The organism is Pedobacter humicola (assembly GCF_056490705.1).
In genome coordinates, this window is record NZ_JBWJIG010000009.1 from 115,344 (window position 1) to 173,014 (window position 57,671).

43 protein-coding genes (2 of these 43 cut by a window edge) are annotated in these 57,671 nt (G+C 39.4%); 24 read left to right on the top strand and 19 right to left on the bottom strand.

The window, feature by feature from the left end; genetic code table 11:
* The 6 genes from AC04Q1_RS15310 to AC04Q1_RS15335 form a co-directional block, all read left to right on the top strand.
* Positions 1 to 1,641, top strand: partial view of a RagB/SusD family nutrient uptake outer membrane protein gene (locus AC04Q1_RS15310; protein ID WP_478365454.1) — the 3' portion only. It extends 30 nt beyond the left edge of the window; 1,641 of the gene's 1,671 nt are visible here — the last part of the coding sequence; the start codon falls outside the window, past its left edge; it ends in the stop codon at positions 1,639 to 1,641.
* A gap of 196 nt (positions 1,642 to 1,837) precedes the next feature.
* Positions 1,838 to 2,842 carry a LacI family DNA-binding transcriptional regulator gene (locus AC04Q1_RS15315; RefSeq protein ID WP_478365455.1) on the top strand — a complete coding sequence of 335 codons (1,005 nt, stop codon included), beginning with the start codon at positions 1,838 to 1,840 and terminating at the stop codon, positions 2,840 to 2,842.
* Positions 2,843 to 3,064: 222 nt separating this feature from the next.
* Complete coding sequence (locus tag AC04Q1_RS15320) at positions 3,065 to 5,509, top strand: glutaminase domain-containing protein (RefSeq protein ID WP_478365456.1); 2,445 nt, start codon at positions 3,065 to 3,067, stop codon at positions 5,507 to 5,509.
* 33 nt (positions 5,510 to 5,542) lie between these two features.
* Positions 5,543 to 7,723, top strand: coding sequence for a hypothetical protein (locus tag AC04Q1_RS15325; RefSeq protein ID WP_478365457.1), 2,181 nt, complete (start codon positions 5,543 to 5,545; stop codon positions 7,721 to 7,723).
* 18 nt (positions 7,724 to 7,741) lie between these two features.
* Entirely contained in the window at positions 7,742 to 10,009 is a 2,268-nt protein-coding gene (locus AC04Q1_RS15330) for a GH92 family glycosyl hydrolase (RefSeq protein WP_478365458.1), read from the top strand.
* Between the two features lie 72 nt (positions 10,010 to 10,081).
* Positions 10,082 to 10,957, top strand: a complete 876-nt coding sequence (locus tag AC04Q1_RS15335) for an ROK family protein (RefSeq protein WP_478365459.1) — start codon at positions 10,082 to 10,084, stop codon at positions 10,955 to 10,957.
* 1 nt (position 10,958) lies between these two features.
* Here AC04Q1_RS15335 and AC04Q1_RS15340 read toward each other — a convergent pair whose 3' ends face one another.
* On the bottom strand, positions 10,959 to 11,102 hold the full coding sequence (locus AC04Q1_RS15340) for a hypothetical protein (RefSeq protein WP_478365460.1): 144 nt from the start codon (positions 11,100 to 11,102) through the stop codon (positions 10,959 to 10,961).
* Between the two features lie 140 nt (positions 11,103 to 11,242).
* On the opposite strand from AC04Q1_RS15340, the gene AC04Q1_RS15345 reads away from it, so the two are divergent.
* The 8 genes from AC04Q1_RS15345 to AC04Q1_RS15380 all read left to right on the top strand — a co-directional run bounded on the left by AC04Q1_RS15345 (position 11,243) and on the right by AC04Q1_RS15380 (position 22,926).
* A complete protein-coding gene (locus AC04Q1_RS15345) occupies positions 11,243 to 12,214 on the top strand; it encodes a basic secretory protein-like protein (RefSeq protein WP_478365461.1) in 972 nt (323 codons plus the stop codon).
* 177 nt (positions 12,215 to 12,391) lie between these two features.
* Entirely contained in the window at positions 12,392 to 13,063 is a 672-nt protein-coding gene (locus AC04Q1_RS15350; protein ID WP_478365462.1) for a basic secretory protein-like protein, read from the top strand.
* A gap of 40 nt (positions 13,064 to 13,103) precedes the next feature.
* Entirely contained in the window at positions 13,104 to 15,392 is a 2,289-nt protein-coding gene (locus AC04Q1_RS15355) for a GH92 family glycosyl hydrolase (protein ID WP_478365463.1), read from the top strand.
* A 94-nt stretch (positions 15,393 to 15,486) separates the two neighbouring features.
* Positions 15,487 to 16,896 (top strand): 3-keto-disaccharide hydrolase, encoded by a 1,410-nt coding sequence (locus tag AC04Q1_RS15360; protein WP_478365464.1) that lies wholly within the window; start codon positions 15,487 to 15,489, stop codon positions 16,894 to 16,896.
* 11 nt (positions 16,897 to 16,907) lie between these two features.
* Positions 16,908 to 18,878, top strand: a complete 1,971-nt coding sequence (locus AC04Q1_RS15365; RefSeq protein WP_478365465.1) for a hypothetical protein — start codon at positions 16,908 to 16,910, stop codon at positions 18,876 to 18,878.
* Positions 18,879 to 18,943: 65 nt separating this feature from the next.
* Positions 18,944 to 21,292: a TonB-dependent receptor gene (locus AC04Q1_RS15370; RefSeq protein WP_478365466.1), complete on the top strand. Its 2,349-nt coding sequence runs from the start codon at positions 18,944 to 18,946 to the stop codon at positions 21,290 to 21,292.
* Positions 21,293 to 21,573: 281 nt separating this feature from the next.
* A complete protein-coding gene (rpiA, locus tag AC04Q1_RS15375) occupies positions 21,574 to 22,263 on the top strand; it encodes a ribose-5-phosphate isomerase RpiA (RefSeq protein WP_478365467.1) in 690 nt (229 codons plus the stop codon).
* A gap of 273 nt (positions 22,264 to 22,536) precedes the next feature.
* Positions 22,537 to 22,926 (top strand): LiaF transmembrane domain-containing protein, encoded by a 390-nt coding sequence (locus tag AC04Q1_RS15380; RefSeq protein ID WP_478365468.1) that lies wholly within the window; start codon positions 22,537 to 22,539, stop codon positions 22,924 to 22,926.
* Between the two features lie 245 nt (positions 22,927 to 23,171).
* Here AC04Q1_RS15380 and AC04Q1_RS15385 read toward each other — a convergent pair whose 3' ends face one another.
* Positions 23,172 to 24,158, bottom strand: coding sequence for a GlxA family transcriptional regulator (locus AC04Q1_RS15385; protein WP_478365469.1), 987 nt, complete (start codon positions 24,156 to 24,158; stop codon positions 23,172 to 23,174).
* 128 nt (positions 24,159 to 24,286) lie between these two features.
* Between AC04Q1_RS15385 and AC04Q1_RS15390 the strand changes: the two genes are divergently transcribed.
* The 5 genes from AC04Q1_RS15390 (at position 24,287) to AC04Q1_RS15410 (ending at position 28,036) form a co-directional block, all read left to right on the top strand.
* Entirely contained in the window at positions 24,287 to 24,721 is a 435-nt protein-coding gene (locus AC04Q1_RS15390; protein ID WP_478365470.1) for a transcriptional regulator, read from the top strand.
* On the top strand, positions 24,718 to 25,131 hold the full coding sequence (locus AC04Q1_RS15395; RefSeq protein ID WP_478365471.1) for a VOC family protein: 414 nt from the start codon (positions 24,718 to 24,720) through the stop codon (positions 25,129 to 25,131). The genes AC04Q1_RS15390 and AC04Q1_RS15395 overlap by 4 nt, the downstream gene beginning before the upstream one ends.
* Positions 25,132 to 25,133: 2 nt before the next feature.
* Positions 25,134 to 25,511, top strand: a complete 378-nt coding sequence (locus AC04Q1_RS15400) for a DoxX family protein (RefSeq protein ID WP_478365472.1) — start codon at positions 25,134 to 25,136, stop codon at positions 25,509 to 25,511.
* Positions 25,512 to 25,599: 88 nt separating this feature from the next.
* Entirely contained in the window at positions 25,600 to 26,919 is a 1,320-nt protein-coding gene (locus AC04Q1_RS15405) for an alpha/beta hydrolase (protein ID WP_478365473.1), read from the top strand.
* Between the two features lie 145 nt (positions 26,920 to 27,064).
* Positions 27,065 to 28,036, top strand: coding sequence for a YihY/virulence factor BrkB family protein (locus AC04Q1_RS15410; protein WP_478365474.1), 972 nt, complete (start codon positions 27,065 to 27,067; stop codon positions 28,034 to 28,036).
* A gap of 2 nt (positions 28,037 to 28,038) precedes the next feature.
* On the opposite strand, the gene AC04Q1_RS15415 is transcribed toward AC04Q1_RS15410, so the two are convergent.
* From AC04Q1_RS15415 to AC04Q1_RS15460, 10 genes are all read right to left on the bottom strand, one after another.
* Complete coding sequence (locus AC04Q1_RS15415; protein WP_478365475.1) at positions 28,039 to 28,461, bottom strand: secondary thiamine-phosphate synthase enzyme YjbQ; 423 nt, start codon at positions 28,459 to 28,461, stop codon at positions 28,039 to 28,041.
* Positions 28,462 to 28,609: 148 nt separating this feature from the next.
* Complete coding sequence (locus tag AC04Q1_RS15420; protein ID WP_478365476.1) at positions 28,610 to 29,644, bottom strand: DUF2157 domain-containing protein; 1,035 nt, start codon at positions 29,642 to 29,644, stop codon at positions 28,610 to 28,612.
* A gap of 101 nt (positions 29,645 to 29,745) precedes the next feature.
* Positions 29,746 to 31,959, bottom strand: a complete 2,214-nt coding sequence (locus tag AC04Q1_RS15425) for a monovalent cation:proton antiporter family protein (RefSeq protein WP_478365477.1) — start codon at positions 31,957 to 31,959, stop codon at positions 29,746 to 29,748.
* 108 nt (positions 31,960 to 32,067) lie between these two features.
* On the bottom strand, positions 32,068 to 32,421 hold the full coding sequence (locus tag AC04Q1_RS15430; protein WP_478365478.1) for a hypothetical protein: 354 nt from the start codon (positions 32,419 to 32,421) through the stop codon (positions 32,068 to 32,070).
* A gap of 163 nt (positions 32,422 to 32,584) precedes the next feature.
* Complete coding sequence (locus tag AC04Q1_RS15435; protein WP_478365479.1) at positions 32,585 to 33,574, bottom strand: bifunctional riboflavin kinase/FAD synthetase; 990 nt, start codon at positions 33,572 to 33,574, stop codon at positions 32,585 to 32,587.
* A 133-nt stretch (positions 33,575 to 33,707) separates the two neighbouring features.
* Positions 33,708 to 34,568 (bottom strand): YitT family protein, encoded by an 861-nt coding sequence (locus tag AC04Q1_RS15440; protein WP_478365480.1) that lies wholly within the window; start codon positions 34,566 to 34,568, stop codon positions 33,708 to 33,710.
* Entirely contained in the window at positions 34,565 to 35,296 is a 732-nt protein-coding gene (truB, locus tag AC04Q1_RS15445; protein ID WP_478365481.1) for a tRNA pseudouridine(55) synthase TruB, read from the bottom strand. Before truB ends, AC04Q1_RS15440 begins: the two co-directional genes overlap by 4 nt.
* A gap of 26 nt (positions 35,297 to 35,322) precedes the next feature.
* Positions 35,323 to 36,117, bottom strand: coding sequence for an undecaprenyl-diphosphate phosphatase (locus AC04Q1_RS15450; protein ID WP_478365482.1), 795 nt, complete (start codon positions 36,115 to 36,117; stop codon positions 35,323 to 35,325).
* A 79-nt stretch (positions 36,118 to 36,196) separates the two neighbouring features.
* Complete coding sequence (locus AC04Q1_RS15455) at positions 36,197 to 36,424, bottom strand: DUF3098 domain-containing protein (protein ID WP_478365483.1); 228 nt, start codon at positions 36,422 to 36,424, stop codon at positions 36,197 to 36,199.
* Positions 36,424 to 37,302, bottom strand: a complete 879-nt coding sequence (locus AC04Q1_RS15460) for a cell division protein FtsX (RefSeq protein ID WP_055907594.1) — start codon at positions 37,300 to 37,302, stop codon at positions 36,424 to 36,426. The genes AC04Q1_RS15455 and AC04Q1_RS15460 overlap by 1 nt, the downstream gene beginning before the upstream one ends.
* Before the next feature lie 229 nt (positions 37,303 to 37,531).
* On the opposite strand from AC04Q1_RS15460, the gene AC04Q1_RS15465 reads away from it, so the two are divergent.
* Complete coding sequence (locus AC04Q1_RS15465) at positions 37,532 to 37,930, top strand: hypothetical protein (protein ID WP_478365484.1); 399 nt, start codon at positions 37,532 to 37,534, stop codon at positions 37,928 to 37,930.
* 312 nt (positions 37,931 to 38,242) lie between these two features.
* Positions 38,243 to 41,029 carry a leucine--tRNA ligase gene (leuS, locus tag AC04Q1_RS15470; RefSeq protein ID WP_478365485.1) on the top strand — a complete coding sequence of 929 codons (2,787 nt, stop codon included), beginning with the start codon at positions 38,243 to 38,245 and terminating at the stop codon, positions 41,027 to 41,029.
* 163 nt (positions 41,030 to 41,192) lie between these two features.
* Here leuS and AC04Q1_RS15475 read toward each other — a convergent pair whose 3' ends face one another.
* Positions 41,193 to 42,494 (bottom strand): DEAD/DEAH box helicase, encoded by a 1,302-nt coding sequence (locus AC04Q1_RS15475; RefSeq protein ID WP_478365486.1) that lies wholly within the window; start codon positions 42,492 to 42,494, stop codon positions 41,193 to 41,195.
* 561 nt (positions 42,495 to 43,055) lie between these two features.
* Here AC04Q1_RS15475 and AC04Q1_RS15480 point away from each other — a divergent pair.
* Positions 43,056 to 46,286, top strand: a complete 3,231-nt coding sequence (locus tag AC04Q1_RS15480) for a SusC/RagA family TonB-linked outer membrane protein (RefSeq protein WP_478365487.1) — start codon at positions 43,056 to 43,058, stop codon at positions 46,284 to 46,286.
* 15 nt (positions 46,287 to 46,301) lie between these two features.
* Positions 46,302 to 48,014 carry a RagB/SusD family nutrient uptake outer membrane protein gene (locus AC04Q1_RS15485; RefSeq protein WP_478365488.1) on the top strand — a complete coding sequence of 571 codons (1,713 nt, stop codon included), beginning with the start codon at positions 46,302 to 46,304 and terminating at the stop codon, positions 48,012 to 48,014.
* A gap of 111 nt (positions 48,015 to 48,125) precedes the next feature.
* On the opposite strand, the gene AC04Q1_RS15490 is transcribed toward AC04Q1_RS15485, so the two are convergent.
* The 3 genes from AC04Q1_RS15490 to AC04Q1_RS15500 all read right to left on the bottom strand — a co-directional run bounded on the left by AC04Q1_RS15490 (position 48,126) and on the right by AC04Q1_RS15500 (position 51,533).
* Positions 48,126 to 48,746 (bottom strand): hypothetical protein, encoded by a 621-nt coding sequence (locus tag AC04Q1_RS15490; RefSeq protein ID WP_478365489.1) that lies wholly within the window; start codon positions 48,744 to 48,746, stop codon positions 48,126 to 48,128.
* 47 nt (positions 48,747 to 48,793) lie between these two features.
* Positions 48,794 to 50,128, bottom strand: coding sequence for an MFS transporter (locus AC04Q1_RS15495; protein WP_478365490.1), 1,335 nt, complete (start codon positions 50,126 to 50,128; stop codon positions 48,794 to 48,796).
* Between the two features lie 70 nt (positions 50,129 to 50,198).
* Positions 50,199 to 51,533, bottom strand: a complete 1,335-nt coding sequence (locus AC04Q1_RS15500; RefSeq protein ID WP_478365491.1) for an APC family permease — start codon at positions 51,531 to 51,533, stop codon at positions 50,199 to 50,201.
* Between the two features lie 326 nt (positions 51,534 to 51,859).
* Here AC04Q1_RS15500 and AC04Q1_RS15505 point away from each other — a divergent pair, with 326 nt between their 5' ends.
* A complete protein-coding gene (locus tag AC04Q1_RS15505; protein WP_478365492.1) occupies positions 51,860 to 53,731 on the top strand; it encodes a DNA topoisomerase IV subunit B in 1,872 nt (623 codons plus the stop codon).
* Positions 53,732 to 53,872: 141 nt separating this feature from the next.
* On the opposite strand, the gene AC04Q1_RS15510 is transcribed toward AC04Q1_RS15505, so the two are convergent.
* The 3 genes in view from AC04Q1_RS15510 to AC04Q1_RS15520 are tightly spaced (at most 7 nt apart) and all read right to left on the bottom strand, a layout consistent with a single transcriptional unit that may run on beyond the window.
* A complete protein-coding gene (locus tag AC04Q1_RS15510; RefSeq protein ID WP_478365493.1) occupies positions 53,873 to 54,895 on the bottom strand; it encodes a YihY/virulence factor BrkB family protein in 1,023 nt (340 codons plus the stop codon).
* Between the two features lie 7 nt (positions 54,896 to 54,902).
* A complete protein-coding gene (gene tamL / locus AC04Q1_RS15515) occupies positions 54,903 to 57,218 on the bottom strand; it encodes a translocation and assembly module lipoprotein TamL (RefSeq protein WP_478365494.1) in 2,316 nt (771 codons plus the stop codon).
* On the bottom strand, positions 57,202 to 57,671 hold the 3' end of the coding sequence (locus AC04Q1_RS15520; RefSeq protein WP_478365495.1) for a translocation/assembly module TamB domain-containing protein. 4,564 nt of this gene lie beyond the right edge of the window; the window shows 470 of its 5,034 coding nt (coding positions 4,565-5,034); the start codon falls outside the window, past its right edge; its stop codon occupies positions 57,202 to 57,204. Before AC04Q1_RS15520 ends, tamL begins: the two co-directional genes overlap by 17 nt.

The following is a 57,671-nucleotide window of genomic DNA, read 5'->3' on the forward strand; positions in this document are numbered from 1 at the left end:
TTTTTGCTTGTAGGACTAGGCTTCTCCTGTACTAAACTAGATGAAAATGCCTACGACCAAATTCCTGCAGATGTATTCTATACCAATAAAAATGAAGTATTATCTGCCGTACTACGCCCCTATACACATGCCAATGCCTGGGTTACCCCATCCGGACAAAATGGTTGGTGGCGCATGGCAGAACTGTCTGCCGATCAGCTGGCCTGGCCAACAAAAGGCCCGCACGGTGAAGATGGTGGCCAATGGAAAAGATTACACTATCACAGCTGGAATGTTGATGAAGATGGTTATAATAATGCCTGGAACCTGATGTATTGGGGAATGGGATTGTGCAATAGCCCTATACAAAATCTCGAAAACAGAAGTATCTCAGAAATGGGCATTACCCAGGCTGAAAAAGACTCCTATATCGCGGAACTGAAACTCCTTAGGGCGTTCCATTATTTAAAACTGATGGATTTATTTGGTAATATCCCTATTAGCCTCACCGTACCAACAGGTAGTGTGCCAACTTCAGAATATCCTGCAACATCAAGCAGAAAAGAAGTGTTTGATTTTATTGAGAAAGAGATCAGAGAGAATATTGAAAAAACACCAAAGCTTTCAAGAGAGATGCTTGGTAGGATGAGTCAGGCAGGTGGTTATGCCATGTTGGTAGAGTTGTATCTTAACGCCGAAGCCTGGACAGGTACCCCACGTTGGGACGACTGTATTGCGGCTGCGGATAAATTGATCACCAACCAGGGTGGAGGTCAGAATGGCGCTATGGCTTTAGATAATGATATCCTAAGCCAGTTTAATACCACTAACGATCTGTCAAAAGAAGTGATTTTTTCAGTCGCTTATGATTATAAGCGTGCTAATTTTGAACCTGGTTTTGCCGCGGATTTTTTCCACTTTGCACAAAAGGACATTTATGGTGGTGGTAGAAACGGTAATGATGGGGTAGTAGTGATTCCGAATGTTTACAACAAATATGATAATGATGATCAGAGAAAGAAACAGTGGTTGTTGATTGGCCCACAATTCAAATTTGCAAATCTTAAAGAGCCGGTATTAGGAACGGTAGAATATGCAGGTAAGCCGCTGGTTTTTGTTGATAATATCCAAAAAAATTCAAAAAACTCAACTGTTTCTACCATGAGCGAAGGTGAAGAAAATAGTGGTGTGCGTTTTAACAAATACAGATTAGGGAATTCGATTGCGGGTTTTGCTCTTAACGGAACTGATACTGTTAGGGTTCAGCCTGATCCAAATTATAACAATACCGATTGGAATATTTATCGCTTAACCTGGATTTATTTCGCTAAGGCAGAGGCAATCATGCGCAAAAACGGTGGCGTAGCCACAACTGAGGCCGTTACTTTAATTAACGATGTTAAAAAAAGAGCCTATACTGCTGCAGCTTGGCCAAGTCACGCTTATACTACCGCTACCTTAACTTTGGATGAACTTTTAGCTGAGAGAGGAAGAGAATTTATTTTCGAAGGATTTAGAAGAGATGATCTGATCCGTTTTGGCAAATTTACCACCACTGAGTGGTGGGACCATAGTCCATCCCCAGCTTTCAGGAGTTTATATCCAATCCCACAACGACAGTTAGATTTAAATTCGAAGCTTAAACAAAACCCAGGATATTAATTTTGATACAAAAGGCGCTTAATCAGCGCCTTTTGTTGTTTTGAGCCCACATTGTAGTATTGTAACAACCTTTAGTAAATGATTCTAAAACGATTAACATAAAAAATGTTAAATTGCGTTTTTATAACGAGCAAAATTTTAAAGCTGCAATTTTTATTTAGCTTTGAATTGATTAACTTAAAATACTTCCAACCAAATGAAATCGCTTTCTATCAAAGATATAGCTGTAAAAGCAAATGTATCCATTACCACAGTTTCATTCATTATTAACGGTAAAGCAAAAGAGAAATCGATAAGCGAGGCAGTAATCGAGAAAGTAGAAAAAATTATCGAGGAAAGCGGTTACAAACCTAATCAGATTGCAAGGAGTTTGCGTACCGGTAACTCCAATATCATTGGTTTAATTATTGAGGATATCTCCAATTCCTTCTTTTCGAGAATAGCGAGGTTAATAGAAGATAAGGCCTACAAAAAAGGATATAAAATTATTTATTCCAGCACCGAAAACAGTGTAGATAAAGCGAAAGAATTAATCAATATGTTTAAATCGCGCAAGGTCGATGCCTACATCATCTCACCGATTAAAGGGATAGAGGAAGATATTCAGATGCTTTTAGATGATGGTAATCCGGTTATTTTATTCGACAGGAATTTGCCCGATATCAATACCAGTTATGTTGGGGCGGATCATGTTAATGCCTCGTATCAATCCATCCAGAGTTTTATCGACCAGGGTAAAAAGAACATTGCATTGGTTACCACCGATATTAATGTGGAGCAGATTGTAGAACGTTATGATGGTTATAAAAAAGCACTGGAGGATAACGGAATCAAATATGATGAAAGCTTGGTTTTAAAAATTCACTTTAACCAGGAGGAAAGCGAAACTATCGATCAGATCAAAACTCTTCTTGAAACTAAAAAAATTGATGCGGTTTTATTTGCAACCAATTATCTGGCCATTAGTGGTTTAAAAGTATTAAAAAAGATCAATAAGAAAATCGGGGATGACTTCGCCGTTATCGCCTATGATGACCACGAAGCTTTCGAACTGCATACCCCGGGGATTTCTACAGTTCAGCAGCCCCTGGAGGAAATTGCAGAAAACGTTATCAAACTCATTCTAAAACAACTGTCTTCTAAAGTCAAACTAGAAAATCAACAAATTATTATTCCTGCCAAACTCATTATCAGGGATTAAATTTCTTAGTAACTTAAATGTTACAATTCGCTATTTTAATATGATTTTAATTTCTCTAATATTGGATTAGTAAAACGTTTTACTTTAATGCGGCTTTAGAGGGTAAAAAACCATCTTAACCTAGAATATCGTCCATATTTACATTCGATTTCCTGAATGAAGTATTTGGTAATAATCAAGTAAAACGATTTATCCGATTGTATCAAAACCAAATATTGATTTATGAGAAACCTTTCCTTACTCGCACTTTGTCTTTTTTTTAATTTAACCATTAAAGCACAAGATAAGGCACCGGCCTACCCATTAATTACACATGATGCTTATTTCAGCATCTGGTCTTTCGGAGATGGGCTTAACCAATCGGTTACCAAACACTGGACAGGTAAGGAACAGTCATTATTAGGGGTAATTAAAGTTGATGATCAGCTTTATCGCTTTTTAGGTGAAGAAACCAAAACTTATAAAGCCCTACTTCCTGCTGCCGACGACTTAAAATACCAGGCAAATTATACTTTCGATCAACCGGAAAAAGGTTGGGAAACCAGTAATTATAATGACGGGTCATGGAAAAAAGGTGATGCTCCATTTGGCGATGAGCGTGCCGACAAAACAAAATGGAATTCTGATGACCTCTACTTCAGAAGAACTTTTGATGTTGCAGATGTATCGGCGGCTAAAAAATACCTTAAACTAAATCACGACGATAATGTCCAGGTTTATTTAAACGGTAAACAGATTTACCGGAAAAATGGCTGGGTTTCTGATTATATCTACTTACCAATCGAGGATGGCATATTGCAAAAAGGTAAAAATGTATTGGCCATCCATTGCAAAAATACGGCTGGTGGCAGGCATTTGGATGCCGGAATTGTAGAAGAGGATGCACAAAATGTAAAAATTGCTTCCGCCACTCAAACCAATGTAACCGTCGAGGCTACCACTACCAGATATACTTTCGCTGCAGGCAATATAGAATTACAAGTAAGTTTTACTTCGCCATTGTTGCTTAACGATATCAAATTAACCGCCAGACCAATCAGTTACATCAATTATGCTGTAAAATCGACTGATGGAAAATCGCATAAAGTGGATGTTTTCTTTGGGGCATCATCAAATATTGCTGTCAACACCCCAAATCAGGCAGTTTCGGCATGGAAAACGTCAAAAAATAATCTTTCTATCCTCAAAACAGGTACTGTGGAGCAAGCTGTATTAAAAAAACGAGGCGACGATGTGCGTATCGACTGGGGTTATTTATACGTGGCCGTTCCTACTCAATTTAAAGCAACACAGTTTATTGCTTCACAGAATGAGAGTCTGAAAAGTTTTATGGCAGCAAAATATCCTGGCGAAGCACAGGTATCAAACTCAAAAAGCTTAAATCTGAGTAGCGTGATTCCTTTCGGCTCAGTGTCTTCTGCTGCGGTAGAAAAATATATCATGATCGGTTACGACGATTTAAAATCGGTAGAATATTTTGGCGAAAAGTTATCGCCGGTTTGGAGACAATCCGGTTCGCAGCAATTCGAGGATCAACTGGCCGAGGCCAACACTCAGTATGCTTCTTTAAAAAGTAAATGTGCAGCCTTTGATGTCAAACTTTACGCTGATGCAGAAAAAGCAGGTGGCAAAGAATATGCAGCGATGTGTAAACTGGCCTACAGGCAGGCTATTGCTGCACACAAAATTGTGTATGCGCCCAATGGAGATATTCTTTTCCTTTCTAAAGAAAACTTTAGTAACGGATCAATCAATACCGTTGATGTAACCTATCCTTCTGCACCACAGTTTTTAGTGTATAACCCTGAACTGCTTAAAGGAATGCTGAACGGTATTTTCTATTATTCGGAAAGTGGGAAATGGAAAAAACCTTTTGCCGCACACGATTTAGGAACCTATCCTTTGGCAAACGGACAAACCTATGGCGAAGATATGCCTGTAGAGGAGGCAGGGAACATGATCATCTTAACCGCTGCCATTACCAAAGCGGAAGGCAATGCAAAATATGCCGAAAAACACTGGGAAGTGATGTCGGTATGGGCAAATTATCTTTTGAGAGAGGGTTTCGATCCTGCCAATCAATTGTGTACAGATGATTTTGCCGGTCACCTTGCGCGCAACGCTAACTTATCTGTAAAGGCGATTGTAGCTTTGGGCGGTTACGCACAAATGGCGCAATTGTTAGGTAAAACAGAAGTAGCCACAAAATACAGAACCGCTGCCTTGCAGATGGCACAAAACTGGATGAAGCTTGCCGACGACGGTGACCATTATGCCCTAACCTTTAACGATAAAAATACCTGGAGCCAGAAATATAACCTGGTATGGGATAAACTTTTAAAACTCGACCTTTTCCCAAAAGAAGTATATAAAAAGGAGATCGATTTCTACTTAACCAAACAAAAGGATTTTGGCTTGCCATTGGATAGCCGTAAAACTTATTCCAAATCAGACTGGATTATGTGGACTGCAACATTGGCTGATAATGAAGCGGATTTTCAAAAGTTCATTCACCCGATTTACCGTTACGCCACTGAAACAGAAAGCAAGGTTCCGCTAAGTGACTGGCATGAAACAACCAATGGTAAAATGGTGGGTTTCCAGGCCAGAAGTGTTGTTGGTGGTTACTTTATCAAAATGTTAGCCGATAAATGGAATATTAAGTAGCCGTTGCAAGCCTAAATCTGAAAGCATACATATATGATCTCCCTTAAGTCCTGTACATTATTTTCGTTATCAATTATTGCTTTTGCATGGCATAACAATATTTTAGCACAGGTAAAATCTAAAGAAAAAACTTCTTTCCAGGTTTCAGCACCCTGGAGTGCTGATTATGATGTAAGATCGGATATTGCAATGGTTTATGGTATAAATGATGGCAAAGTGAGTTTCGAAGAACGTGTAAAGGGTTATCGGGATAAAGGCTATGAAGTTCAGTTTATGACCGGTATTGCCTGGGGACAGTACAAAGATTATTTCCTGGGCGAATGGGATGGTAAAAACCATCTGGACGAAGGTCAGGTGATGCAGAATGGTGAAACCATCTGGCATGGGAATAATGTTCCTTATACTGTTCCATCGGCAAGCTACCTTGATTATATGAAAACCCATGTAAAAAGGGCAATTGATGCAGGAGTAAGCGCAATTTACCTGGAAGAACCTGAGTTTTGGGCAAGGGCAGGTTACGGTGAGGCTTTCAAAAAAGAATGGCAAAAATTTTATGGTTCCCCCTGGATGCCGCAACACGAGTCGCCGGAAGCAACTTATCTTTCTTCTAAATTAAAGTATCAGCTTTATTTTAATGCCTTAAAAGAGGTTTTTAGCTATGTTAAAAGTTATAGCTTAAGTAAGGGCAAACGCGTTAAATGTTACGTGCCTACGCATTCGCTGCTCAATTATTCGTCCTGGCATATTGTAAGTCCGGAAGCCAGTTTGGCCAATCTTGATGGTATGGATGGTTATATTGCCCAGGTATGGACAGGTACTTCCCGTGAGCCTGTTTTCTATAATGGAAAAAGTAAAGAACGGGTATTTGAAAATGCCTTTCTCGAATATGGATCGATGGTTTCTATGACGGCGCCTACTGGAAGGAAAATATTCTTTTTAACTGATCCGATAGAGGATAGGGCAAGATCATGGGACGATTATAAAGTAAACTATCAGGCAACCTTTACCGCAGAATTATTGTATCCTATGGTTGATAATTATGAGGTAATGCCCTGGCCAAACCGCATTTATAAAGGCAAGTTTGTGGTTGAAGGCATGAAAGAAAAACAACCAATTTCGCCGGATTATGCCACACAGATGCAGGTAATGGTGAATTCGCTTAATCAGATGCCTTTGTCGAAAAATAAATTGAACGGTAGTCAGGGGATAGGGGTTTTGCTATCAAACTCTTTAATGTTCCAGAATTTTCCAACACATCAGGGCTATAGCGATCCCTATCTTTCCAATACTTACGGCCTGGCTGTTCCATTACTGAAACATGGCATTCCGGTAGAAACCGTGCACATCGAAAACCTCGCCAATAAGAATACATTAAAAGACATCAGGGTTTTAATCATGAGTTATTCGAACATGAAACCTTTAAATGCCGAATATCATGAATTGTTGACAAAATGGATTAAAAATGGGGGAGTGCTTTTATATTTCGGAAGAGATGATGATCCATTCCAGAACATTAAAGAGTGGTGGAATACAAACGGAAATACTTTCAAGGCTCCATCCGAACATCTTTTTGGTTTGCTGGGTATAAACCCAAAATCCACCGATTCGGCCTATAAAGTGGGTAACGGTAAAGTATATGTGGTGAGGAAAGATCCGAAAGAACTGATTATGAAAGCCAATGGTGATGCAGATTTTATCTCAACGCTCAAAACCGCTTACGAAGCTGATGCAAAAGCCGGGGAACTGATCATCAAAAACAATTTTGTATTAAACCGCGGGCCTTTTGTTATCGCTGCTGTGGTTGATGAAAGTCCAAGCAAAGAACCATTAACACTCTCCGGAAGTTATATCGATCTTTTCAATCCCGAATTGCCAATATTAAATCAGAAAGTAGTTGAGCCAAAAACACAGGCTTATCTTTTCGATCTCAATAAAATTGAAAATAAAAATAAACCGCAGGTTTTAGCCGCGGCCTCGAGGGTAACGAATGAGGTTACGGATAAAAATGGATATCGTTTTATCGCGAAAAGTCCAGCCAACACCAATAACGTCATGCGGATTCTATTGCCCGCAAAACCGGTAAGCATTACCGCAAAAACCAATGGGAAAGATTTAGTGCTCACCAAAAATGAGTGGGATGATCAATCGAAAACATTGCTTTTGGGATTCGAAAATTATAGCGAAGGTGTATCCGTAAACATCAGCTTAAAATAATAAACACACACACACAAAATGAAACTTAAATTAATCACATCAATTTTATTCTGCATTGCCGCCAAAGGGTTATTGGCGCAGCAGAAGGATTGGGTTCACTATGTTAACACCCTCCAGGGAACCAATTCCAAACACGAACTTACACGGGGGAATACCTATCCCACAACAGCATTACCTTTTGGTATGCATACCTGGACTCCACAAACAGGTAGAAACGGTGATGGCTGGAAATATCAATATTTTAAAGATAAAATCAGAGGCTTTCAGCAGGCACATCAATGCAGTTCATGGACAAGGGATTACGCCGTATTTTCTTTAATGCCTATGGTTGATGAACTGATCGTAGATGAAAATCAGCGTGAAGCAAAATTTAGCCATAAAGATGAAATTGCGAAGCCAAATTATTACAAGGTAACATTCGAAAACGAAATCACCACAGAAATTTCGCCGTCAGAACGAGGTGCGCACCTCCGGTTTAGTTATCCAAAAGGTAAAAGAAGCTTTCTGATATTAGATGGTTATACCCGGTTGAGCGGCATTCAGATCTATCCAAAGGATAATAAAATAACCGGCTGGGTAAACAATGGTGAAGGCTTTAAAAGAGGCTGGAAAAGTTATTTCGTCATTCAGTTCGATCAGCCCATCAAATCTTATGGTACCTGGGAAAATAAGCGCAATACGGTAAATAAAGATTCGATAGCAGCCGAAGGATTGGGAAAAGGTGCATTTGTACAGTTTGAATCAGGATCAAAAGTTCAGGTTAAAACGGCTTCCTCTTACATCAGTTTGAAACAGGCTGAACTGAATTTAAAAAGAGAACTGGGCAATGATAAAACTTTAGAAGATACCAAAGCCAATGCAGCTGCAGTATGGAATAAATCGTTGGGTAAGGTAGAAGTAGAAGGCGGTTCTAAAGCCGATATGGAAACTTTTTATTCGTGCTTTTTCAGGGCAAGTTTGTTCTCCAGGAAGTTTTATGAAATTAACGAAGCCGGAAAACCCTATTATTTTAGCCCTTATGATGGTAAGGTTCATGAAGGATACATGTTTACCGATACTGGTTTTTGGGATACTTTTCGTGCACAGTTTCCATTAAATACATTGGTACAGCCCGAAATGCATGGCCGTTATATGCAGGCTATGCTTGATGCTTACGAACAATGTGGGTGGTTGCCTTCCTGGTCGTTTCCGAGCGAAGCCGGAAGTATGATCGGTAACCATGCCATTTCTTTATTGACAGATGCCTGGGCAAAAGGAATTAAAACCTTCGATCCGAAAAAGGCGTTGGATGCTTATTACCATGAAGCCATGAACAAAGGGCCATGGGGCCCTGCAAACGGCAGGGATGGGGTAACTGAATATAACCAACTGGGCTACGTTCCCTATCCAAAATATAGAGAAGCTACCGCTAAAACGTTGGAATATGCTTATGATGATTATTGTGCCTACCAATTGGCCAAAATGATCGGCGACAAACATTATATGGAGGTTTTCGAAAAACCGATGTACAATTATAGGAATGTTTACGATCCGGGTACGCGGTTTATGAGGGGCAAAAATGTTGAGGGCAAATGGTCAGCAAATTTCGACCCAACCGAATGGGGGGGACCTTTTACCGAAGGCAATGCCTGGCACTGGCAGTGGTCGGTTTTTCAGGATACCAAAGGGCTGATTAACCTAATGGGTGGAAACAACAATTTTACCGCAAAGCTTGATTCTGTTTTTACCCAACCCAATAAAGTAAATGTAGGTTCGTACGGTGGGATGATCCATGAAATGACAGAAATGGTAATGGCCAATATGGGGCAATATGCACACGGAAACCAGCCCATACAACACATGGTGTATTTATATAATTATGCCAACCAGCCATGGAAAGCGCAGTTTCATGCCCGTGAGGTGATGCATAAATTGTATGATGCCACTGAAAATGGTTATCCCGGTGATGAAGATCAGGGACAGACCTCTTCCTGGTATGTATTGAGTGCATTAGGATTTTATAGTGTTACACCAGGTACCGGAGAGTATGTTATAGGCAGTCCGGTTTTTAAAAAAACCACTATCAATTTAGAAAACGGTAAAAAATTCGTGATCGAGGCACCAGCAAATGATCAGAACCACGTTTATATTAAATCGGCTACTTTAAACGGAAAAATTTTTACTAAAAACTTTATAAACCATAGCGATTTGCTAAATGGTGGCACATTAAAATTAGAAATGAGTGTTAAACCTTCGTTAAATAGGGGGATTTTGGAAGATGATAAACCGTTTTCACTCAGTAAATAGATATTGAATCGCTACTTTTGGCGGATTAATTCAAATGAATAAAGAAATAGATAACAGAAATATAGATATAGAATGGAAAAGCCTGTTGCATTAGGTGTAGATATTGGCGGCTCGCACATTACAGCCGCATTGGTGGATTTAGAAACAAGAACTTTGGTGAAGGATTCTATCAAGCGTAGCCCTGTGAATTCACAGGAGAATAAAGAAGTGATTTTATCGGCCTGGTGCGATATTATTAATAAAGCTTTCCAAAACATAAAAAACGGTTCTAGAAATGTTGGCATTGCTATGCCTGGCCCGTTTAATTATGACGCAGGGATTTCTTTGATTAAAGACCAGGATAAGTTTAAATCGCTATATCAGGTGAATGTTAAGGAGGAATTATCGAAACGTTTAGATATTCCTGCAGAAAATATTCATTTTATAAATGATGCCGCTGGATTTTTACAGGGAGAGGTTTTTGCCGGAGCTGCAAAGGGAAATACAAACGTATTGGGTTTAACCCTTGGTACAGGACTTGGATCTTCATTGTGCTTAAATTATAAAGCCTTCGACGCAGACCTTTGGAGTTCAGAATTTTTAGGCGGAATTGCCGAAGATTACTTATCTACGCGCTGGTTCGTAAAACGTTTTAAGCAACTTAGCGGTAAAGATGTTGATGGCGTTAAAGAGCTGGTGGCAATTGTAGAAACAGATCATTTTGCAACTATGGTTTTTATGGAATTCGGTTATAACCTTGCGCAATTTTTAATCCCCATTATTAAAAAACATAAAATTGATACCGTAATTGTGGGTGGCAATATTGCACAGTCTTTTAGTGCATTCGCCCCCGAATTAATTGCAACCCTTAAAGGCAATGGAATAGCTACTGAAATTAAAATTTCTGAATTAAAAGAACATGCTGCATTAATTGGTGCTGCCAGCTGTTGTGATTTAAGTTTAACCTGATTTAATGATGGGCTGCAGGAAATGATTTAAGCAAATTATTCTCTGCAGTCCATCCCTTCTTTATCTTTCTCCATAATATAGCTCGTTTTTTCAGGGCAATTTTCTTTATCACAGGTTTATTTTTAATTATTTCTCTTTTTTGCATTGGTTTATCAAAAAAATGGAATTAATTTTTCATTTGCGATATTATGCTTATTATTGCTTAATAAAACGTTTTAGTTAAGCATTAAAATCACTTTGGAAGTTTAACAATAAAATATCCAAATAAATACACACCAACAAACCATGATCAAGAAGTTTTTAATAATCGCGTTACTGGCAAGTTCTATAAGTACTTTTGCGCAGAACAAAGGTTATGAATTAACCATCAGTGATGAAAGCAATATTGCCGATGCCATAACCAAAGCCAAATTAGATACCGCTTTTAACCACGCTTACCCAAAATTTGCCATTGCCGATGGGTATCGTACCAAGAGAAAGGCAACGCTAACATTTGCCAATAGCGAAACCGAGACCATTAAAGCTAAAGCGGGAGAAATTAAGGTAAACAGCGATTGGGTAAAAGGTAAGTCACAATCCAGGCTCGATAAAGAACTATTTACGGCACTTTCTAAAAACTGGGTTTCTTACAGCAAAGAAAAGCATAAAGGTTACGAGTTGACCTTTATCAGTAAGGATCCCGGTTTAGATCCAGCCGTTAGAAAGAACCTGATCGCCACTTATTTTGAAATTTACCCAACACTGGTAAAAACATTTAATGATAAATCAACACACGATGTTTTATTTGTTGTGGATACCGCCTATAAAGCGGTGGCCGAAGCCAGTGGAAACAGAATTCTTTTTAGTGCCGGTTATATGAAAGCACATCCAACGGACATTGATGTGGTAACACACGAAACCATGCACATTGTTCAGGGTTATGGCTATAGCGCTGGTCCGGTATGGCTAACTGAAGGCATTGCCGATTATGTTCGGTATAGGTATGGCGTAGATAATGTAGGATCTAAATGGAGTTTGCCAGCGTATAATGAAAAACAGAGTTACAAAAATAGCTATCGCATTACGGCAAGGTTTTTTGCCTGGTTAGAGCAAAATGTTAAACCGGGCTTAATTGCTACATTAGATCAGCAACTAAGGGCACATCAGTATACCGAACAATCGTGGAGCACTTTAACCGGAAAAACATTGGATCAGCTTTGGGAAGATTATGGTAAAGAGCCATTAAAAGTAACTTTAAAATACAGCAGTAAAAAATAACAGAAAAGGGGCCAGGTTTTATCAGCAGATAGCAAGGTAAACTCGACTTCTCCTTGCGCTTTTGTAAAAATAATCACCATTAAAGTAAAAATTTTGGTCAATTACTAAAACGTTTTACATATTATATTTATTTTGCAGAACTAAACACGCTAACCAAAGTACTAATAACACAGATAAATGAAAAAAATATCTATTCTTTCGATTTTCGTCATGCTTGTTTCCGCTTTTTCAGTGCAGTTAAAAGCACAGGAAATCAGTAAAAAGAACGGTTATACCTTATCGTTCGAGAGTAATTTTGCAGCACTGGATCCGCAATTGAAAAAGCGTTTAATTAAAACCTTTTTCGAGGTTTATCCAAAACTGGCAAAAGAATACAATCCATCAACCATAAAAGAGGTGAAGTTTTTTGTTGATACCGCTTATGATGGCGTTGCTGCAACTGCCGATGGAAAAGTAACCTTCAGTTCCATGTGGATGATTAAACATCCTGAAGATATTGATGTGGTTACCCACGAAGTAATGCACATTGTGCAGGATTATGGCCGGAGCGTTGGTCCGGGCTGGTTAACAGAGGGTATTGCAGATTATGCCCGCTATAAATTTGGCGTAGATAATGAAGGCGCTAAATGGTCGCTACCAGCGCTAAAACAAGATCACAGTTATAAAAATAGCTATCGCATTACGGCAGCATTTTTTGCCTGGATGGAGAAAAGTGTAAAACCGGGGACGATTAAAGCCGTTGATGCCTCTTTAAGAGACCATACCTACACCAAAAATATCTGGGAAAAATTAACAGGTAAAGATTTGGATGCACTTTGGGCAGATTACGTGAAAAATTCGCAAGTTTAGAAAACAATTACAAGCATATAAAAAAACACAAACACAACAAATGAAAAAATTATTTATCGCTTTATTGAGTGTTGCGGCATCAACCAGCTTCGCGCAAACAATAGGCAAAATCACAGATCCTGTAGATTGGATAAACCCTTTAATGGGAACAGCCTCCAAACCTGATCTATCAAATGGGAATACCTACCCGGCAATCGGATTGCCTTGGGGAATGAATATGTGGTCGCCACAAACAGGCAAAAATGGCGATGGATGGGCTTATGTATACAACGCCGATAAAATCCGTGGTTTTAAGCAAACCCACCAACCATCACCCTGGATGAACGATTACGGAGCTTTCTCTATTATGCCTGTTACTGGCAAGTTAAGGTTTACGGATGATGACCGCGCAAGCTGGTTCAGCCATAAAGCAGAAGTATCTAAACCTTATTATTATAGCGTTTATTTAGCCGATGCTGATGTAACTACCGAAATTACCCCAACGGAGCGTGCTGCCCAATTCAGGTTTACTTTCCCTAAAACAGATAGTTCTTATGTGGTAGTAGATGCTCAAAATAAAGGATCGTACATCAAGATCATTCCGGCAGAAAGAAAAATAATCGGTTATACCACTAAGTATGCCCGTGGTCCGTTGCCTAAAAACTTTAGAAATTATTTTGTAATTTATTTCAATAAGGATTTTAAACTGGCTAAAACCTGGGACGATAAAAAGCTTAACGATAAAGATTTAGAGTTAACGGTAGATCATGCAGGAGCGGTGATCGGTTTCGCCACACAAAAAGGTGAGCAGGTAATTGCAAAAGTGGCTTCTTCGTTTATCAGCTTTGAACAAGCGGATTTAAACTTAAAAAAAGAATTGGCTAATGATGGTTTCGATGCAACGAAAGCAAAAGGTAGAGCAATCTGGAACAAAACATTAAGTAAAATTGCAGTTGAAGGTGGTACTATCGATCAAACCCGTACTTTTTACTCTGCAATGTACCGTACTTTGTTCTTTCCGAACAAATTATACGAAATTGATGCACAAAACCAGATTGTACACTGGAGTCCGTATAACGGACAGGTGCTGCCTGGTTATATGTTTGCGGGAACAGGATTCTGGGATACTTTCAGGGCTTTATATCCTTTCTTAAACCTGGTTTATCCATCGATCAACAAGGAGATGCAGCAAGGCCTGATCAATGATTATAAAGAAGGTGGTTGGTTGCCAGAATGGAGCAGCCCGGGTTATGCCAACATTATGGTGGGTAACAACTCTGCATCTGTAGTTTCTGATGCTTACATTAAAGGTATGCGTGGCTACGACATCGAAACCTTGTGGCAAGCGGTAAAACATGGCGCTAACAATGAAGGCCCAATGGAAGCTGTTGGCCGCGATGGAGTTAAATATTACAACGATTTAGGTTATGTACCTTTCGATGTGAAAAAGAACGAAAATGCCGCTAAAACCCTGGAGTATTCTTATGATGACTTCACCATTTATCAATTGGGAAGAGCTTTGGGTAAACCTGCATCAGAAATCGATATTTACAAGAAAAGAGCCATGAACTACAAGAATCTTTTCGATCCTTCTTCTGGTTTAATGCGTGGTAAAAATCAGGATGGAACTTTCCAAAGCCCATTCAGTCCATTTAAATGGGGTGGCGCATTTACCGAAGGCAACAGCTGGCACTATACCTGGTCGGTCTTTCAAGATGTTGATGGTTTAGCCAAATTAATGGGTGGCCATAGTAAATTTGTAACCAAATTGGATTCGGTTTTCTCTATGCCTCCGGTATTTGATGAGAGTGCTTATGGCGGTGTGATCCACGAAATCCGCGAAATGCAGATTGCAAATATGGGTCAATATGCACATGGTAACCAACCCATCCAGCACATGATTTATCTGTACAACTATGGTGGTGCTCCTTATAAAACACAATATTGGGTAAGAGAAACCATGAACAGAATGTACAAAGCCACTCCGGATGGTTATTGTGGTGATGAAGATAATGGCCAAACTTCTGCCTGGTATGTTTTCTCTGCAATGGGTTTCTATCCGGTAACACCAGCTGTAGATCAGTATGTGCTGGGTGCTCCTTTGTTTAAAAAGGTAACTGTTACTTTAGAAAATGGTAAAACAGTTGTGATCAATGCAGCAGCAAATAGCGATAATAACCGTTATGTACAATCATTGCAGATCAATGGTAAACCGTATTCTAAAAACTGGATCAGCCACAGCGGTTTACAAAAAGGTGCGGTGTTAAATTTTAACATGACGGCAACACCAAACAAGACCAGAGGTTCAAATCCGGCTGATTTCCCTTATTCATTATCAACAGAAAAATAGATAAACAATATCCATCGGAGGGAGCAGTTTCTCCGATGGATTTTTATAGTAATAATTGATCCTTAAGTTGGACCAAAACTAACAAACCAAATATATGAACATCAACGTCTCGAAGACGGGCTTTACGGCCATAGTCTGGCTTTGCGGAACCCTGCTGGCATTTGGCCAGCGAATTGATCTCAAAGATCTTTCTGCCTTCAAAAATCCTTCAAATTCATGGTCATTGGCACAAAATGTAGTAGCCGATTTAAACGCCGAAAATGTTTTAAAAGTAACTAAGGGCGAAGGAATATTAGTGAACCAGTCTACAGCAAAAAAGGCTGGTGCCGATTTATACACTGCCAACGAATATGGCGACGTATCAGTTGAATTAGATTATCTTACCGCAAAAGGTTCAAATTCTGGTATTTATCTTCAGGGTAATTACGAAATTCAGATTGATGATGCCTGGGGATTAAAAAATCCAAGTTCATCAAACAATGGTGGGATTTACCAGCGTTGGGATGATAGCAAACCAGAAGCCGAAAAAGGCTTTGGTGGTGTTGCACCCCGTCAAAACGCTAGTAAAGCCCCGGGTTTATGGCAACACATTAAAATTATCTTTCAGGCGCCAAAATTTGATGCCTCTGGAACGAAAACCCAAAATGCTAAAATCATCAGTATCGAATTAAATGGTGTATTAATCCATGAAAATGTGGAACTTTTTGGTGCTACAAGAGGAGCTGCTGGTGCTGAAAAAGCAAAGGGACCTTTACGTTTACAGGGCGATCATGGTTCGGTAGCTTTTAGAAATATCGAAATTAAAGAATTATCAGAAATCCCACGATCAAACCAGAACGGTGATGCAGATCCAATTTATATCGAAGCAGCAAGTAACAACATGATCAGAAGTTTTGTTGATGTGGCACCAAGGGTACGTTCGGTACACGCCATTTCGGTAGGTGGTCCAGAAAAAGTGGCTTATAGCTACGATTTAGATAATGGAACCTTATTACAAGGTTGGCATGGTGATTTTATCGATGCTACGCCAATGTGGGATGGCCGCGGAAACGGAACTTCGCGTGCATTGGGCAGTGTTACCCGTTTCACCCAAAAACCAATCCTGGCCATTGCAAAATTGGCGAACGATCAGGCTAAATGGGTTGCTGATACTATTGGTACTGGTTTTAGAACCAAAGGTTATGTTATGGATAAACAGGACCGTCCGGAATTTAAGTATATCATCAATGGAACAAATGTGACTGATGCTGTTAAAATCATGGAAAATGGACAAGGTTTAACCAGAGAGATTGCTGTTGATAAACCATCAAAAGATTTGTATTTCCTATTGGCAACTGCTTCTAATATCGAGGAAGTAGCTAAAGGTTTGTACCTGATTGATGATAAAGCTTACTATATCCAGCTGGCTGAGGGATCTGCGAAACCAGTGATCAGGGATGTTGATGGTAAGAAAGAAATTATTGTAGCTATAGGAACTAAGTTAAATTATACCATTTTGTTTTAATTGAAATGACAATGAGAAATACATTTAAAAAATTAGCAATACTGGCATTAAGTTTTAGCTTTACTACAGTTTTTGCACAGGAAACCCCGAAAGAAGAAGATTTTTTCAGAATAAATAAAGTACGCGTGCCCGAAGGCCCGATTTTAGAGGTTGGCGGTTTAATTACTTTGCCAAATGGCGATTTAGGTGTTTCTACCCGTAGAGGAGAAGTGTTTATTGTAGAAAACCCAACCAGTGCCAAGCCTTACTGGCGCAGGTTTGCTTATGGCTTACATGAAATTTTGGGCATCGCTTATAAAAACGGAGCAATATATGTTGCACAACGTGGCGAACTAACCAAGCTGGTAGATAAAGACCAGGATGGCAAAGCCGATGTGTACGAAACCATATACGCCTGGCCTTTAAGCGGTCACTACCACGAATACAGTTTCGGCCCGAAATTAATGGCTGATGGTACCTTTATGGTTACCGGAAATGTGGCCTTTGGTGATGAAGAATGGTGGCGCGCCGAAAGCCGTGTACCAATGCGCGGTTGGGCAATGAACATTACCGAAGACGGGAAAATGAGTCCATATGCAGCAGGTTTCCGCTCGCCGGCAGGGATCGGAAGCATTGATGGCAAGTTTTATTATACCGAAAACCAGGGCGACTGGGTAGGTTCAGGTGGTTTATGGAAAGTAAACAAAGGCGATTTTATGGGGCATCCGGCTAGTTTAAGGTGGACTAACCTGCCTAATTCTCCGGTTAAACTACAATCCGATTTCTTCTATTCGCAAATGGACGAACGCCGTATTAAAAACGAACAAGGCAGATACATTAAACCAGAAAACAGGGTAAACGAAAAATTTAAAACTTTATTCGAGATGAAAAAAGTGTTTCCTGAACTGCGTTTGCCATCGGTTTGGTTGCCTTATGGAATTTTGGGTATCTCTTCTGCTGAGCCTGTTAAAATTCCTGCCAATACATTTGGTCCGTTTGCCGGTCAGATTTTGGTTGGCGATCAGGGAATGAGTATCATTTCGAGGATCTTTTTGGAAACCGTAAAAGGTGAGGAACAAGGTGCAGCTTTCCTTTTCCGCAAAGGCTTCCGTTCCGGGGTATTAAGACTGGAATGGGGTACTGATGGCTCATTGTTTGTTGGAGAAACCAACCGTGGCTGGGGTTCTGCAGGTGATGCAAACGAAGGCTTGGAAAGATTGGTATACAACAATAAAATACCTTTCGAAATGAAAGCCGTAAGGGCAATGCCTGATGGTTTTGAAGTAGAGTTTACCATGCCTGTTGACCGTAAATCGGCCGAAGATTTAGCTTCGTATAATGCCGAGAGTTTCATTTATAAATATCATCCAGTTTATGGCTCACCACCTGTAAATACCGAGAAATTGAAAATCTCTGGTGTTAAAGTTTCAGCAGATGGATTAAAAGCCAGGATTATCGTATCGAACCTTCGTCAATATTATATCCACACCTTAACCTTAGATGGTCTAAGGTCTAAGGATGGTTTTTATTCTTTGGTTCATCCGGTAGCTTATTATACACTGAATCAGATTCCTGATGGAAATAAACTTTCTGCGAGTGAAGTAAGCACTAAAAACTCTGCCGAAACACCAGCAGCACCAGCGAAGAAAACAATATCACCAAAAGGAACAAGCAGCAAAGCACCAGAGTCAAAAGGAACAGCAGCAAAAGAGGCTAAACCTGCTTCAACTGCAACAGCAAAAGCACCTACTTTTAAAGAAGTGGAGGGTTTGCTTACCAAAAACACCTGTTTGGCCTGCCATAATCAGACCAAAAGACAAATTGGTCCACCCTTCGCAGAAATTGCAAAACGTAAATATTCACCCGAGAAAATATTTCAGCTGATCCATAATCCACAGCCTCAAAACTGGCCGGGTTACTCAACAGAAATGCCTCCAATGCCTCAGGTAACCAAAGCAGAAGCTTTAAAAATTGCAGGCTGGATAAATTCCTTAAGTAAATAATTTAGAAAGTTATTACGGAACGGTTGGTAGAAATACCAGCCGTTTTTAATTTTACAAGAAAAACGATGAAAAGAAGTTTACTGTTAATAAGCCTGTTCTTATTAACCAGCTTTGCAGTGAATGCACAGCAGAATAAAATATCAGGAACCATCAAAGACGATAAAAATCAATCTATTGCCAATGTAACCGTTCAGATATTAAATACCAATTTATCTACCCTGAGTAAAGCAAACGGAGATTTCGAAATTATAAATGTTGGAACCGGAAAATTAACCTTAAGATTTAGTGCCATTGGTTATGCCACCTCCATTAAAACCACTAACAATAATCAAACCCTTAATATTGTTTTAGCAGAAACCAATTCAAAATTGGATGAGGTAACTGTTTCTGCACAAAAAACAGAAGAAAATGTACAGGACGTGCCCGCCAGTATCACAACGTTTTCTGGCGCTAAAATAAGCGATTACCGGATTCAGAATACAAGAGATTTAGCTTCCCTGGTTCCCAACTTATACAGCAGCAATCCTGGTGATGGAAGAAATGTGACTTCGATCCGGGGAATAGGAACCACCTCTTACGATCCTGCCATTGCTACATATATCGATGGGGTAAACCAATTCGGTTTGGATACTTATATTTCTTCTCTATTCGATGTAGAAAGGATTGAAGTCCTCCGCGGCCCACAAGGAACTTTGTATGGGCGAAATGCAATGGGCGGGGTAATCAATATTATCACTAAACAGCCGGCCAACAGCACTAGCGGTTTTGCGGGCATCGACGTAGGCAACTATGGTCAGCAACGTTATAGCCTGGGTATTCGCACCGCATTAATCAAAAATAAATTGTTCTTTGGTGCCGCTGGTTTATATAACAAACAAAATGGCTTTTACACCAATACATTTAACGATACAAAATTTGATAAACTACATGGCTTTTTGGGAAATTACTATCTGAAGTTTTTGGCTTCATCAAAATTTGCAATCACCTTAAATGTGAAACACAATGAAAACAGAAATAACGGAACGTTTCCTCTAACAGGCTCGGTAGATGAAGCGCTGGCCAATCCATTTCAACTCAGCCAAAATTCGACAACAGAAATGGTTGATAATCTGTTCAACGCATCATTATCTGCAAATTATACCGGAAACGGTTTTAACTTCACCTCCCAAACGGCTTATCAGTCTAATTACAGGTATTATAAAAGCCCGATCGATGGCGATTTTTCTCCAGCCGATATCGTATCTATTGTGAACAATTATGATAAAGATTGGAACAAAGTTAAAGTATATACACAGGAATTTAAATTCAGCTCGCCAGCTTCAAATGCCTCAAAATTAAATTGGGTAGCGGGTTTGTATGGTTTCTATCAAAAAAATCCGGTAAAACAAGGCTCCTATTTTGGTGCTGATGGTGCTGTTTATGGTGCGGAACCCTTTACCACGGCTGTAAATATCAACGATGGAAAAGGAGCTGGTTTTGCGGCTTTCGGACAGCTTTCTTATCAAATAACAGAACAATTAACGGCTACTGCAGGTTTGCGGTATGATTACGAACACAAAAGATTACTGGCTTCTGGCGAATATTTAATTCCAACCCTCGATCCAATTATTACACAAGGTGATACTTTGGCTAAAGCTAATTTTCATGCCATTTCGCCAAAGCTGAGTCTGGCTTATGCCATTGCCGATAACAATAATATTTATGCAACTTATAGTCGTGGCTACCGTGCCGGAGGCATTACCCAATTGGCTTCCGATCCTACAAGCAAACCACTCGATACTTACAAGCCAGAGTACAGTAACAATTTTGAGGTCGGAACAAAAAACACATTTTTCGATCAACGCTTGAGTGCGAATATTGCGGCGTTTTATGTCAACATTACCGATGCTCAGATTCCGGTATTGATTTTACCCGATGCTTTAACTACTACCCGGAATGCGGGTAAACTGGTTAGTAAAGGGATAGAACTGGAACTTTCTGCCCGCCCTGTAAAAGGTTTAAGCGTTGATTATAATTTTGGTTATACCGATGCGAGTTACAAATCTTTAAAGGTATCAAAAGGAGGGGAGACTGTTGATTTAACAGGAAATAAACAAATTTACACACCAGAAAGCACTTCGATGCTTGCCTTGCAGTATAGTTATGAAGTTGATAAACACTCAAAATTGAATGCCATTGCCCGTGTTGAGTGGCTGTTTACCGGAAATCAGTTTTACGATTTAAGTAACCAGATCCAACAAAAAGGCTATAATGTTTATCATGCAAAATTGGGTTTCTCTGCCCAGAAATTCGATCTGTTTTTCTGGGGAAGAAATTTATCCAACAAAACCTATATCGATTATGCTTACGATTTTGGAGCCGCTCATTTGGGGAATCCAAAAAGTTATGGGATAAGTTTGGTTGGGAGGTTCTAGTACCGTGATCCGTCATGGTGGATTATCGTCATTTCGACTGAGGCACAGCGGAATGAAGAAATCTACCAGTTTCCGCATCAGTTTAATCCTTCGACTACGCTCAGGATGACAACACGAAGAAGAAAATAAATACAAAAGAAATGGGGATTCCACTAGTGCAGAATCCCCATCATCTAAATTAACGCTCTCATATACATAAACGCTATAAAACGGATTTATTGCGTAGGTAGCTAATTTTTTTTCGTTTTTGGATATTTATCATTTAAACCTATTTTTACCTTATGGCTACGATAGATCAAACCCAACAAGATGCTGAAAAACTGGCGGCCGCCCTGGCTGCAGTAAAGTTTGTGAATGACGGCGATGTTGTGGGCCTGGGTACAGGATCTACCACTACCTTTGCCATTAAAGAATTAGGTAAGCAGGTTAAAGATGGTCTAAAAATAACTGCTGCGGCAAGTTCCATCCGTACAGAAGAACTTGCCAAATCATTGGGTATTCAGATTCTTGATCTTGGTAGTTTAAGTCATATCGATATTAGTATCGATGGAGCCGATGAATTTACAGAAACTCTGGACCTGATTAAAGGTGGTGGCGGAGCATTGTTTAGGGAAAAGATAATTGCCTCCCTAAGTGAAAATGCCATTATCATCACCGATGCTTCTAAAAAAGTAAAAAAACTGGGTGCTTTTACCGTTCCTGTTGAAGTTATTCCTTTGGCCTATCAGTATGTGTCTGATCAAATCGATAAACTGGGAGGAATAGGGGTATTGCGATCAGTTGGAGGGAAGTCGTATATTACCGATAATGGAAACCTGATTATCGATGCTGATTTTGGATTAATAAACGATCCTGCAAAGCTATCTTCCGATCTCAATCAGATTAATGGTTTGTTGGCTCATGGTCTGTTCGTAAACATCACTTCGAAGGTTATTATGAGCGAGGGGACTGATATCATCATTTTCGAATAATAATTAGTTCTCTGGTCATTAGTCATTGGTTCAGTTGTACGCCTCACGGCGTCGCAGCTCGCTAATCTATTTAACCCACAATTTAACGTGTCTTTGTACCCTGGCGGTAACTGACCGGAATTATTTCACCGACAATTTCATAGGTTCTTATATCCCCTAAAATTTTTTACCGACGGTTTTGTTTCACTCACCGATAAAACCTCCCAACTAGGAGAAAAGCCATTCCCTTGCAGTGGTTTCTGTGCTACATTTGATTCATAAAACAAAACGGTCATGGAAAATTTCATCAAAAAAAATCACGCAGATAAACAATTCGGTTTAGGTATTTTAATCATCGTAATCGGTTCGGTATTCTTATTGAGAAACTCAGGAATCGATGTTCCACATTGGATTTTAAAATGGCATACCATTATGTTAGGTATAGGTTTATGGATGGGTTACCGTAAAAATTTCCAGGGAAGCAGCTGGTTGGCATTAACCATAATCGGTGGATTATTTACCCTTAAAGCGATCAGCATTTTTGATTTCGATTTATCAAGGATAAGTACAGCCTTAGTATTAATCGGATTAGGATTGTATGTTATTCTAAAACCTAAAAAGGTTCAAAATTTCGATCCGTATTTTGAAAAGAAACCAGTTGATTTTACTGAGAAAGAAGGCTAAAATTCTTAACTCCATCATATATTTTAAAAAGAGACATTTTCTTAACAGTGTCTCTTTTTTGTGCTTAATAGCAGAGGCACGGAGCCAGCAGTTTTCATGGTCATGCACTTATGCCCTATGATAAAAAAGAAACGGGGATTCCACCCTTAGGCAGTATCCCCGTCATCTAAATTAACGCTCTCACATACATAAACGCTGTAAATGGAATATATTGTGTGGAGTTTAATTTTTTTTATTTTTTCTGCTTAAGCCTGTAATACCGGTACGGCCTTGTGGTATTTGTTCCGGTACTCAATCGGTGTTAAACCGGTAATTTTTTTAAAAACATCCCTGAACGATTTGGTATCCGTGTAACCTACATCGAACATCACCTCGGTAATATTTTTTCTGCTCGATTCGAAACTTCGTTTTGCGGCCTCTATTTTAACTCTTTGGATATACTCGATCACTGTATTTTTGGTGGCACTTTTAAATCTCCTTTCGAAACTTCTTCTGCCCAAAGCCAGCATATCGGCCAATTGATCAACGGTAATCCGATCCTGATAATTGCCATCAATAAATTCCTGTGCTTTTTTGATTTTTGCATCTTCATGCCCTTTTTGCCCCTGAAACATCATAAAAGCCAGTTGGCTTTCACGGTCGATATCAATAGCAAAATATTTTGCGGCTAAAATAGCGGTATCCCGGTCCGTGTGTTTCTCAACCAGGTATAAAAGCAGGTTCCAGTAAGAGTTGGCACCGCCGCTTGAGTATAAGCCTTGGGCATCAGTAATGATACTGCCATCAACCAGTTCAACTTCGGGGAACATTTCTCTAAATTGATTGGCAAACAACCAATGGGTTGAGCATTTCCGGCCATCTAACAAACCAGTTGCGGCCAGTAAAAAAGCACCCATACAGAGCGAAGCCACTTCTGCACCTTTTGCATGTTGTTTGATAATCCATGGCAACAGGTCTTGATTCGCTTCCATCGCATAACCGATATTACCACTAATAGCGGGTACAAAAATAAGATCGGTGTGATCGACCTCGTGGAGCAGCTTATCGGCGTGTACAGAGAAGAGACTATTGTTTAATCTGACCTCTTTCGTCATGCCCACAAGTTCAACTTTAAAAAGCGGAAGCTTGCCCGATGCCTGTAAAAATTCATTAACAGCGGTAAATAGATAGCGGGGATCTGCAATGGCTTCTATCACGGCAGTCTCTGGAATTAAGATAGATACGTGTTTCATATCTCAAATATAGTAAGGCTATTTGTCGTAAACAACCCCTGCAATTGTCGTTTCTGCATATTTAGCTTATTCATTTCTGCCCGTATGTTTGTGTTGTTAATCGTGTAGACTTAAATTTTAAAACGTTAATGCCGGAAAACAGGATGGAAGAGTATATTCTAAACGAAGATATCAAGGTGATGTACATTACGGCCGAATCATTTCCCAATGGGGTTTTAGCTGCACATCAAAAACTACATACTCTGTTCCCGGCAGATAAGAATCGAAAATACTTTGGCATAAGCAGACCGAACGAAAAGAGTCTAATTATCTACAAGGCCGCAGTTGAAGAAATAACTGATGGTGAAGCCGAAAAAAATGGTTTAGAAACTTTTACCATAAAGAAAGGGATGTTTATTAGTGAACTGATCCCGGATTTTATGAAAGATGTTAGTGCGGTAGGGAAAACATTTGAAAAACTGTTAGATCATCCAAACCTCGATCCGAATGGATATTGTCTTGAAATGTATATTAACGAAACCGATGTTCGCTGTATGGTGGGACTCAAAAAACTGAATAAATGACTAGTATAAATTCATATCTCACATTTAATGGCAACTGCAGGGAAGCAATGACCTTTTACAGGGATTGTTTGGGGGGAGAATTGACCCTCGAAACCATTGGTGAATCGGATCTCGCTGATAAAATGCCCAATAGCATGCGAAAAAGCATTATGCATGCTGTGCTGGCAAAAGATGATCTGGTAATTATGGCAACCGATATGGTAGAGGAACGTGGCTTAATCAAAGGAAATTCAATTTCTATGATGCTGAACTGCAGTTCGGAAGAAGAGGCCCAATCTTTTTACCGTAAACTTTCATTCGGAGGGAGAGCATCCCATCCGTTGCAGGAAACTTTTTGGGGAGCATTATTTGGTGATTTAACAGATCGCTTTGGAAATAACTGGTTAATTAATTACGATAAAAACAGATGAGTATGAAAAATTTAAAAACCTGGTATTGGATTGCCACCATTATTTTCGCACTGTTGATGATTATGGATGGTTTTGGTGGAGTTACACAACAGGAGGCTGGTAAAGAAGTACTGAAACACCTCGGCTACCCCATGTATTTGTTGATCATTGTGGGTATTGCAAAATTGCTCGGAGCGGTATCCATATTGCAAAATAAATATGTTGCGATTAAAGAGTGGGCCTATGCGGGTTTTGCCATCAACTTTATTGGCGCTTTTGCATCCAGGGTGCTTGTAGATGATGGTATATCACTATTAATCCCACCAATTATTGGTTTGATCATTATGTTTATTCCATACATTTTATGGAAGAAGTTAACCTCAAATGTTAAAATTAGTTAAAACCAAACGGCGAGTTTAGTTAAAGGCTTTTGAGAACCAAATATTGTTAACTTTGGGTATTGCAAACAACCAAACACAATACATACGGATGAAAAAGAGCCTTTTATTTATAATCGCTTTATTATTTACGACCTCAGCATTTTCTCAAAATGTTATTCAGCTATTTAACGGTGCAAACGATTTTTTTAAACTGCTGCAAGAAGAGAAATTTAAAGATGCCCATGCATTTTTTGATGATACCTTAAAAACTAAATTAACAGAGGAAAGTTTAAAGAAACTTTGGGGCGATATTGGTACCAAATTCGGTAAAGTAGAATCATTAGATGCGATTCAAAGTAAAGCCCAGGGCGAATTTTTTGCGGTAACGGTAGAAGGTAAATTTGCCAATGGCGATCAGAACTTTATTTTAGGTTTTAATAAGCTACAAAAGATTGTAGGTATCTTTCTTGCGCCTTCAAAAAAGGCTGCGACTTACTTAAAACCAACCTATGTTGATACCAGTTTGTATAGAGAAAAGTCCGTATACATTGGCCCGGCGGGAAAACAGCTGGCAGCCATAATTACCACGCCGAAAAATGTCAAAAATTTTCCGATAGTTGTTTTTGTACATGGTTCTGGTCCGGGTGATATGGATGAAACGGTTGGTGCCAATAAACCTTTTAAAGATTTGGCTGGAGGTTTGGCATCCAAGGGGATCGGCTCAGTGCGTTATGTGAAAAGAACGCTGATTTATCCAAACGAATTTACCAATGCTTATACTGTAAAAGAAGAGGTATTAGACGATGCAAGCGCTGCTATTGCTGTTGCCAGAACTGCTGTTGGGGCGGATCCTAAAAATATTTATGTGTTTGGCCATAGCTTAGGAGGTATGTTAGCGCCTAAAATAGCAACACTCACACCCGATTTGGCCGGAATTATTTTAGCCGCTGCACCTGCAAGAAAATTAACAGATATCATCGTTGATCAAAATAAGTATATGTTCGATCAGGCTAACGATACTACAGCGGTGTTAAAAAAACAACTTGCTGATGCCATTACAGAAATCGATAAAAGTAGGATTACGCAATTGGGAACTACTATAAAACCTGATTCTTCTATTTTAGGCTTGCCTGCAAAATATTGGACAGATTTAAATAATTACAATCAGGTTGCAGTTGCAAAGAGTCTATCAAAACCACGAATTTATATATTACAGGGTGGAAATGATTTCCAGGTAAGCAAAACAGATTTTGATCTATGGAGTACAGCCTTGGAGAAAAAGAAAAATGTGCACCTAAAATTCTATCCTGATCTTAACCACTTGTTAAGTCCGCAAACAGGAAAAGGCACCATGGCCCAGTATCAGGCTGCCGTAAGTGTATCAGAACCTTTGGTAAACGATATTGCACTTTGGATTAAAGGTAAATAATAGTATCTGAATATTATTTTAAAATAAGCTCTGGCCGAAAACCAGGGCTTTTTTTATTGTGTATGATGAGATCTTGCCAATGAATATAAAAACAATTCAAAAAATATGCGGTTTAAATTTAAAGGACATCTTTTAACTATCGATTATGACAGCAAAGAATAAAATCACATTTAAAGGAATTTGGGGCGTTTTAAAAGCATCTTTTACCGGATTTAATAATCATAAGGTTACCAAACTTAGTGGATCCTTAGCTTATTATACGGTGTTTTCTATGGCTCCGCTACTCGTGGTCATTATTTCTTTATGTGGTATATTTTTGGGACGTGAATTTGCCGAAGGAAAGGTTTATGCACAGCTGGAGGGCTTTTTAGGGAGAGAATCAGCAGTTTCGTTACAACAGTTGATCAAGAACGCTTATTTAGACGGTAAAAGCACTATCGCATTGATAATAGGTATTGTTACGCTATTGATTGGTGCGACAACTATTTTTGGTGATATTCAGGATTCTATTAATACCATTTGGGGTTTAAAACCTAAACCTAAAAGAGGCTGGGTAAAGATGCTGCAAAATCGGTTCCTATCGTTTTCGGTTATTATTAGTCTGGGTTTTGTGTTATTAGTCTCCTTAGGGGTTACGGCGTTATTAGATGCTTTTAGCAGCCGCCTGCAGGCCCGATTCGCAGATGTATCGGTTGTTATATTCTATATCATCAACCAAGTGGTAACCCTTGCTGTTATTTCCTTAATATTTGGTGTAATATTTAAGGTATTACCCGATGCAATTATTAAATGGCGTGATGTAATTGCGGGTGCGGTAGTAACGGCAATACTATTTATGATCGGTAAATTTGCCATTTCAATTTACATTGGCCAAAGTAATGTTGGTGGTACCTATGGCGCAACAGGTTCGTTGATTGTAATACTGTTGTGGACTTATTACTCTTCTATCATTTTATATTTTGGTGCCGAATTTACCAAAGCCTATGCAGTTGCCTACGGATCGGAGATTTATCCTTCACATTATGCAGTTACCACCAAAGAAATTGAAGTAGAAACAGAAGGTAAATCTATTCAGGATAACCATCCCGAAATTAAGGAAGAAGTCAAAAAAGCTTAAAATTATTCTCCCCAGGCCGTAATAATCAATCTTCTTTGTCCACCGCGGTTACGGTGTTCGCATAAGTAAATACCCTGCCAGGTGCCAAGTGCCAGTCTGCCATTTCTAATCGGCATGGTTACTGAGCTACCCAAAAGGGACGATTTTAAATGTGCTGGCATATCGTCCGATCCTTCATAATCGTGCTCATAATCAGGATCATTTTCCTTAACGGTTTTATTAAAGAACATTTCAAAATCTACCCGAACCGTTGGGTCGGCATTTTCATTAATGGTAAGCGAGGCTGAAGTGTGCTGTATAAAAACCTGACAAATACCAATGTTGATTTCATCAAGTTGTGGCAGGGCATCTTCAATTTCTTCTGTAATGATATGGAAGCCTCTTCTACGTTCTCGAAGTGCTATGGCTTTTTGGTATATTTTCATTGATTTTAATTCATTTTGAATCGGTCAGACAGTACCTGACCTTTTCAGTGTGGGTGAATCCGTCATGCTGAATATTTCAGCATCATTTATGTTCAAGAACCCCTAATTCAGAAGTTCGGGATCGATAATGGTCAGGATAGGCGAAATTTCATTTCAAAAACTCCACATTCCAGATTTTTTCTGCTTTTCTACCGATTAACCAGAAAGAAGCTGCCAGTACCGAAAAGAACAGCGCTTTATGCCAACTGTCCCAGAAGTATTCAAAGTAGCGTGTATAAAGGTTAATGAAGAGAAAAGTAATCCCGAATTCGCGCGCAATATCATCGCGGTATTTTAGGCCAAATACAGTGCTCAATACACAGATAGCCGCAGAGATTAATGCCCAATAAAATAAGCTTAGCTGTCTAACTGTATACCATTCTTCCAAACTGGCAAAATTTCCAAATACCGATAAGCCCCAAAGTGAAACGAACAGATAAACCATTCCGGCAATATAGGTTACCTGAAAGAAGTTTTGGGTTTTAGGAAAAGCTTTCATGATAAATGATGCTGCAGTTAGTATAGCACCAAAAACAACAAAACGAAGCGGATAATTCATACCGAGGAAATAATAGTTCCATCGGCTGAGGTAACCTGTTTCAGTTCCAAACCAGGCACCTAAAGAAATTAAAGCAAAAATCCAGATTAAACGCGAATTGAAAATATAACCTAAGGCTCCGTAAATAAAAACAGATATCAGGATCAGGATAGAGAAATTGCCAGAACCATTATCCAATGCCTTCCCGAAGTAGGCAACCGCATTTGCCGTCAGTAAAATTGCCGAAAATACGATGGCTTCGTTGCTAAACTTTAAATGAGCCAGTTTCTTTTTCCGACGAAAACCTAAGATATACAGCCATGCGGCCAATCCTCCTGAAACGATGGCAATGACAATATTCGGCGTATTATAAACCCGTTTTAAGTAGTTTAAAATCGAATTATCTATCAGTAATGAGCCCAGGGCGATAAAACCGCATGCCAAGGCTACCCAGAAGGCATATTGCGCCAACCGTAGCCAGTCGAAGTTTTTAGCCTCGTAACTTTTACGGAGTTTATTGCCTGTTTCATCATTGATTAAGCCGTCATGCTGCCACTGCTCAATCATATCATCAAGAAACTCACTCTTTTCTCTATCGACTTTCATAGGTTAGGGTATATACGAAGATATGCTTTTTAGTCCTTACTCAAAAGTCTTTAGTCTGGAGTCTAAATCGATAATAACTGCCGACTAAAGACTCTGAGTATCTATATAACTTCCTTAATTTTCTTGTTATTGCCTACAATCCAGATCACATCCCCATTATCGAATACAAAATCAGAAGAGGGATTCAATATCCGATCAGTACCTCTTTCTATCCCAACAATTAAGGCTTGTGCTTTTTCGCGGATTCCTGCATTTCTGATACTTAACCCGTAAACAGGCGATTCGGTGTGAACAACCACTTTTTGTAAGGTCATTTCTTTGTTCGGGAAATTATTTTCTTCGGCTGTTTCCGGGGTGTCAACTTCTAAAAGTGCTTTAACTGCCGCCAACTGATCATCGGCACCGATCACCAATAACTTATCGTTCGGATAAAGCCGTTCATCTCTTCCTGGGGTTGGAATATTGTTTCTACCGCGTTCTATTAAAGCAATGTTGACCCCATATTTTTCCCTGATCATCAATTCGGTAAGTGTTTTTCCAACAAGCTCCGATTCAGGAGAAACAGTAAGTTCTGTTAAGTGGGTATCCCAGGGCAAAATATCAGGTCTTTGATTTTCGCGTGCATTCAAATTCAGCATAAAACGTCTTTCCAGTTTGTCGTAAAAGGATTGCAGTTTTCTGGAAAAGATCACCATTCCTAAAATGATCAGTCCCAGCGCAATTACTGCCGCAATCCAGGTGTCGAAAAATTCATACATCAAAAAACCGACAAAGAAAATGCCTAAGGCAATTCTGAAAAACTCAATGGCAATTAGTGGTCCCCGCGTATATTTTTTATTTAGCCAAAGGTGAGAATAAGCCGTTCTTTGGATCCTCCGGATTGACAGCGCCCACAAAAATGGCGACATCAAAATGAACGAAACCACCACGCTGATGATGATTGAAGTTAAACTATTTGCAATATTGCCTACTATAAATGGCTGAACGTATCTATAAGCCAGGAAAATAATCGCAATGATGATTACGGAATGGATAATGGTGTTAAAGATGTACGACCTCAATAAAACCTTCCAATCACTTAAAGTCGTAATTCCTTCCGTACTCGAACTGTATCTTTCTATTCCATCCAGCCATTTTTTGGGTAAAACACGGTTTAAATATTGATAAAATGGCTCCGATAATTTAATCAGATAAGGTGTGGTAAAGGTAGTAATTGCTGCTGCAGCTACTGCGATCGGGTAAAGGAAATCACTCGTTACTTTAAGCGTTAAACCCAGTGAGGCAATGATGAATGAAAACTCACCGATTTGCGCCAAACTCATACCCGATTGTACCGAGGTTTTTAAAGGCTGACCTGAAAGTAGTGCCCCTAAGATGGTAAATATGATTTTTCCTAAAATAATCACCAGCGTAGCCACTAAAATGGGTACCGCATATTTAACCAGCATGGATGGATCGATCAGCATACCAACCGAAACAAAAAATACTGCCGCAAATAAATCCTTTACCGATTTGGTTAAGTGTTCGATTCTTTCTGCCTGGGTAGTTTCTGCTAAAATAGATCCCATAATAAATGCACCCAGTGCAGGGGAAAAGCCCACCTTGTCGGCCAATAGAACCATTACCAAACACAGGGCCAGTGATACCACCAGCATGGTTTCATCATTCATTAATTTCTTGGTTGCTTTAAGAAATGATGGGACCAGAAATATACCGCCCAAAAACCAAAGCACTAAAAAGAAGGCCAGTTTTAGGATGGAATAGAGCATCTCTGTGCCAGCCGATTGTTGACTTACCGCCAGGGTAGAGAAGAGTACCAATAATAAAATGGCCACCAGATCTTCAACAATCAAAACTCCGAAAACCAGACCTGCAAACTTTTTGTGTTTTAAGCCGAGCTCTTCGAATGCCTTAATGGTGATCATGGTAGATGAAATGGATAATATTCCACCTAAAAATAAGCTATCCATATCTTTCCAGCCCATGGCTTTACCCACCAGATAACCGGCTAAAATGATAAATAAGACTTTTACAATCGCTGTGATCGAAGCAGAACCGCCAACTTTAACCAGTTTTTTAAAACTGAATTCTAATCCAAGACTAAATAACAGGAAAATTACACCTATTTCGCCCCAGATGTTAATGCTTTTGGTGTCGGTTACTGATGGAAAAAAGTCCAAGTGTGAGCCAACCAATAGGCCGGCTAATATATAGCCCAAAACGAGGGGCTGTTTAATACGTTTAAATATGAGTGTGGTTATTCCTGCTGCGGCAAGGATTAATCCTAAATCGGCAATTAAATCGGGTAAATGCATCTATAAAAAATGGATAAGGGTAATTAAATAATTCATCTCCCGGTATTTTTTAAATACCAGGCATTTTACTGAAAACTCCACCTAAAGGTAGTTCGCAAATGAAATTACTTACCAAAAAACATGTTTTGGGTAGAGCATTTTAAACAGGCACCAATAATTATAGGCTAATCTTTTGATTACAACTTTGTTATTGATGGCTTTATTCTTAAAAAAAAGGAATAGCAAAAAAGCCAGGAGGATACCGGCACCTGAAGTTATTTTTATAACGTAACTGTTGATAAAATCTTTCTGTAAATTTTCACTATCCTGATTAAATCCCAGATTAACTTTTGTGTTTTTTTTACACGAAAAGAAACTGATTTTATTGTTTTTTAATGGTGCGTCGTTTCTTTTTTTCTGCGATGCGTTGGCCGCAAAATTGATGGATACAGATAAAAAGAAGATGATATAAAAAAGCCTCATTGCCGCTAATATAACGAAAATAAGGCTTTTTTAAAAGGGAAATCGGATTAAAATAGATTGATCTTGCCGTTCTACTTTAATTATTTTTTAAGTAGTCGCGTTATGCTGATCCGATAGCTATCGGATCAGGGTGACGACCGTGTTAGAATATCTGACCAGTAATTTAGCCATTAAAATAAGCCAGCGTTGCTTCCTTGTCTTTTTGCAACTGGACTGTTAAGGCCTCCAATCCGGTAAATTTTACGTCGTGGCGGAGGAATTTCAAAAAGTTCATCCTGATGTCCTGCCCGTAGATTTCCTGATTAAAATCGAAAATATTTACTTCAATGTTTCGGGTCATGCCATTAATGGTTGGACGTTGACCGATGTAGGCCATGCCTTTATAAGTCCGAAGGCCGGAGTCCGGAGTCTGAAGTCTGCTTGTCGATTCTAAGACTTCTTCCTTAAATTCGGCACTCATATCTACGGTTACAGCATAAATGCCATCACCTGGAATCAGTTTGTAAGTCTCCTCAACAAAAATGTTTGCTGTTGGGAAGCCGATTGTTCTGCCTATTTTATCACCTTTAATTACCCTTCCAAAGATAGAGAACGGATAACCCAGGTAATCATTAGCCAAACCTACATCACCAGCTAAAAGCGCTTGCCGGATTTTGGTTGAGCTTACCGCAACATCGTGGATATCCTGCTCCATAATTTCCTCAACACTAAAGCCATAGTGTAAGCCTGCGGCTTTTAGATCGCTTAAATTACCTGAACGGTCCTTTCCAAAACGGTGATCGTAACCAATGATAATATGTTTGGTGCCAATATTGTTGACCAAAGTGTTTTTGATATAATCTTCGGGTAACTGGTTGGAAAAATCACGTGTAAAAGGGGTAATAATCAGGTGATCAACTCCTAAGCCCTTTAAAATATCAGCCTTTTCGTTGATGGTATTGATCATTTTCAAATCCTGGTTTTCAGGATCGATGATCATCCGTGGATGCGGGAAAAAAGTTAAAATAACACTTTCTCCATTGTCGGCTTTTGCCTTTTCTACCAGTTGTTTAATGATTTTCTGATGTCCGAAATGTACACCGTCGAAAGTGCCAATGGTGACAATGGCATTTTCTAATTTTTTAAAATCCGAAAGGTTATTGTATATTTTCAATGGTAAAATCTATTTTAATAAATGGGTCTTGCATGAGGGATGGAAGCGGTATCCCCCGATTTTTCATCGGGGATTTAGCGTACAGCCCGACCCTTTGCCTAGCTTAGGGGCATGCCCAAATTTCTATTGTTTATTAATGTAAAGCATGGCGTTTCACCACCCCGCCTTTTAAATCGGCAATCTGTTGTTGTATCACAAAAGCGTCCGAATCGATCTGGCGGATAGTGGTTTGTAATTTGCTCATTTCCAGTTTGGTAACAACGGTAAAAATAATATCGATATCTTTCTTTTCCCCGTAACCACCTTCGCCTTTGTAAATGGTAACACCGCGTTTCATTTCATTGATGATGAAACCTTTGATGGCTTCCTGATGTTCTGAAATGATGGTTACACCAGTATATTGTTCTATCCCGTTTACGATGAAATCGATCGTGCTGGAGGCAGATAAATACGTTAAAATGGCATATAATGCAGTTTCGATATTCAGGAAATAAGCCGCAAAGGCAAAAATAATGATATTTAAGATCAGGATGATATTCCCAACGGTTAAAATACTGTTTTTACTGATGTAAAGTGCTAAAACCTCTGTTCCATCGATTACGCAGCCTCCGCGCATCGCCAGTCCGATCCCTCCACCTAAAAACAGACCGCCAAAAAATGCGATGAGCAATTTATCATGTGTAATAGGCTGAAAAGGCAGGAAAATTAAAGCTAGCGAAAGTGCAGCAATGGCAATAGCCGTTTTGAGGGCGAAACCTTTACCAATCTGTCTGTAGCCTAAAATCACGAATGGAATGTTAATGATTGCAATGAGGTATGATAAATTCCAACCCGTTAGGGTGCTTAGTAAAAGAGAGATACCGGTAACCCCTCCATCAATAAAATGGCTGGGCATTAAAAAGCTTTTTAAGCCAAAACATGCCGAAGTTACGCCTGCAATAATTAAAAGAATTTCTTTTATAAACCTGATGTTCCTGTTTTTGATGCGGTTCATGCTTCTGCTTCAGTTTTAGCTTCTTCTTTCCTGCTACGAATATAATTAACAAGTTCTAATACCTCAAACGCATCTTTGAGCAAAAAGTTTCCGCTTCGGGTACGGATAAGTTTAGAAAGATAAGCCCCGCTATTTAGCTGTTTCCCGAAATCGGATATTAAGGAACGGATATAAGTGCCTTTGCTGCACACAATCCTAAAATCGATTTCCGGCAGTTCAACCCGGGTAATTTCAAATTCGGGAACACTTACAAAACGTTTACGCAATTCTACTTCTTCACCCAATCTTGCTTTTACATATAAACGTTCGCCGTTTACCTTTACCGCGGAGTGTGCTGGTGGATACTGTTCGATATCACCAATAAAAGGTTTGCAGGCCGCATAAATTTCATTTTCGGTGATGTTGCTGATGTCGAATGTTTGATCTACCTCCGTCTCCATATCGAATGATGGGGTAGTGGCGCCCAGAATCATGGTGCCGGTATATTCTTTCTCTTCCGCCTGGAAAGTGTCTATTTGCTTGGTTAGCTTACCGGTACAGATGATTAACAAGCCTGTAGCGAGGGGGTCTAAAGTGCCGGCATGACCAACCTTTAGCTTTAAGGGTTTTAAAGAATTACGGATTTTGCCCACCACATCAAATGAAGTCCATTTGTATGGTTTGTTGATTAATAGCAATTCGCCTTCTGCAAAATTGAAATCTTTAAATTTTGAATTTTCGGTACTCACAAATCTTTTTTGCGCAAAGATACGGATTAGTTTATATCAATATGATACCCCGATAAGAACAATGCCAAGATAATGATGCCCAGGGCAATACGGTACCAACCAAAAACTTTAAATCCATGTTTGGTTAAAAAGCCTATAAACGATTTTATGGCGATGATGGCAACAATAAAGGCAACGATATTCCCAACCAATAAAAGCTTAATATTTTCGGTATTTAACAAATGATAGCCTTTTAACAGCTTGTATCCAGTTGCAGCGCACATCGTTGGTACAGCTAAAAAGAATGAAAACTCCGCTGCGGCACTTTTTGTTAATTTTTGACTCATCCCGCCTAAAATTGTCGCCGCACTTCTACTTAAGCCTGGGAAAGCAATAGCCAATACCTGAAAGAAACCGATCTTTAGCGCAGTCGCGTTTGTAATTTCTTTCTCGTTATCAATCGTAGGGTTTTTAAACCATTTGTCGACCAAAAGAAGAATTACACCACCAACGAGTAAAACCGCAGAGATAAATATCGGGTTACCCAAAGTGTTATCAATAAAGTCGTTTAGAAGGAAACCAAAAACTAAAGCCGGTATAACGGCAATGATTAATTTCAGATAGAATTTCCAGTCTGAAAAGTTAAAGAATTTTTTCCAGTAAATCACCACTACAGCCAGGATCGCACCCAGTTGGATGGCAACTTCAAAAAGCTTTACAAAATCATCTTTTCCAATTCCCATCAAAGCAGATGTTATGGCCATGTGCCCCGTGCTCGATACAGGCAAAAATTCAGTTAATCCCTCAATAATGGCCAGGATAATGGCTTCGAAGTAGTTCATATTTTTAGAAAAGAAGGGGAATAAGGAAAAGGCTTAATCAATAAATTAAGCGTTTCAAAGTATAATCCTATGTATAAATTTATTTTTTTAGGATCGCATAAATCCCGAAAGCAAAACCAGCCAACACCACTATCGGTGCCAATAAAGTTCTTCTGAAATCATAAATATCGCCGGTGGTACCCATCATCAGGATAAAGCCAACTGCAACAATTGCGATGCTGATCAATAATAACTGGTAGTTTTTTTTGGTAAAAACCAATTCGCTTTTAACGTCCTTTACAATCGGACCTGTTTTTTTTTCTGCCATTATCTATAAAGATGATAAGATTTTAAACGTAAATATCTGCTTACTGCAAACCATGTACTAATGCCTGTTATAAAAATACCAACAATTAAAAGGCCTATAAATACGAAGCCAAATTCCTGATAGTTATTTAAAATAATAATTTCTGGTACTTCTTTTCGGGCGTAAATTAGCGTAGCCAATAAAATGATGATGGCAATAAACGCTGCAATTAAGCCGTGCAAAGCAGCATACAGTAAAAAAGGACGTCGAATAAAATTTTTCGTTGCACCAACCAGCTGCATACTTTTAATTAAAAATCGCTGCGAATATATTGCTAAGCGTATGGTGTTGTTAATCAGCGCGATAGAGATAATCAATAGCAGTGCGGCAAAGGCTAAAATAATTAAACCAATGGTGTTGATATTCTTATTCACCATATCAATTAAAGAGCTTTGGTAAACCACTTCTTTAACCACCGGGTTTTTAGAAATACTGGCCTTTAGCGCATCAATGCTTTTATTGTTCGCATATTCTGCTTTTAAGTAGACGTCGAAGGTAGAAGTTAGCGGATTGTATCCTAAAAAGTTAACAAAATCTTCGCCCAAATCCTGAGTTAAGTTTCTGGCTGCAAGTTCTTTATTTACATATTGAGTTTGCTTTACCGCAGGGTTTGTATTCAGCTCTTTCTGGAAGGCCAAAACATCTGCTTCTTTAGCACCTTCATCAACAATAATGTTTAAAACAATGTTTTCTTTAACGTAGTTAGATAGGTTTTTGGCGTGTACAAGTACCAACCCAAGCAGCCCTAGCATTAATAAAACCAACGCAATACTAATTATAGTAGAGATATAAACGGTTTTGGTTTTCTTAGATGCATCACTTACTTCGAATTCTTCCATGTATTTCATTTTTGTTTCTGCGAAAATATAAATTATACCTGATAAACACCAATTAATGATTGCTAAATGAATATAAACGCATCTGTTTAGCTTTTAGTTTGTGTATGAATTCTTTAATTAAATTTGCTATTGATCAAAACGCGGTACGAAATTTGTTAAAACGGCGTTAATTATGGATATCTTAAAACTAAATTTAACTATGAAAAGACAAATTACTATTCTGAGCCTATTGTTACTAGTTACGTCTACAATTATCTCTTGTAAGAAAGATGAGACTTCATTAAAAGCTCAAATGTTGGGCAAATGGACCTTAAATAAGATTGTAACTTCAGGTTATACTGCTGAAGAGACATTAAAAGACCCTAAAAAGATTAATGGAACTGTTAATTATGGTACAACAAGTGATTATGTTGATTATAAATCGAATAATGATGACCAGGTTGAGCTAAGTTTATCGGGAAACAGGACAATTGGCACGTATGTGATCATTTATTCTAATCAATTCAGTATGGATATCAATGATGGGTTGAACTTTTGTACAATAAATAGTATTACTGCAAATAAATTGGAGTTTACCGCTAAAATTGATAAAACAAACATTACAAAAGTATATTCACTGTCGAGATAAGATCTTAATCCCCCGATTATTTGCTTGCGCCATTGGTTTTTAATATCAATGGCGCATTTTTTTTACGACGGTGTTGATGGTGTGCAGGGTGTGTCAGTTGTTTCCAGCTAACACTAGGAGCAGATCGCCTGAGTATCCCTTTTTTTAATACTCAGATTGTCAGATGATGCCATCTGACGATCTAATAAAAGGAAATTTCAACCCTAACTTCTTCAGGTTCTGCATTTCTGTTGGCAAAATATTATCATGAATCTGCTTTTTTAAGCCCCTTTATTTCCGTATTTTTGCACCTTTAAAAATTTAAAACTTGCAATGGATTACCAATTCAAAGAAATAGAACAAAAGTGGCAGAAATTTTGGGCAGATCATCATACATTTAAAGCCGAAAGTAATTCTGATAAACCAAAATATTACGTGTTAGATATGTTTCCCTATCCATCGGGAGCAGGTTTGCACGTTGGTCACCCACTGGGTTACATTGCATCTGATATATTTTCGAGATACAAACGCCTGAAAGGCTTTAATGTATTGCACCCCATGGGATACGATTCGTTCGGATTACCAGCAGAGCAATACGCCATACAAACCGGTCAGCATCCGGCCATCACCACTGAAGCAAACATTGCCACCTACCGCCGTCAGTTAGATCAGATTGGTTTTTCTTTCGATTGGAGCAGGGAAGTACGTACCAGTGAGCCCTCTTATTACAAGTGGACGCAATGGATTTTTATGCAATTGTTCAATTCCTGGTATAATATCGAAAACGATAGGGCAGAAGATATCACCACTTTGATTGAGAAATTCAATGCATCTGGCACAGCTGATGTTAAAGCCGTTTGTGACGAAGATACCAAAGCATTTATGCCGAGCGATTGGGCAACTTTTACTGATGAGGAAAAACAGATTGAATTATTAAAATACCGTTTAACCTACCTTCGCGAGAGTACTGTAAACTGGTGCCCGGCATTAGGGACGGTTTTAGCCAATGATGAGGTTAAGGATGGTTTTTCTGAGCGTGGTGGTTTTCCGGTTGAACAAAAGAAAATGATGCAGTGGAGTATGCGGATTACCGCTTATTCTGATCGTCTTTTGCAAGGTTTGGATACCATCGACTGGCCGGAGCCGATTAAAGAAATGCAACGCAACTGGATTGGTAAGAGCGTTGGTGCATCCGTTAAATTTCAGGTGGAAGGAAACGACAAACAGATTGAAGTATTCACCACCCGTGTAGATACGATTTTTGGTGTTTCTTATCTGGTGCTGGCACCAGAGCACGAATGGGTTGCAGAATTGACTACACCTGAGCAAAAACAGGATATCGCAAACTACATCTCCCAAACCAAAAAGAAATCAGAATTAGACCGTATGGCCGATACCAAAACGGTATCAGGCGCTTTTACAGGGACCTATGTAATTAATCCGGTAAGTGGCGAACGTGTTCAATTGTGGATTGCCGATTATGTGTTGGCAGGTTATGGAACAGGTGCAGTAATGGGGGTGCCAAGTGGCGATCAGCGCGACTGGTTATTCGCTACACACTTCAACTTGCCGATCATCCAGATTTTAGACGGTCAAAAAGATATTGATATTCAGGCAGATCCAACGAAAGAAGGAAAATACATTAACTCCGGTTTCATTAATGGAATGGGGTATAAGGAAGCGGTTTCATTCCTAAATAATTGGTTAGAAGTAGAAAAAGTAGGAAAGGCAAAAGTAAACTTCCGTCAGCGCGACGCGATTTTTGGTCGCCAGCGTTATTGGGGTGAACCGATTCCGGTTTACTTTAAAGACGGGTTGCCGTATTTGGTAAAAGAAGAGGAATTACCATTGTTGCTCCCTGAAATTGATAAATATTTGCCAACTGAGACAGGCGAACCGCCTTTGGCCAGGGCCGAAAACTGGGTGCCAAAAGATGGTGGACATTACGAATTAAGCACCATGCCGGGTTGGGCGGGAAGCAGCTGGTACTGGTACCGTTATATGGATGCCAATAACAACAGCGATTTTGCTTCAAAAGAAGCTGTTGAATACTGGAAAGATGTGGATTTGTATATCGGTGGTTCTGAGCACGCTACAGGTCACTTATTGTACAGTCGTTTCTGGAATAAATTTTTGAAAGATTTGGGTTATACCAAAGAAGAGGAGCCGTTCAAAAAGCTGATCAACCAGGGCATGATCCAGGGAAGAAGTAATTTTGTTTACCGCATTAATGATGAAAACGGAAAACCTACCCATACTTATGTTTCTGCTGGTTTAAGAAAAGAATATAAAACTTCGGCATTACATGTGGATGTAAACATTGTTGAAAACGACACTTTAGACATCGCCAAATTTAAAGCCTGGAGAGAAGAATATGCCAACGCAGAATTTATTTTGGAAGGTGGAAAATACATCTGTGGCGTTGAGGTAGAAAAAATGTCGAAATCGAAATTCAACGTGGTTAATCCCGATGATTTGATTGAACGTTATGGTGCCGATACTTTGCGGATGTACGAAATGTTCTTAGGCCCGTTAGAGCAAAGTAAACCCTGGAATACAAATGGTATCGAAGGTGTATTTAAGTTCTTGCGTAAATTCTGGCGTTTGTTCCACAACGAAGAATGGACTTTCCACGTAAATGATGCGGTACCTACGAAAGCGGAGTTAAAATCGCTGCACAAAATCATTAAAAAAGTACAGGATGATATCGAACGTTTCTCGTTCAATACTTCGGTATCAAGTTTTATGATTGCGGTAAATGAATTAACTGATCTGAAATGCAAAAACCGTCAGGTTTTGGAAGATATGGTGATTATTTTATCGCCATATGCACCACATATCTGCGAAGAACTTTGGGTATTATTGGGTAACGAAGCTGGAACTTTATCTTATACGGCTTTCCCGACATTTAAACCTGAATATTTGGTAGAGGATGAATTTGCATATCCGGTTTCAATCAACGGTAAAATGAAAATGAACCTGAACTTGAGTTTAACCTTAACTCAGCCGGAAGTAGAAAGTATTTTATTTGCTGATGAGCAATTCCAGAAGTTCCTGGATGGAAAACCAACCAAAAAGATCATTTTCGTTAAAGGAAAGATTATTAATGTGGTGGTGTAAAGAGGTAGAAGGCGGAAGGTATTGAGGTAGCGGGTTTCCTCGCATTTACCTTAAGTTTTAAAAATAGAAAAACCCGGATTACGTTTCGTAACCCGGGTTTTTTGTTAATGCTTAGGTTTTCGGGCCTTAAACCCTCCACCTTCCAGCTTTCTGTCGCAAAAATCTATCTTTCGCCTCTTTTTCTGTTTCCGCCAAATCTTCTGTTGTTGCTGGCGTTGCGTGGTTTACCGCTCATGTTGCCATCGGCACTCCTTTTGGCACCGCCACCGCCTTTTGATTGGGCTTGTGGTTTGCGTTTAACCTGGTTTTTGGCCAACATACTTTCCCAGCTTAATGGATATGGATGATTATCAACCACTGGAAGTGTAATTTTAATCAGTTTCTGGATATCCAGTAAATACTCATTTTCTTCTGCATCACAGAAAGAAATCGCAATACCATTAGCACCGGCACGACCCGTACGGCCAATTCTGTGTACATACGATTCGGGGATATTCGGAAGTTCGAAATTGAAAACATGCGATAACTGATCGATATCGATACCACGGGCAGCAATATCGGTAGCCACCAAAACGCGGATTTTTCGGTCTTTAAAGTCCGTTAATGCGCGCTGTCTGGCATTTTGTGATTTATTTCCATGGATGGCGGCAGCTTTAATACCTGCATGCGCTAAATCCTTGACAATACGGTCGGCACCATGTTTGGTACGGGTAAAAACCAAAGCGGTTTGAATATCTTTGTCTTCTAAAAGATGGATCAGTAATTTCTTTTTATCAGGTTTGTCAACAAAATAAACTGATTGAACAATCGTTTCGGCTGTTGAAGAAATAGGGGTAACCTCTACTTTCGTTGGGTTAGACAAAATCGTATTGGCCAATTTCTGGATTTCATCTGGCATGGTTGCCGAGAAAAATAGTGTCTGGCGTTTTGTTGGCAATTTAGCCACCACTCTTTTCACATCGTGGATAAAACCCATGTCCAGCATACGGTCGGCCTCATCTAACACAAATAATTCGATAGTGTTTAAATTGATGAAGCCCTGGTTCATTAAATCCAGTAAACGGCCGGGTGTTGCTACTAAAATATCAACGCCTTTTTTTAAAGCTTCTACTTGTGCGTGTTGGTTTACTCCACCAAAAATGACCAGGTGGCGTAAGTTTAAATTACGGCCATAAGCTTTAAAGCTTTCTTCAATCTGAATGGCAAGCTCACGTGTTGGCGTTAAAATTAACGCCTTTATGTTTTTTGTAGCTTTGGTATTGACGTGTTTCTCGTGCAATAACTGCAACATCGGGATGGCAAAGGCAGCTGTTTTCCCAGTTCCTGTTTGTGCGCAACCTAATAAATCTGTGCCTTTTAGTATCGTTGGAATGGATTGCTCCTGTATTGGTGTTGGTTGTGTATAACCTTCGGTCTCAAGGGCCTTTAAAATGGGCTCAATGAGGTTTAATTCTTTGAATAACATGTATGTTTCTGTGTAATATTTATCGAAGAAGCTAGAACAATCATTTGTTGAAGGACTAACTTGCGGAGAGAATATGCCATTCAGAATGGCAAGCCCTTATTCCTGCTTCGGTGGCAAAGATACAAATTAAAAATGGGAAATATAAAATATACATCATATGGTATTAATGCTTTTGATGTTGGACATCAGACGCTCACAATACCCTTCAAATCTTAAATCATAGGTCCAATAAATTAAATGTATATGTAATTATTATTTTTTGTATATTTATTTTATGTTAAAAGTATTTAACGCGCTTATGTGTATGTATACTTTTTTAATTCTATTATGTAAATCATAAATAGCTAACCAACTATCTAACCAATTATGAAACCTATGAGAAAAAAACTACACCCTTTTACAAGAAGTTCATTCTTATTTATTTACCCCTGAGTTAAGCAGGTGTAAATCGATCGACCATTATTAAACTTAAAAAGTTGCTGTAAATTATATTGCTGATGCCACGCATTTGGCCTTTTTTTAGCAACTCGATTACAAATCACTAACTATCATTATTAACTTATGAAACAAAAACTATCTTTCTTCAGGAGGAGCTATGTTCTCTTGTGCCTCAGTATGCTGTTTGCAATCAAGGCAAGTGCGCAGTCTAAAGTGACCGGTAAAGTTACTGCGAGTGATGATAAACTCCCCATAGTTGGCGCCACCATAAAAATCAAAAATGGAGCTGGCGGAACCACTACAGATGCCAGCGGATTATTTTCAATTGCGGCAAAGCCTGCCGATGTATTGGTTATTTCTTTTATTGGATACGGATCAAAAGAAGTTACAGTGGGTAATCAGAGCAATATTTCCATCGTGTTGCTCGCCGAAAACAATAAACTTTCAGAAGTGGTAGTAACAGGCTACTCCAGTCAGCGTAAAAAAGATCTGACCGGAGCGGTAGCTGTAGTAAGTATGGGGCTATTAAAAAGTCAGCCTGCTGCAAGTGCAGTAGAAGCTTTACAGGGTAAGGCTACAGGGGTGCAAATTATAAACGACGGAGCGCCAGGTTCTACACCACAGATCCGGATCCGTGGCACAAGTACCATTAATAATAATGAGCCGTTATATGTGATTGATGGGGTGCCTTTTGAAGGCAAACTTTCGTGGCTTAACCAAAATGATATCGAAAGTATGCAGGTGTTAAAGGATGCATCTTCAGCCTCCATTTATGGGTCGCGGGCAAATAATGGGGTAGTGATTGTCACCACCAAAAAAGGCGTAACTGGCGCACCAAAAATCACCCTCGATTCGTATTATGGTACACAGGCACCACGTAAGAGTAGTTTTCCCGAAATGATGAATCCACAACAATATGCGCAATATGTGTTTGATGGTTATAAAAATGCAGGAAAAACGGTAGCTGCAGGCAAAAATTACGGCTCGGGCCCAACTCCCATATTGCCTGATTATCTGGTTGCCGGTTCAAAATTAGGTCAGGATGTTACTGCTGCAGATGCTGATCCTTCCAAATATAACTATAGCAGGGATCCCAACCTTTTTTATCAGATTACCAAAGCAAATAAAGCAGGTACAAACTGGTTTGATGAGATTACTGATTCGGCGCCGATCCAGAATTATCAGATCAGTGCTACGGGCGGTGGCGAAAATGCAACTTATGCGTTTACAGGTGGATACCTGAACCAAAAAGGAACTATCCAGTATACCGGTTTTAAAAGATATAATTTTAGGTCAAATACCACCATTTCTGCTTTTAACAAACATGTACGTTTCGGCGAAAATGCACAATACAGCTACTCGGAAGGTTATGGTTTTGGTGTTAACCCGAATACCCCTGGAAGTTATCAGGATCAGGGAAGTGCTTTAGGCTGGGCTTACCGTATCCCAACCATTATTCCCGTTTACGATATAGCCGGTAATTTTGCGGGTAGCCGTGGAAGCCAGTTGGGCAATGCCGAAAACCCACTTGCTTTCCTTTACCGGGCCAAGGATAATAAAAACAAAAGCAATTTCTTTTTCGGAAATGTTTTTGGGGAGGGCGATATCCTTCCGGGCCTCGTATTAAGAACCAATTTTGGTTTACGGTACGAAAACTTTAACGGTTTATCAATGCGTTATCCAAATTTAGAATTTTCTGAGGGTAACAACTCCAACAACCTGAACGAATACCAGGGTTATAATACCGAATGGACCTGGACCAATACTTTAAACTATAGCAAGGTTTTTAACGAGCTGCACAGGGTGAATGTACTTGTTGGTACAGAAGCCATCAGATCAAGATCGCGGCAGTTAAATGCAGGGCGGAATGATTTCTTCATTTTGGGGAATCAGGATTATTATTATCTAAGCACAGGTTCTTCTAATATCAGCAATACCAGCTTTGGATCTATCGGCTCATTATTCTCTTTATTTGGAAAAGTAGATTATTCTTATCACGACCGGTATCTGGCGAGTATTACGATCAGACGTGATGGTTCTTCAAACTTTGGCCCTAATAATAAATACGGTAATTACCCGGCAGCAAGTGCCGCATGGCGATTATCGGAAGAAGAATTTATGAAAAGTATTAAATGGCTGAGCGATTTAAAACTCCGTGTAGGCTATGGTCAAACCGGAAATCAGCGGATCCCGCCATATCAATATATCAACCGCTTTCAAAGCTCAATTATCAATTCTGCCTATGCCGTTGGTGGTGCAAATGGATTAACCACTGGCGTTTGGCAAAATGCCTATCAAAATACGGATGTGAAATGGGAATCGTTAAAGGCACTTAACATCGGGCTTGATTTTAGTCTGTTAGGTGGTGCCATTGATGGATCGGTTGACTGGTATAACAAAAAAACATCGGATATGCTTTATAATCTTCCTTTGCCATCAAGCGTGGTCGGTTTAGGTAGTTCACCATTTGTGAATATTGGTGATATGAGCAATAAGGGGATCGAATTTAATGTAGCCTATCACTATGGCTTAAAAGACGACAGTCCGCTTAAATTTGATATTGGGCTGAATTTCTCTAAAAACAAGAATGAAATTGTGCGCCTGGCACCTGGTATTTTTAACCAGATTTATGGTAATTACAGGAGCTTACAAACCAGTGTATTGCAGGAAGGTGCCCCATTTGGTTCATTCTTCGGTTATAAAACCGCGGGAATTTATCAAAGTACAGCAGATATTCAGAGCAATCCATCGTATGCAGGTGCCAGGTTTGGTGGTCTGCGTTATCAGGACATTAACGGCGATGGCATAATCGATCCAAAAGACCGGACCATAATCGGAGACCCCAATCCAGATTTTACTGTTGGGATAAATTTAAATGCATCTTATAAGAATTTTGATATTTCTGCATTTATTTATGGGGTTCAGGGGAATGATATTTTTCAGGCCACACGTTACTTCACTGATTTCCCTTCTTTCGATGGCGCTAAAAGCACACGCTTACTTAATGCATGGAGCCCTTCAAACCCGACCAGTTTAACACCTTCGGCTTATGCTGGTGCTTCGGATCTGGAGTTTGCGTCATCAAGTTATTATATTCAGGATGGAAGTTTTTTAAGATTGAAGAATATACAGCTTGGCTACTCGATCCCAACTACTAAAGTGTTTGGTTCCGATTCGCCTATAAACAAATTGAGGGTATATGTGAGTGCAACCAATTTATTTACAATAACAAAGTACACGGGCATGGATCCGGAGGTGAGCCAGATTACAGATACGTTCTCCGCTCCAGGGGTAGATCAGGGTGTTTATCCTTCTCCACGTCAGTTTTTAATTGGTATTAATGTTGGATTTTAATAAATAGAAACAAAGATGAAACAAATAAAATATATCCTGCTTTCCTTCCTGATCTGTGCGACGTTTTCCTGCAAGAAGGAATTTTTGAATCTTCAGCCTCAGGGCGAGCTTACGGAATCGCAGTTAACCACACAAGATGGGGTGGAAGGACTACTGGTAGGTGCTTATGGCCTGTTAAATGGCAATGTTAATGGCACTTATGGTAACTATGGCGCTGCACCAAGTCAATGGCTGTTTGGGGAGGTAGCTTCAGATAACGCACATAAGGGCAGTAGTGTTGGTGATCAGCCCCCGATGAACGCCATCGAACAACATTCGCCAACCAGCACCAATGATAACTTGTCTAATCTGTGGGACAGGTGTTTTGAGGGCATACAACGCTGTAACAATACGCTTAAAATACTGGCCAATTTGCAGTCAGGCAACGGTTCGGCTAAATTTAGCGATGCCCGCGCCAAAGAGATACAGGGCGAGGCGCGTTTGTTGCGTGCGCATTATTACTTCTTTCTGGTGAGGGTATTTAAAGCGGTTCCTTATGTTACCGAAGCCTCAAGTGGTACATTCGTGCCAAACGATAAAGATATTTATCCGAATATCGTAGATGATCTTCAGTTTGCTGTAGCCAACCTAAGTACAACCAAGCCTAAAAATCAAAAGGGAAGGGTTGATAAATATGCTGCTCAAGCTTACTTAGGAAAAGTATTTCTGTATCAGAAAAAATATCCTGAAGCTTATGATCTGCTTAACGCGGTAATTTTGGCCAAAGCTGATCTGACTACCATGCCTTATGCCGATAATTTTGATATTACCAAAGAAGATGGGCCTGAAACCATTATGTCTGTTCAACATTCGGTTGGAACCGACGGTACTGGTGGAGATAATGGAAATGTTGGCGATATCCTGAATTTCCCTTATGGTAACACACCGATCAACTGTTGCGGTTTCTTCCAGCCTTCTATCGATCTGGCCAATTCTTTCAAAGTTGATATAGCTGGTTTGCCATTATTAGATGGAAGTTATCGTACAAATCCTTATCAATCAGATTTTGGTTTAACCGGAGCAGCAAAAGACAATTATGTAGTGGATAAAACCTTGCCTTTTGATCCACGTATAGAATCAACCATAGGCAGACGTGGTGTTCCTTATCGTGATTGGGGAATAATGGCCGGCGATACCTGGATCCGTGATGCTTCAAATGGTGGCCCTTTTGTTCCTGTAAAAAATACAATAGAAGCTGCACAGATTTCAAGCGGGACAGCACCGGGTACAACAAATGTAACCGGTTTAAATGTAAACCTGATCCGCTTGGCTGATGTTTACCTGATGGCTGCAGAGTGTGCAGTAGAAAAAGGCGATCTGCCGAGAGCTTTAACACTCGTAAATGCGGTACGGTTGCGGGCAGCAAAAATTACACCGCAACAGATAAATGGTGCACCTACTGCCGCCTATAAAGTAAGCACATATACTTCATTCCCTAACGATACCTATGCCAGAAACGCAGTGCGTTTCGAACGCAGGTTGGAATTGGCCATGGAAGGACACCGGTTTTTTGATCTTGTGCGCTGGGGCATAGCCAAGCAGACCTTAGAAAGCTATTTTTCTTTCGAAGGTGGGTATTTCGACTATTTAAAAGGACTTACCATTGAAAGCAGGGATGAATATTTTCCTTTACCTCAGGATCAGATTGATAGAAGTAAGGGGACACTTAAACAAAGTCCCGGATATTAGGAATCAGTTATAAAAGAAATGCATGAGTGGAACAATTAAAGTAAAATTGGCCACTCATGTTTTTGCTTAATTAGATAACCTCTTATTTAAACACTCACGATGATATTGCCTTTAATTTAAGCTAAAATCAAAACTCATTTTGTTTGGCTGCTGCTGCATTTCTAAATTTAGTTTATTCACCATATTATTAAATTCTGTGTTATTGATTACTTCATTATTGGCTAACCATACCAGGTTTCGGTAGTTTTCTTCACTGGTGAAGCCAAAATTTATCTGGCCGTATTTTTGGAACAAAAAGGTATTTCTCGTTGCTTTTAGCGTGTCAATAAAAGTATTCACTTCTGCTTTTGATGGTTTGTTCTGTAAAAATTCAATAGCATCTATATTGCCATGTTTCACCAGATAAAAATTTCTTTTATAGGTGATTAAAAACAAGATCAAGAGGATCACCGATAAGCCAAAATAGAAGTAGTAAACCGAACTTTCAACACCATCCCCATCATTTCTTAACAAATACAATAGGATAGACACCATACATAGTATAGTGGACGAGAATAGAAGGCCATAAATACCCCTATTGTTTTTATAAGTTCTGACACCTACGTTTTCATAGGTGATCAGATATTCACTTGAACTCAGTAAACTCCTCTGTTTTACTTCAAGTCCGTTTTCTTTGATTAAAAATGATTTGTACCTAAACCTGAAGTCTTTTTGTACAAGTGATTCGTTCATATTTATTAGATTGTGTCAACTCCTAACTCAAAACTCCGAGTGCCCAACTATTTTTCCTCCTTAAACCTGCTGAAAAACAACAGCGCAATTAAACAAAGTCCAAAACCTACAATTCCATTCAGGCGTAATCCAAAATCGTTGCCTGGGTCCTTCCCGTAGATGGTAAGCATCGCGAAAATAGCGATACCTAAGGTTTGTCCGAGTTTTACAAAAAGGTATTTCACAGCGAAAAACATGCCCTCGTGGTTTTCTCCTGTTTCTAAGGTGTCTTTTTGGGCAATATCGGCTAAGATGGCCGTAGGTAAAATACCTAGTGCCGCCAAAGGAAAGGAAGCGGATAATACCAGGATGTAAATCTGTGTGTGCGGGCCGAAAGGTAATTTGCCTAAAAAGAAGATCGTGACGAAAATTAAGCATAGCACAGCGAAAGCGAGCAATACAAAGGGTTTTTTACCAATTTTAGCGGAGCCAAAGTTAACTAACGGGTAAAAAAGCAAGGAAGCCATCACCATGGCGCCCATAAATTTCCCCCCTTCTGATTCTGGCAAACCCAGTAAAACGGTACAGAAAAACAATAAACCGCTTGATATAATGCTTAATGCGGTATAAAAAGCAAAGTCGGAAATCAAATAGTATTTAAAATTGCTGTTTTTAAAGGTGCTCCTAATCGCCGGCCATAACGGCACATGGGTAGGTTTTGCAACAGAGAACTCTTTTTCGTTGATGAAAAAAACAGGCAACAACATCACCAGTCCTGATAAAATACATAAGCCCCATATGGCTATCTGAATGGCCTCGCTGCGGTTGGCCACATGAAAATGATCTTCAACCAGGTCGGCGAAATTGTTGGTGCAGGCCGATAAAATAATTCCGACTACAAAACCAACCTGCTGATAACTGGAGAGCTTAACTTTTTGCCTTGGTGTGTTGGTTACTTCGGCCAGTAAGGCATTATAAGGAATAATATAGGTGGTAACCGACACAAAGAACAAACAGAGTGTGACAGTGAGCCACCAGGCATTGTGCAGGCTTTCTGTTTTTTGGATGGGGTAAAAAACCAAGGCGCAGAAAATCATGGCCGGAATAATGGCCAATTTCATAAAAGGCATCCGGCGACCGTTTTTATTGGTACTGGCATCACTTCTGGAGGCAATAAAGGGATCGTAAATGGCATCAACCAATCTGCCCGAAGCCGCAATGATTGACAGGATATTAAATGCACCCAACAAAACCAGCTGCGGTACCAATGGCGGTAAACCTGCATTGCTCGGTGGCAAATAGAAATAGGGAAGCATGACGATGATAATATTCGTCATCGTGCTCCAACCGATCATACCTGCAGCATAAGCAATTTCTTGTTTTAAGGAGAGTGTTTTGTTCATTAATTTTTTTTAAAAGTGTTTTCTATACCTGGCAGGTTTCGAAAACCTGCGAAGTTTGAACTGTGAATAACTATTTCTTAAACCATCCGCTTATAAAATAAATAGCCAGAAAGCCTGCAAAAATATATAGTCCGTTCAATGCCGCATTCGGATCATCAGCATAAATACTGAAGGCAACAAAAGTATAAGCAGCAATAAAAATAATAGGCAATATAGGATATAAAGGAACAGTGTAGATGGTTTTTTTATCAAGATGTGCCGTTCTTTTTCTGAGGATGAAAATTGTAGCCGCAGAACTGGCCATACTGATACTTTCTAAGAAAATAGTGTAGTTTAAAATCTTGTCGAAGGTTTTTGCGTAAAAAATAATAACAACCGAAATTAAGGTGAAAACCGTTAAACTAATGGCGATTACCTCTGTTTTTTTATTCATCCTGCTGAATATTTTTGGCAGTGCCCCTTCTTCGCCCATGGCAAACATGGCTCTTGGATTACTGAGCAGGTTTACATTCACATAACCCATTACCGAGAAAAAGATGATGACCGAAAGTGCATTAAAACCTGCAGGGCCAAATATTTTTGAAGCCAGTATCGCAGCGATGCTTTCGGCAGATTTTAGCTCTTCGAAACCAATTACTTTTACATACACGTAATTAATGGCTAGATAAAGGATCACAATAATGGTTAAACCGATGATAATGGAACGTGGAATTACTTTTTTTGCTTCTTTTACTTCACCGCCAAAGTTGATGGTTTGGGCATAACCCGCGTAAGAGAAAGAAACCGCAATTAAACATAGGCCAAGTGCTTTTCCATAATCAGACCAAGTGGGCAAAGCTCCTGTTGCCGTTTTAAAAATCGGGGTAACTGTTTGTGTTTGTCCACCGAAAAATAGGGCACAGATTAAGGTTAAAATCATTCCGATTTTAATCACAGTCAGTACATTTTGTGTTTTCGAACTCGCTTTTAAGCCTAAAAGATTAATGAAATAAAACACTAAAATGGTGGTGATGGCTATGGCCACCCGATAGGTTTCAGTTTGTTTATCTACAGGTAAAATAATTTTACTCAGGTATTCTGCACCAATAATGGAGATGGCTGCAACAGAGGCTGCGCTTGAGATAATGACGATGCAATTAATGGCAAAGGCTATGGAAGGGTGATAAGCTGATGAGAATATCTTATAATAACCACCTGTTACCGGAAAACGTGAACCGATTTCGGCATAAGTTAATGCACCACAAAAAGCGACAAAACCACCAATAAACCAAGCCAGGTAAAAAAGTTCTGGAATTTGTGCTTTGGCCGCCACATTTACGGGAGTACGGAAGACGCCCATCCCGATAACCAAACTCACCACAATCATGGATAAATCGAATAGCGAAAGCTGTTTCTTTTGTTGCATTAAATAGAATTTTGAATATTGGGTTGAAGATAGGGAAAATATGGAAGAGGTGAGATGGAAAATGTGTGTTGGAAAAAGGATGATGAACTAATGATAAGTCTACTCATACGCAACCATCATCCATTTTACATATTCCATTATCATGTTTGTATGTTGAAATTTTCTTTTGCGAGCATCAGGGAATAAAACTATTATTGTATCATAATTCTGAAGAGCTTATTTGAAAATATTTTTATTTCAATCATCAGGTTTATTTCTACAAATTCTTCATTGCTTTGCAAACCAAAAGATGCAGGGTTTTTCATTGAAGAACAGATAAATACAATATGGCAGAAGTAATTTATAACGACGACAGTATTCGTTCATTAGATTGGAAAGAGCACATCAGGCTTCGTCCGGGAATGTACATTGGTAAACTTGGCGATGGTTCTGCACAGGATGACGGTATTTACGTTTTGTTAAAGGAAATTGTAGATAATTCGATTGATGAGTTTGTAATGGGTACTGGAAAAACAATCGAAATTACGCTATCTGAGCAAAAAGTGAATATTCGCGATTACGGTCGGGGTATTCCATTAGGTAAGGTAATCGACTGTGTGAGTAAGATCAATACCGGTGGTAAATACGATAGCAATGCCTTTCAAAAGTCTGTTGGTTTAAACGGGGTAGGGACCAAGGCCGTTAATGCACTTTCGACCAGTTTTACCGTACAGTCTTACCGTGATGGAAAAACGAAAAAAGTAGAATTTTCGAAAGGAGAAATCGTTACGGAACAGCCCATTATCGATACCACCCAACGCAATGGTACGGCAATTACTTTTTATCCGGACGAAACCATTTTCAGAAACTATCACTACATTCCTGATTTTGTAGAAAGCATGGTTTGGAATTATGTTTTCCTAAACACAGGTTTAACTGTAAATTTCAATAACCAAAAATACTTTTCGGAAAGAGGTCTTTACGATCTGCTTTCTAAGTTTAATAAGCCAGAAGAAATCCGTTATCCCATTATCCACATGATAGGACCGGATATCGAAATTGCGATGACCCACGGGCAGCAATATGGCGAAGATTACCACTCGTTTGTTAACGGGCAGCATACTACACAAGGTGGGACACACCAGGCCGCTTTTAGGGCAGCAGTGGTAAAAACGGTTAGAGAGTTTTACAAAAAAGAATTTGATGCAGCCGATGTGCGTTCATCTATTATCGCGGCAATCTCTGTGCGTGTGCAGGAACCGGTTTTCGAATCTCAAACCAAAACAAAGCTGGGTTCGCAAAATATGGGACCCGAAGGACCATCGGTAGCTACTTTTATTAATGATTTTGTTAAAAAGGAATTGGATGATTACCTGCATAAGAATAAAGAGGTTGCTGATGCGCTAGAGAAAAGGATTCTTCAATCGGAACGTGAGCGTAAAGATATTGCCGGAATTAAAAAACTGGCGAATGATAGAGCTAAAAAGGCATCTTTACACAATAAAAAACTGCGTGATTGTAAAGTGCATTTTAATACAACGCACGAGAAGCGCTACGAAACCACCTTATTTATTACCGAAGGTGATTCTGCATCGGGTTCGATCACCAAATCGCGGGATGTAGATTGCCAGGCTGTATTTAGTTTAAAGGGTAAACCCTTAAACTGTTACGAGCTCACCAAAAAAGTGGTTTACGAAAACGAAGAATTTAATCTTTTACAGCATGCTTTAAATATCGAAGATGGTTTAGAGGGGCTGCATTATAACAATATCGTAATCGCAACCGACGCAGATGTGGATGGTATGCACATCCGTTTGCTGATGATGACCTTCTTCCTTCAGTTTTTTCCTGATCTGGTAAAAGCAGGCCATGTGTATATTTTGCAAACACCGCTTTTCAGGGTGCGGAATAAAAAGGAAACGATTTATTGTTATAGTGATGAAGAACGAAAAAATGCGATCGAAAAACTGGGCAATAAACCAGAAATTACCCGATTTAAAGGGCTGGGGGAAATTTCTCCTGACGAATTTGGCTTGTTTATCGGAAAAGATATCAGGTTAGACCCGGTGATTTTGAAAGATCAAACGATTAAGAGTTTGCTTGAATACTACATGGGTAAAAATACTCCAGATAGGCAACAGCACATTATCCGCAATCTCAGGGTAGAGAAGGATGAGGTGACTGAAGAACTTAAAGTGATTACTGACGAAGTGGCTTAAAAAAGCCTCAGGGTTATCGTTAAACCAAGGAAGTCAAGCTTTTAAGTTTGACTTCCTTGGTTTAACCGAGAGCGGTTTTTCCTGCAAGGAAGATGCTGAAATAAATTCAGTATGACGACCGGGTCATCAATATTTATAGAATTATTCCTTTTTCACCTCAACCGTATCTTCCGGGTGCTGTGGTGGCAGTACATCTACCTTTTTCTCTACAATAGTAATTTTGGTAAACACGGCATACTTGCTAGGGGAGATGCCATTATCATATTTTTCGGCGTAAGCCTGAGTAAATTCTGCACCAAAGTAGAGTATAATCGAGGTATAATAAATCCACAATAAAATCACGATGATCGAACTGGCTGCGCCAAAGGCAGAGCCTGGATTTCCCTTTTCGATATAAATCCCGATCAGGTATTTACCCAAACTGAACAGCACGGCGGTAAACAAAGCACCGATAATGGCTGATTTCCAGCGGATGATCACATCTGGTAATACCTTAAATATAATCGTAAAAACAGCCGTAACAGCGGCCAGGGTAATTACGTTATTCAAAATATAAATCAATAATTCCATGGTATCATTTGCTACCGGAATCACTTTATCTATATCACTTTTAGACACCAGTGAAACCAGTTTATCGCCTAAACCCACCACGATACTGTTGATCACCAACGAAACGAGTAATAAAAAGCCCATGGATACGATCAGTGAAAACGAAAGCAACCTGTTGGTGAGCATCTTTAGCCAGCCTTTTTTTGGGATGGCTTTTACTTTCCAGATGATATTGATGCTATCCTGTATTTCGATAAATATAGCCGTAGCGCCAACAATCAGTGTACCTATTCCAATAATTAAACCTATGGTAGATTGCCCGGTTTTATTGGCATGTTCTACAAAACCTTGAATTTGTATAGCCGCATCCTTGCCGACCATTTCGGTAACCTGCCCATAAAACTGACCTCTTGTTTCGTCATTTCTTTTGTCGCCAAAAAATAGGGTAGCGGCGGATAAGATGATAATAATGAGCGGCGTAAGCGAAAAAATGGTATAATAAGCTAATGATGCACTCAACTTAGTGATCCTATCCTCGATAAAACCTTTGCCAGCCGCAATAAACAGATGGTAAAGCGCAATAAAGAAATCTTTGATCTTATGGATTACTTTCATCGAAAAATTAAAACGGATAGCCTATCCCAATGTTAAAAATTAAATTCTGTTTACGCCAGTCTTTGTTGCCAAAGGCGATATCATCAAATACCCACCGCTGTCCTTCTGGTAAGTAAGGCTTACGCACTGGGAAAGCCACATCCAAACGCACTACAAAAATCGTGGCATCAACGCGTAAACCCGCACCAGTACCAACAGCCAGTTCGTTTAGCGCGTTCTTTAATTTAAAGCCAGAACCAAGTCTTGCGGTCTCTGGTTTACCAGGTTCTCCAAGATCTTCTTTTCTTAGCCAGATATTTCCGGCATCTACAAACAATGCACCATATAAGATACTTACGATTTTAAAACGGAGCTCAGAGTTCAACATTAATTTAATATCGCCCCCCTGGTCGGCAAAGATGGCATCATCTCTAACTTTATAAGTACCCGGGCCTAAAGTTCTGGCCGGAAAAGCCCTGATATCGTTACTGCCGCCTGCAAAAAACTGCCTCACAAATGGTAATGATGTACTTTGGCCATAGGCATAACCGTAACCAAGGTTTAACCTATTGGCCCAGATTAAGTTTTTATTGATTTTATAATAATCCCTTAAGTCGGCTTCTACCCTTATATACTGAGATAAAGGCACATTGAATAGCGTACGTTTTCCTTCATCATTTTTGGGTACAAAAGCACCCCACACATTGCCGCCAGTTTCTAAACCGCCATAGAAATAAGTGTTATTTCGGCGGCTATCCTCCATCTGGTTGGTATAGGTAAAGTTATAGTTGCTGCCGATAATTAATTGGTTTTCTAAGGTAGTTCTTAATAATGGATTCACCCTATATAAACTATCCATAACATCGTCATTTGGAAAAGCTGTAGAAATATAGCTAACCGATATCGGATTGAAATTATGCTCCTTATAAATGTTCTCTTTAAAGTTATAACCAAACTCGCCTTTAAAAGCATTCAAAGTATATTCTGAGCCCCGGTTTAACATCTGATAAGAAAGCGAAGCAATGGTTTTTGGGATAAAAGCGGTGGTACTATTGGGTTTGTAAAAAGGAACAATAAACCTGGGGAAAGTCAGTTTACCTTCGGCAGTTAATGATAATGAGTTTTTACCTAAAGAAGTTCCTTTTGTTTGTGTCTCAAAGCCGCCGCTTACACTAATGTCCAGTTGTTCTGCATTTCTGAACAGGTTTCTGGTGGTTTGTGTCACCTTCACTTCCGAACCCACAAAATTGTTCGATTTACTCGTTCCGGTAACCGAAAAGGTAAGGGAGTTTTTCTTTAAAGGCGTTAAATAAATGTTCAGGTCGAGCTGGTTATTTTTGAAACTGTCAACAGGCAGGAATTCTACTCTTACATCCTGAAAAGCACCCACATTTACCATGCGGTTTAATGATTGGTTATGGTCTTTACGGTTATAAAGTTCGCCTTTTTGAAAGAACACCAACCGGTCAAAAAGTCTCGGTTTAAAGGTGTTTTTATCATCGTAGATATTGAAATCTTTATATTCTAAAGGTTTTAGCCTTCTTAAAGTGCTGTCTCTCCGTAATGAATATGCAGGATATATATTGATGTTTTTGATGGTATAAGGTTTTAAACCCGCATCTGGTGCGATATCCTTTACCTTTACCGAAACATTCACGAGATTTTTGCCAATGGTGCTGTCTACCTGCATAATCAGGTAATCGGGACTGAAATAGAAATAACCGCTTTCTTTCAGGTCGTTATCAATCCTGATCCGTTCATTTTTATAGGTATCGATATCATAATAATCGCCAACTTTTAATAAGGTTTTGTCCTTATTGGTATTAATGATTTTAGTTAATACACCAGAATCAGGCGGGAAAGTAACTTTATTGATTTTATAACGCTCTCCGGTAACAGCAGTATAAATGGCCTTACCTTTTTTGTCTTTAACTATGGTATCGCCAGTAACTTCTGCCTGCAGATAACCCTCGCTGATTAAATAGCTAGACAATACATCATTATTGTATTTCAATTTTACTTCACTCAACAACACAGGCGGTTCTCCTTGCCTGCGCAACCAGTTTCTGAGTCCTTTCGGCTTTTTAGGTTCGCCCGCAAGGTTATAAATGCCCAATTTAAACTTAATGCCCAGAAATGACTTATTAGGTCGTGGGCGGGTTTTATTTTCTAAATCGGATTTAACCTGTTTTTCATCATCAATTTTGCCAGAAGTATCGGGATTAATTTTTACTTCGGCACCGGTGTATAAAATTTGTCCCGGTTTTAAGGATTTGGTACTACTGCAGGCCGCCCAAACTAAACAGGCCAATAAAAATAAAAGAGGTCTAGTTAGTTTTCTCATCTTGTGCTTTCTGTTCAATGTTTCTTATTCTTCTAATTCTTTTCTTTTGGAATATCTCTTTAAATTTATTGTAATCTACCACAAGGGTAAAGCCCAAACCGGTTTCAATAATCTGGCCCTGTACAATCATGTCGTTCTGGTTTCGGCGGTAGGCCCTTAAGCGGTATCGGCCATCAGCTGATAATGCATATTCAACATTTACGTTTCCGGCAATATTGGTTGATTTTTCTCCCGGTGCCTGTGGGCCTTCCAGGGCAAAGGAACTTCCAACGGTAACGGTTAAACGATCGTTCAGCAGTTTTTTTGATAAACCCACCTCCAGATCTGTTTTTTGCTGCATCGAACCTGTTGAGTAATCTTCCGATGAATTTACGCCAAAATTAAGATCTACACCCTGTATCAGATCAGAGGTTAAATTGTTCAACTGCTCGGTTAACAATTTACTTACACTCG

Excerpts from the sequence above, each read along its gene's own strand:
- AC04Q1_RS15505 (WP_478365492.1), top strand. The coding sequence starts at position 51,860 with ATGGCAGAAGTAATTTATAACGACGACAGTATTCGTTCATTAGATTGG.
- AC04Q1_RS15405 (WP_478365473.1), top strand. The coding sequence starts at position 25,600 with ATGAAAAAGAGCCTTTTATTTATAATCGCTTTATTATTTACGACCTCA.
- AC04Q1_RS15385 (WP_478365469.1), bottom strand. The coding sequence starts at position 24,158 with ATGAAACACGTATCTATCTTAATTCCAGAGACTGCCGTGATAGAAGCC.
- AC04Q1_RS15395 (WP_478365471.1), top strand. The coding sequence starts at position 24,718 with ATGACTAGTATAAATTCATATCTCACATTTAATGGCAACTGCAGGGAA.
- AC04Q1_RS15455 (WP_478365483.1), bottom strand. The coding sequence starts at position 36,424 with ATGGCAGAAAAAAAAACAGGTCCGATTGTAAAGGACGTTAAAAGCGAA.
- AC04Q1_RS15350 (WP_478365462.1), top strand. The coding sequence starts at position 12,392 with ATGAAAAAAATATCTATTCTTTCGATTTTCGTCATGCTTGTTTCCGCT.
- AC04Q1_RS15400 (WP_478365472.1), top strand. The coding sequence starts at position 25,134 with ATGAAAAATTTAAAAACCTGGTATTGGATTGCCACCATTATTTTCGCA.
- AC04Q1_RS15450 (WP_478365482.1), bottom strand. The coding sequence starts at position 36,117 with ATGAACTACTTCGAAGCCATTATCCTGGCCATTATTGAGGGATTAACT.
- rpiA (WP_478365467.1), top strand. The coding sequence starts at position 21,574 with ATGGCTACGATAGATCAAACCCAACAAGATGCTGAAAAACTGGCGGCC.
- AC04Q1_RS15390 (WP_478365470.1), top strand. The coding sequence starts at position 24,287 with ATGCCGGAAAACAGGATGGAAGAGTATATTCTAAACGAAGATATCAAG.
- tamL (WP_478365494.1), bottom strand. The coding sequence starts at position 57,218 with ATGAGAAAACTAACTAGACCTCTTTTATTTTTATTGGCCTGTTTAGTT.
- AC04Q1_RS15500 (WP_478365491.1), bottom strand. The coding sequence starts at position 51,533 with ATGCAACAAAAGAAACAGCTTTCGCTATTCGATTTATCCATGATTGTG.
- AC04Q1_RS15460 (WP_055907594.1), bottom strand. The coding sequence starts at position 37,302 with ATGGAAGAATTCGAAGTAAGTGATGCATCTAAGAAAACCAAAACCGTT.
- AC04Q1_RS15410 (WP_478365474.1), top strand. The coding sequence starts at position 27,065 with ATGACAGCAAAGAATAAAATCACATTTAAAGGAATTTGGGGCGTTTTA.
- AC04Q1_RS15485 (WP_478365488.1), top strand. The coding sequence starts at position 46,302 with ATGAAACAAATAAAATATATCCTGCTTTCCTTCCTGATCTGTGCGACG.
- AC04Q1_RS15425 (WP_478365477.1), bottom strand. The coding sequence starts at position 31,959 with ATGCATTTACCCGATTTAATTGCCGATTTAGGATTAATCCTTGCCGCA.
- AC04Q1_RS15380 (WP_478365468.1), top strand. The coding sequence starts at position 22,537 with ATGGAAAATTTCATCAAAAAAAATCACGCAGATAAACAATTCGGTTTA.
- AC04Q1_RS15510 (WP_478365493.1), bottom strand. The coding sequence starts at position 54,895 with ATGAAAGTAATCCATAAGATCAAAGATTTCTTTATTGCGCTTTACCAT.
- AC04Q1_RS15430 (WP_478365478.1), bottom strand. The coding sequence starts at position 32,421 with ATGAGGCTTTTTTATATCATCTTCTTTTTATCTGTATCCATCAATTTT.
- AC04Q1_RS15360 (WP_478365464.1), top strand. The coding sequence starts at position 15,487 with ATGAACATCAACGTCTCGAAGACGGGCTTTACGGCCATAGTCTGGCTT.
- AC04Q1_RS15415 (WP_478365475.1), bottom strand. The coding sequence starts at position 28,461 with ATGAAAATATACCAAAAAGCCATAGCACTTCGAGAACGTAGAAGAGGC.
- AC04Q1_RS15490 (WP_478365489.1), bottom strand. The coding sequence starts at position 48,746 with ATGAACGAATCACTTGTACAAAAAGACTTCAGGTTTAGGTACAAATCA.
- AC04Q1_RS15335 (WP_478365459.1), top strand. The coding sequence starts at position 10,082 with ATGGAAAAGCCTGTTGCATTAGGTGTAGATATTGGCGGCTCGCACATT.
- AC04Q1_RS15480 (WP_478365487.1), top strand. The coding sequence starts at position 43,056 with ATGAAACAAAAACTATCTTTCTTCAGGAGGAGCTATGTTCTCTTGTGC.
- AC04Q1_RS15340 (WP_478365460.1), bottom strand. The coding sequence starts at position 11,102 with ATGCAAAAAAGAGAAATAATTAAAAATAAACCTGTGATAAAGAAAATT.
- AC04Q1_RS15315 (WP_478365455.1), top strand. The coding sequence starts at position 1,838 with ATGAAATCGCTTTCTATCAAAGATATAGCTGTAAAAGCAAATGTATCC.
- AC04Q1_RS15420 (WP_478365476.1), bottom strand. The coding sequence starts at position 29,644 with ATGAAAGTCGATAGAGAAAAGAGTGAGTTTCTTGATGATATGATTGAG.
- leuS (WP_478365485.1), top strand. The coding sequence starts at position 38,243 with ATGGATTACCAATTCAAAGAAATAGAACAAAAGTGGCAGAAATTTTGG.
- AC04Q1_RS15440 (WP_478365480.1), bottom strand. The coding sequence starts at position 34,568 with ATGAACCGCATCAAAAACAGGAACATCAGGTTTATAAAAGAAATTCTT.
- AC04Q1_RS15495 (WP_478365490.1), bottom strand. The coding sequence starts at position 50,128 with ATGAACAAAACACTCTCCTTAAAACAAGAAATTGCTTATGCTGCAGGT.
- AC04Q1_RS15330 (WP_478365458.1), top strand. The coding sequence starts at position 7,742 with ATGAAACTTAAATTAATCACATCAATTTTATTCTGCATTGCCGCCAAA.
- AC04Q1_RS15325 (WP_478365457.1), top strand. The coding sequence starts at position 5,543 with ATGATCTCCCTTAAGTCCTGTACATTATTTTCGTTATCAATTATTGCT.
- AC04Q1_RS15320 (WP_478365456.1), top strand. The coding sequence starts at position 3,065 with ATGAGAAACCTTTCCTTACTCGCACTTTGTCTTTTTTTTAATTTAACC.
- AC04Q1_RS15345 (WP_478365461.1), top strand. The coding sequence starts at position 11,243 with ATGATCAAGAAGTTTTTAATAATCGCGTTACTGGCAAGTTCTATAAGT.
- AC04Q1_RS15370 (WP_478365466.1), top strand. The coding sequence starts at position 18,944 with ATGAAAAGAAGTTTACTGTTAATAAGCCTGTTCTTATTAACCAGCTTT.
- AC04Q1_RS15365 (WP_478365465.1), top strand. The coding sequence starts at position 16,908 with ATGAGAAATACATTTAAAAAATTAGCAATACTGGCATTAAGTTTTAGC.
- AC04Q1_RS15475 (WP_478365486.1), bottom strand. The coding sequence starts at position 42,494 with ATGTTATTCAAAGAATTAAACCTCATTGAGCCCATTTTAAAGGCCCTT.
- AC04Q1_RS15355 (WP_478365463.1), top strand. The coding sequence starts at position 13,104 with ATGAAAAAATTATTTATCGCTTTATTGAGTGTTGCGGCATCAACCAGC.